This window comes from Rhizobium sp. 10N414 (genome assembly GCF_056394785.1).
In genome coordinates this window covers 56695-113242 of the sequence record NZ_JBFTIN010000012.1, presented here as the reverse complement: position 1 = coordinate 113242, position 56548 = coordinate 56695, and the positions used below count along the sequence as shown (strand labels likewise).

55 protein-coding genes and 1 pseudogene (2 of these 56 running past the window's edge) are annotated in these 56548 nt (G+C 57.5%); 23 read left to right on the top strand and 33 right to left on the bottom strand.

Going from position 1 to position 56548, the window contains the following annotated elements:
• Together AC1DE4_RS13800 and AC1DE4_RS13795 are read right to left on the bottom strand one after the other, a co-directional pair.
• Positions 1 to 234, bottom strand: partial view of a type II toxin-antitoxin system RelE/ParE family toxin gene (locus AC1DE4_RS13800; RefSeq protein WP_477881721.1) — the 5' portion only. 129 nt of this gene lie to the left of the window's left edge; only the first 234 of its 363 coding nucleotides appear in the window; it begins with the start codon at positions 232 to 234; its stop codon lies beyond the left edge, outside the window.
• 68 nt (positions 235 to 302) lie between these two features.
• Positions 303 to 1058, bottom strand: a complete 756-nt coding sequence (locus AC1DE4_RS13795) for an endonuclease/exonuclease/phosphatase family protein (RefSeq protein WP_477881719.1) — start codon at positions 1056 to 1058, stop codon at positions 303 to 305.
• A gap of 66 nt (positions 1059 to 1124) precedes the next feature.
• Here AC1DE4_RS13795 and AC1DE4_RS13790 point away from each other — a divergent pair, with 66 nt between their 5' ends.
• On the top strand, positions 1125 to 2096 hold the full coding sequence (locus AC1DE4_RS13790) for a lysylphosphatidylglycerol synthase domain-containing protein (RefSeq protein WP_477881717.1): 972 nt from the start codon (positions 1125 to 1127) through the stop codon (positions 2094 to 2096).
• Here the strand turns inward: AC1DE4_RS13790 and AC1DE4_RS13785 are convergent.
• On the bottom strand, positions 2046 to 2813 hold the full coding sequence (locus AC1DE4_RS13785) for a phospholipase D-like domain-containing protein (protein WP_477881715.1): 768 nt from the start codon (positions 2811 to 2813) through the stop codon (positions 2046 to 2048). The two genes, AC1DE4_RS13790 and AC1DE4_RS13785, sit on opposite strands and share 51 nt — an antisense overlap.
• Between AC1DE4_RS13785 and AC1DE4_RS13780 the strand changes: the two genes are divergently transcribed.
• From AC1DE4_RS13780 to AC1DE4_RS13765, 4 genes are all read left to right on the top strand, one after another.
• Positions 2812 to 2946 (top strand): hypothetical protein, encoded by a 135-nt coding sequence (locus AC1DE4_RS13780; RefSeq protein WP_281412475.1) that lies wholly within the window; start codon positions 2812 to 2814, stop codon positions 2944 to 2946. The genes AC1DE4_RS13785 and AC1DE4_RS13780 overlap by 2 nt on opposite strands.
• Before the next feature lie 838 nt (positions 2947 to 3784).
• Positions 3785 to 4474 (top strand): hypothetical protein, encoded by a 690-nt coding sequence (locus AC1DE4_RS13775; protein WP_477881713.1) that lies wholly within the window; start codon positions 3785 to 3787, stop codon positions 4472 to 4474.
• Between the two features lie 73 nt (positions 4475 to 4547).
• Positions 4548 to 4709: a DUF1328 domain-containing protein gene (locus AC1DE4_RS13770; protein WP_018859876.1), complete on the top strand. Its 162-nt coding sequence runs from the start codon at positions 4548 to 4550 to the stop codon at positions 4707 to 4709.
• A 121-nt stretch (positions 4710 to 4830) separates the two neighbouring features.
• A complete protein-coding gene (locus AC1DE4_RS13765; RefSeq protein WP_477881710.1) occupies positions 4831 to 5253 on the top strand; it encodes a hypothetical protein in 423 nt (140 codons plus the stop codon).
• A 9-nt stretch (positions 5254 to 5262) separates the two neighbouring features.
• Here the strand turns inward: AC1DE4_RS13765 and AC1DE4_RS13760 are convergent.
• A pseudogene (locus tag AC1DE4_RS13760) lies at positions 5263 to 5519 on the bottom strand (catalase); the annotation flags it as partial.
• 404 nt (positions 5520 to 5923) lie between these two features.
• Between AC1DE4_RS13760 and AC1DE4_RS13755 the strand changes: the two are divergent.
• The 4 genes from AC1DE4_RS13755 (at position 5924) to AC1DE4_RS13740 (ending at position 8012) form a co-directional block, all read left to right on the top strand.
• Positions 5924 to 6319, top strand: coding sequence for a DUF1236 domain-containing protein (locus tag AC1DE4_RS13755; protein ID WP_477881708.1), 396 nt, complete (start codon positions 5924 to 5926; stop codon positions 6317 to 6319).
• An 83-nt stretch (positions 6320 to 6402) separates the two neighbouring features.
• Entirely contained in the window at positions 6403 to 6714 is a 312-nt protein-coding gene (locus AC1DE4_RS13750) for a hypothetical protein (RefSeq protein ID WP_477881706.1), read from the top strand.
• Positions 6715 to 7124: 410 nt separating this feature from the next.
• A complete protein-coding gene (locus AC1DE4_RS13745) occupies positions 7125 to 7613 on the top strand; it encodes a GNAT family N-acetyltransferase (RefSeq protein ID WP_477881704.1) in 489 nt (162 codons plus the stop codon).
• A 207-nt stretch (positions 7614 to 7820) separates the two neighbouring features.
• Complete coding sequence (locus AC1DE4_RS13740; RefSeq protein ID WP_477881702.1) at positions 7821 to 8012, top strand: hypothetical protein; 192 nt, start codon at positions 7821 to 7823, stop codon at positions 8010 to 8012.
• 172 nt (positions 8013 to 8184) lie between these two features.
• Here AC1DE4_RS13740 and AC1DE4_RS13735 read toward each other — a convergent pair whose 3' ends face one another.
• The 9 genes from AC1DE4_RS13735 to AC1DE4_RS13695 are packed head-to-tail and all read right to left on the bottom strand — an operon-like array spanning position 8185 to position 18604.
• On the bottom strand, positions 8185 to 8433 hold the full coding sequence (locus AC1DE4_RS13735; RefSeq protein ID WP_477881700.1) for a hypothetical protein: 249 nt from the start codon (positions 8431 to 8433) through the stop codon (positions 8185 to 8187).
• 51 nt (positions 8434 to 8484) lie between these two features.
• Positions 8485 to 9561 carry an alginate lyase family protein gene (locus AC1DE4_RS13730; RefSeq protein ID WP_477881698.1) on the bottom strand — a complete coding sequence of 359 codons (1077 nt, stop codon included), beginning with the start codon at positions 9559 to 9561 and terminating at the stop codon, positions 8485 to 8487.
• Positions 9562 to 12297, bottom strand: a complete 2736-nt coding sequence (locus tag AC1DE4_RS13725; RefSeq protein WP_477881696.1) for a tetratricopeptide repeat protein — start codon at positions 12295 to 12297, stop codon at positions 9562 to 9564.
• A 9-nt stretch (positions 12298 to 12306) separates the two neighbouring features.
• Positions 12307 to 12900: an alginate O-acetyltransferase AlgF gene (locus AC1DE4_RS13720; protein ID WP_477881694.1), complete on the bottom strand. Its 594-nt coding sequence runs from the start codon at positions 12898 to 12900 to the stop codon at positions 12307 to 12309.
• A gap of 41 nt (positions 12901 to 12941) precedes the next feature.
• The gene (locus tag AC1DE4_RS13715) at positions 12942 to 14279 is read right to left on the bottom strand and encodes an alginate O-acetyltransferase AlgX-related protein (protein WP_477881692.1); all 1338 of its coding nucleotides are present in this window, start codon (positions 14277 to 14279) and stop codon (positions 12942 to 12944) included.
• The gene (locus AC1DE4_RS13710) at positions 14276 to 15049 is read right to left on the bottom strand and encodes an SEL1-like repeat protein (RefSeq protein WP_477881690.1); all 774 of its coding nucleotides are present in this window, start codon (positions 15047 to 15049) and stop codon (positions 14276 to 14278) included. The genes AC1DE4_RS13715 and AC1DE4_RS13710 overlap by 4 nt, the downstream gene beginning before the upstream one ends.
• 4 nt (positions 15050 to 15053) lie before the next feature.
• Positions 15054 to 16154, bottom strand: a complete 1101-nt coding sequence (locus AC1DE4_RS13705) for an alginate O-acetyltransferase AlgX-related protein (protein ID WP_477881688.1) — start codon at positions 16152 to 16154, stop codon at positions 15054 to 15056.
• A 7-nt stretch (positions 16155 to 16161) separates the two neighbouring features.
• The gene (locus tag AC1DE4_RS13700; RefSeq protein ID WP_477881686.1) at positions 16162 to 17592 is read right to left on the bottom strand and encodes an MBOAT family O-acyltransferase; all 1431 of its coding nucleotides are present in this window, start codon (positions 17590 to 17592) and stop codon (positions 16162 to 16164) included.
• 4 nt (positions 17593 to 17596) lie between these two features.
• A complete protein-coding gene (locus tag AC1DE4_RS13695) occupies positions 17597 to 18604 on the bottom strand; it encodes a right-handed parallel beta-helix repeat-containing protein (protein WP_477881684.1) in 1008 nt (335 codons plus the stop codon).
• 138 nt (positions 18605 to 18742) lie between these two features.
• Here AC1DE4_RS13695 and AC1DE4_RS13690 point away from each other — a divergent pair, with 138 nt between their 5' ends.
• Complete coding sequence (locus AC1DE4_RS13690; RefSeq protein WP_192306356.1) at positions 18743 to 19033, top strand: hypothetical protein; 291 nt, start codon at positions 18743 to 18745, stop codon at positions 19031 to 19033.
• A gap of 70 nt (positions 19034 to 19103) precedes the next feature.
• Here AC1DE4_RS13690 and AC1DE4_RS13685 read toward each other — a convergent pair whose 3' ends face one another.
• The 5 genes from AC1DE4_RS13685 to AC1DE4_RS13665 all read right to left on the bottom strand — a co-directional run bounded on the left by AC1DE4_RS13685 (position 19104) and on the right by AC1DE4_RS13665 (position 25397).
• Positions 19104 to 20546 carry a mannose-1-phosphate guanylyltransferase gene (locus tag AC1DE4_RS13685; RefSeq protein ID WP_477881682.1) on the bottom strand — a complete coding sequence of 481 codons (1443 nt, stop codon included), beginning with the start codon at positions 20544 to 20546 and terminating at the stop codon, positions 19104 to 19106.
• Positions 20543 to 21643 (bottom strand): hypothetical protein, encoded by a 1101-nt coding sequence (locus AC1DE4_RS13680; protein ID WP_477881681.1) that lies wholly within the window; start codon positions 21641 to 21643, stop codon positions 20543 to 20545. The genes AC1DE4_RS13685 and AC1DE4_RS13680 overlap by 4 nt, the downstream gene beginning before the upstream one ends.
• 16 nt (positions 21644 to 21659) lie before the next feature.
• Positions 21660 to 23123 (bottom strand): glycosyltransferase, encoded by a 1464-nt coding sequence (locus AC1DE4_RS13675; protein ID WP_192306362.1) that lies wholly within the window; start codon positions 23121 to 23123, stop codon positions 21660 to 21662.
• 9 nt (positions 23124 to 23132) lie between these two features.
• Positions 23133 to 24452, bottom strand: a complete 1320-nt coding sequence (locus AC1DE4_RS13670) for a nucleotide sugar dehydrogenase (RefSeq protein ID WP_477881678.1) — start codon at positions 24450 to 24452, stop codon at positions 23133 to 23135.
• Between the two features lie 240 nt (positions 24453 to 24692).
• Positions 24693 to 25397 carry a helix-turn-helix transcriptional regulator gene (locus AC1DE4_RS13665; RefSeq protein ID WP_477881676.1) on the bottom strand — a complete coding sequence of 235 codons (705 nt, stop codon included), beginning with the start codon at positions 25395 to 25397 and terminating at the stop codon, positions 24693 to 24695.
• A 786-nt stretch (positions 25398 to 26183) separates the two neighbouring features.
• Here AC1DE4_RS13665 and AC1DE4_RS13660 point away from each other — a divergent pair.
• Positions 26184 to 27407 (top strand): MFS transporter, encoded by a 1224-nt coding sequence (locus AC1DE4_RS13660; protein WP_477881674.1) that lies wholly within the window; start codon positions 26184 to 26186, stop codon positions 27405 to 27407.
• A gap of 141 nt (positions 27408 to 27548) precedes the next feature.
• Here AC1DE4_RS13660 and AC1DE4_RS13655 read toward each other — a convergent pair whose 3' ends face one another.
• Together AC1DE4_RS13655 and AC1DE4_RS13650 are read right to left on the bottom strand one after the other, a co-directional pair.
• A complete protein-coding gene (locus tag AC1DE4_RS13655; RefSeq protein WP_477881672.1) occupies positions 27549 to 28700 on the bottom strand; it encodes an MFS transporter in 1152 nt (383 codons plus the stop codon).
• Between the two features lie 219 nt (positions 28701 to 28919).
• Positions 28920 to 30002 (bottom strand): LacI family DNA-binding transcriptional regulator, encoded by a 1083-nt coding sequence (locus tag AC1DE4_RS13650; protein WP_477881670.1) that lies wholly within the window; start codon positions 30000 to 30002, stop codon positions 28920 to 28922.
• 195 nt (positions 30003 to 30197) lie between these two features.
• Between AC1DE4_RS13650 and AC1DE4_RS13645 the strand changes: the two genes are divergently transcribed.
• From AC1DE4_RS13645 to AC1DE4_RS13605, 9 genes are all read left to right on the top strand, one after another.
• Positions 30198 to 31220, top strand: coding sequence for an ABC transporter permease (locus AC1DE4_RS13645; RefSeq protein ID WP_112666035.1), 1023 nt, complete (start codon positions 30198 to 30200; stop codon positions 31218 to 31220).
• Positions 31221 to 31250: 30 nt separating this feature from the next.
• Positions 31251 to 32261, top strand: coding sequence for a substrate-binding domain-containing protein (locus AC1DE4_RS13640; RefSeq protein ID WP_112649340.1), 1011 nt, complete (start codon positions 31251 to 31253; stop codon positions 32259 to 32261).
• A 74-nt stretch (positions 32262 to 32335) separates the two neighbouring features.
• On the top strand, positions 32336 to 33901 hold the full coding sequence (locus AC1DE4_RS13635; RefSeq protein WP_477881668.1) for a sugar ABC transporter ATP-binding protein: 1566 nt from the start codon (positions 32336 to 32338) through the stop codon (positions 33899 to 33901).
• Positions 33901 to 34935, top strand: a complete 1035-nt coding sequence (locus tag AC1DE4_RS13630; protein ID WP_477881666.1) for an ABC transporter permease — start codon at positions 33901 to 33903, stop codon at positions 34933 to 34935. The genes AC1DE4_RS13635 and AC1DE4_RS13630 overlap by 1 nt, the downstream gene beginning before the upstream one ends.
• Positions 34936 to 34955: 20 nt before the next feature.
• Entirely contained in the window at positions 34956 to 35957 is a 1002-nt protein-coding gene (locus tag AC1DE4_RS13625) for a dihydroxyacetone kinase subunit DhaK (RefSeq protein WP_477881664.1), read from the top strand.
• Positions 35958 to 35961: 4 nt separating this feature from the next.
• Positions 35962 to 36609 carry a dihydroxyacetone kinase family protein gene (locus AC1DE4_RS13620; RefSeq protein ID WP_477881662.1) on the top strand — a complete coding sequence of 216 codons (648 nt, stop codon included), beginning with the start codon at positions 35962 to 35964 and terminating at the stop codon, positions 36607 to 36609.
• A gap of 292 nt (positions 36610 to 36901) precedes the next feature.
• A complete protein-coding gene (locus AC1DE4_RS13615; RefSeq protein ID WP_477881660.1) occupies positions 36902 to 37657 on the top strand; it encodes an HAD hydrolase-like protein in 756 nt (251 codons plus the stop codon).
• 82 nt (positions 37658 to 37739) lie between these two features.
• The gene (locus AC1DE4_RS13610; protein ID WP_477881658.1) at positions 37740 to 37991 is read left to right on the top strand and encodes a hypothetical protein; all 252 of its coding nucleotides are present in this window, start codon (positions 37740 to 37742) and stop codon (positions 37989 to 37991) included.
• A gap of 248 nt (positions 37992 to 38239) precedes the next feature.
• Entirely contained in the window at positions 38240 to 39166 is a 927-nt protein-coding gene (locus AC1DE4_RS13605; protein ID WP_477881656.1) for a cation diffusion facilitator family transporter, read from the top strand.
• Between the two features lie 465 nt (positions 39167 to 39631).
• Here the strand turns inward: AC1DE4_RS13605 and AC1DE4_RS13600 are convergent, their stop codons facing one another.
• Positions 39632 to 39793 (bottom strand): hypothetical protein, encoded by a 162-nt coding sequence (locus tag AC1DE4_RS13600; protein WP_477881654.1) that lies wholly within the window; start codon positions 39791 to 39793, stop codon positions 39632 to 39634.
• Between the two features lie 1090 nt (positions 39794 to 40883).
• Between AC1DE4_RS13600 and AC1DE4_RS13595 the strand changes: the two genes are divergently transcribed.
• Both AC1DE4_RS13595 and AC1DE4_RS13590 read left to right on the top strand, forming a co-directional pair.
• Positions 40884 to 41270: a hypothetical protein gene (locus tag AC1DE4_RS13595; RefSeq protein WP_477881652.1), complete on the top strand. Its 387-nt coding sequence runs from the start codon at positions 40884 to 40886 to the stop codon at positions 41268 to 41270.
• Positions 41271 to 42116: 846 nt separating this feature from the next.
• The gene (locus AC1DE4_RS13590; protein ID WP_477881650.1) at positions 42117 to 42542 is read left to right on the top strand and encodes a SyrB-like regulator; all 426 of its coding nucleotides are present in this window, start codon (positions 42117 to 42119) and stop codon (positions 42540 to 42542) included.
• Positions 42543 to 44285: 1743 nt separating this feature from the next.
• On the opposite strand, the gene AC1DE4_RS13585 is transcribed toward AC1DE4_RS13590, so the two are convergent.
• Complete coding sequence (locus AC1DE4_RS13585) at positions 44286 to 45167, bottom strand: LysR family transcriptional regulator (protein WP_477881648.1); 882 nt, start codon at positions 45165 to 45167, stop codon at positions 44286 to 44288.
• Between the two features lie 97 nt (positions 45168 to 45264).
• Here AC1DE4_RS13585 and AC1DE4_RS13580 point away from each other — a divergent pair, with 97 nt between their 5' ends.
• Positions 45265 to 46011 carry a sulfite exporter TauE/SafE family protein gene (locus AC1DE4_RS13580; RefSeq protein ID WP_477881646.1) on the top strand — a complete coding sequence of 249 codons (747 nt, stop codon included), beginning with the start codon at positions 45265 to 45267 and terminating at the stop codon, positions 46009 to 46011.
• 185 nt (positions 46012 to 46196) lie between these two features.
• Here the strand turns inward: AC1DE4_RS13580 and AC1DE4_RS13575 are convergent, their stop codons facing one another.
• From AC1DE4_RS13575 to AC1DE4_RS13525, 11 genes are all read right to left on the bottom strand, one after another.
• On the bottom strand, positions 46197 to 47108 hold the full coding sequence (locus AC1DE4_RS13575; protein WP_477881644.1) for an ABC transporter permease: 912 nt from the start codon (positions 47106 to 47108) through the stop codon (positions 46197 to 46199).
• Positions 47105 to 48205, bottom strand: a complete 1101-nt coding sequence (locus AC1DE4_RS13570; RefSeq protein ID WP_192306396.1) for an ABC transporter permease — start codon at positions 48203 to 48205, stop codon at positions 47105 to 47107. The genes AC1DE4_RS13575 and AC1DE4_RS13570 overlap by 4 nt, the downstream gene beginning before the upstream one ends.
• On the bottom strand, positions 48202 to 49725 hold the full coding sequence (locus tag AC1DE4_RS13565; RefSeq protein WP_477881642.1) for an ABC transporter ATP-binding protein: 1524 nt from the start codon (positions 49723 to 49725) through the stop codon (positions 48202 to 48204). The genes AC1DE4_RS13570 and AC1DE4_RS13565 overlap by 4 nt, the downstream gene beginning before the upstream one ends.
• 3 nt (positions 49726 to 49728) lie before the next feature.
• Positions 49729 to 50826: a BMP family ABC transporter substrate-binding protein gene (locus tag AC1DE4_RS13560; protein ID WP_477881640.1), complete on the bottom strand. Its 1098-nt coding sequence runs from the start codon at positions 50824 to 50826 to the stop codon at positions 49729 to 49731.
• Positions 50827 to 50849: 23 nt separating this feature from the next.
• Positions 50850 to 52229, bottom strand: coding sequence for an amidohydrolase (locus AC1DE4_RS13555; protein ID WP_477881638.1), 1380 nt, complete (start codon positions 52227 to 52229; stop codon positions 50850 to 50852).
• Position 52230: 1 nt separating this feature from the next.
• A complete protein-coding gene (locus tag AC1DE4_RS13550) occupies positions 52231 to 52890 on the bottom strand; it encodes a glutathione S-transferase family protein (protein WP_477881636.1) in 660 nt (219 codons plus the stop codon).
• A complete protein-coding gene (locus tag AC1DE4_RS13545; RefSeq protein WP_477881634.1) occupies positions 52887 to 53732 on the bottom strand; it encodes an aromatic ring-hydroxylating dioxygenase subunit alpha in 846 nt (281 codons plus the stop codon). Before AC1DE4_RS13545 ends, AC1DE4_RS13550 begins: the two co-directional genes overlap by 4 nt.
• A complete protein-coding gene (locus tag AC1DE4_RS13540; protein ID WP_477881632.1) occupies positions 53725 to 54381 on the bottom strand; it encodes a Rieske 2Fe-2S domain-containing protein in 657 nt (218 codons plus the stop codon). Before AC1DE4_RS13540 ends, AC1DE4_RS13545 begins: the two co-directional genes overlap by 8 nt.
• A 159-nt stretch (positions 54382 to 54540) precedes the next feature.
• Positions 54541 to 54810: an acylphosphatase gene (locus AC1DE4_RS13535; RefSeq protein ID WP_029867516.1), complete on the bottom strand. Its 270-nt coding sequence runs from the start codon at positions 54808 to 54810 to the stop codon at positions 54541 to 54543.
• Between the two features lie 87 nt (positions 54811 to 54897).
• Positions 54898 to 56307, bottom strand: coding sequence for a CehA/McbA family metallohydrolase (locus AC1DE4_RS13530; protein WP_477881629.1), 1410 nt, complete (start codon positions 56305 to 56307; stop codon positions 54898 to 54900).
• A 6-nt stretch (positions 56308 to 56313) separates the two neighbouring features.
• Positions 56314 to 56548 carry the final stretch of an ABC transporter ATP-binding protein gene (locus AC1DE4_RS13525; protein WP_477881627.1) on the bottom strand. It continues 866 nt past the right edge of the window, so the window shows 235 of its 1101 coding nt (coding positions 867–1101); its start codon lies off the right edge, out of view; the stop codon is at positions 56314 to 56316.

The window sequence follows — 56548 nt, the reverse complement described above, 5'->3', positions numbered from 1 at the left end:
GGTATCTTCGTACTTGGCGCAGTAGACTGCTCGGTAAGCCGGACTTCCATTCTCGATCAACTCTATCACGCCAGGTCCGATTCCACTTAAATGTTTAAAATCCGACAGGGGGTCCTTGCCTTCTTGCACCCGCTGCAGGTCCGTCGCGAATTGGAGTCCGATGTCCTTCGGGAGAGCCTTCATCGCCTTCAGTGCGGAATTATTGACGTACTCTAAATTCAATTTTTTGGACATTTTCCCTCATCACTTCATAAAACCTCTCTTTCCATCCACTCGATCACTCGATCCCAAGCCTCCCAAGCTTATTCGATTCGAAAACCTACCAACAGCGGCAGGTGATCTGAGGCTCGACGTGCAAGCGGATCGAATACAATTGACGACGACCTTACCCGGATTTCCTGCGATACGAAGACATGGTCGATACGCAACAGGGGATAGCGCGAAGGAAATGTCGGTCGAGGCTTTGTGGCTGTCAATAATTGCGCATCGCGAAAGTGCGTTGACAGCCGTTTATAGGCGGAAGTCGAGGGTGTGGCATTCAGATCTCCGCAGACGATTGACGGCGAGGAACGAAACTCAGCATGTCCAATCCAGTCGTCGCCGAGCAGTGCCGCGACCTGCCGGACACGGTCGCGGCTGCGAAGCCCTAGGTGCGTATTGAGTACGTTGAGCGGTTCCCCGTGAACATCGACCTGCACCCAGATTGCGCCGCGCTTTTCGCCGATCGAGGGAAGGGCTGCAGCCCTTACCAGGCGCGTGGGCAGTGCTGTCAGAATTGCGTCGCCATAGCGTTCTTCCTCGACATGCAGTGCCGGGTGAAAGTGGGCGTTCATCTTTAGCAGCGCCGCTATAGTCGCCGCCTGGTCGACACCGCCGGTTCTTTTTCGGCCGACGTCCAGCTCCTGGAGTGCAATGATGTCTGCTTGAGATTGCGCAATGACATCCGCAATCCGGTTCAGGTCAATCCTGCGGTCCGTCCCGACACAGCTGTGAACGTTGTAGGTGAGAATCTTGATCTCGCGCCGGTCGCGTGGGGGACAGGAGGGTGGTGTAGCCATTCAGCGGGAACCCGTCTCGCCCAATTTCGTTCCCAAAGACAAAGACAACAAACGGACGGATCCCTCATGTCGGCAAGGCGCATCCTTTTCAATATTTTCCTCGTGTTCGGCCTGCTGCTTGCGGCTTACCTGCTCTACAAGGTCTTTAGCCGGTATACCTTTGACGAGATCCTGCAATCGATTGACCAGATTCCCCGCTGGCGTCTGGTTTCAGGCGTCGCATTTTGTGCTCTTTCCTATCTTTGCCTCACGGGCTTCGATTGGATGGCCTTGCGATATGTTGGCCGGCCGCTGGCCTATCCGAAAGCAGCGATTGCCTCCTTCACCGCACTTGCGATCGGCCATAATCTTGGAGTGGCCGCCCTAAGCAGCGGCGCCGTTCGATATCGCTACTACACACGATGGGGGCTGAACGCCGAGGAGGTCGCCAAAGTCGTCTTGTTTTGCGGGGTAACGGTCATGCTCGGGCTGTCTGCACTCGGAGTCATAGTCTGTCTCGTAAATCCAACAGTTGTCAGCAAACTGTTGGGTGTGAGCAGCAGCAATCCCTTCTGGATCGGTCTCGGCGTACTGTCATTGCCGGTAGCCTACGTCGTTCTTTCCGCCATGGTGCGCTCGCCATTGCGGCTCTGGAAATGGCGTTTCACAATGCCGAACATCAGACTTGCAATTGGACAGATCGCGATTGGCACGCTTAACTTCACCTTCGTTGCCGCCTGTCTGCATCAGGTCCTGGCAAGCGAGGCGCCGGTGAGCTTCGTCCAAAGCGCAACGGCGTTCGTCCTCGCCAACGTGGCCATTCTTGTCGCTCACGTGCCGGGCGGCCTCGGTGTGCTGGAGGCCACAGTCACGACCGTGCTTCCAGGCGCTGCGTCGATCGGGGGGCTCGTGGCATTCCGCGTGATTTATTTCCTAGTGCCGTTGCTGTTGGGATTGCCCGTCTTCGCAATCAGCGAGTTGATAACCCGCAACGCGAAAAAGATGCGGCTAGACAAGGGTCGCAAGAAACCGTCCGAGCCTCAAGCGCAACTTCTGTAGTGGCCAATAAGGCCGCCGGGGATCGACAAGTGCGGACCCCGGCAAGAGGCCCGTCTCGCTGCAATCAGGATCAACCTCGTACTCTCTCAAGCCACGCTCCTGGGTGTTCAGCGCAGCGATAGCTCCAAGCATTGATCGCGACTTCTCCACCTCACGGACCTCGGCAGCGGTCGCACTCAGGTGCTCGGCGATGAGGCGGTGGCGAAGTGACGCAATGGCCTCCTGGTGGGCAGCGCAATCGGCTTCGAGTGCGAGATCGCACTCCGTATCCAGGCCTTCTGAACGATTGTTGAGGTTGGAGGATCCTACGCGTACGAAGCGGTCGTCGATGATAATGAGCTTCGAATGAACAGTGATTTCCTCCTCGCCGCCATTGTCGTCGGACGTGACGGCATACATTACCTTCAGTCGATCGAACCAATCGGCGCGCTTCAGACGCCGTATCAGGCGGTCGCGGTTGCTGCCCATGGCGAACTTCTCTATCCAACCGTGCGAGGTCTTTGTGACGATTACCGCGATCTCAGGCCCGTTCGGTTCCTTCAATCGCCTTGCAAGCGCCCGGCCGACGCCGGCGGACGCAAGATATTGAGTTTCGACATAGATATATCTCTTGGCTGCGGCGATGGCATCGCGCGTGAGCCGACGTGCCTCATAGCGTCCACGCTTGCCAATGAGGCCTGGTTCGGTCAGGGCGATAGCCGCGGGAGCTTGCATCATGTCGGCCGCCAAAGCTGGTCGGATGATCGTCGCATCGATCTCGGAAGACACACTCTCGCTGGTTGCCCTCTTCCAACGTCGTCTGGCCACATCACGGATCATTCCCGCTACCTCACCCGAAACCAGGCATTGAACATCGTGAACAGGCGGGTAGGGAGTACCGTCAGGCGAGAGTCTTAGAGGATTTGCGCTCCGGTGGTCGGATTCGTCCCATCGCCTGGCTGTCAGGTCGATGCCACCCATGAAGGCGACACTTCCGTCAATCGAAACGAGCTTCTGGTGGTGGCAAGCACGCAGTGGATGTTTAAAATCGAAAGTCAATGAGATCTGCGGATGTCTGGAGATTGGGCTCTGTCCAAACAGCCGCAGTGACTTGCCCGAATAAATGGGCCCCATCCCCCAGACCAGAATTCTGACCCTGAGTTGCGGGAGGTTATCCACCAGCGACAAGAGACGTTCGCAAAGGGTTTCAGTACTTGAATGGGGTCGCAGGCGAATATCCGGGTTAAAATCCCAACCAATGATCCAGATTTCGCGCTGTGCTCGCCCAAGCGCGTCGTCGAGGGCAGAAAAGTATGCTTCGCCGTCGATCAGAAATGTGGCTTCATCAGCAACGCCAGTGCGCCAGGCGTTGCGTCCACGGCGGACGATACTCCGTAGAGGCTTTTGACCTGCCAAACGGCTTAGAGAAGAAAAGACAGCCTGGAAGCGATCCGGAGGGGGGGCATTGTCTGCCGATCGATACTCGTGCATTTGGCGCTGTTTTTCCTGTAACTTCGTGGCGATTTTGATGTCTCGCGAAACGCGCCCGGCGCGCGGCCTGTTCCAGATCCGTCCAAAAAAAGTCGTTGCCAGCTCAATACGATCGCAGCGGGTCCGCCAGTCCATGTCCCCGTGCGCCGTCCAACGCCGCGAAGGCAACGGCACGCCGGTCCCAACTTGTCGATGACTAGCAACGGGTTGCTCGGTCAATGACAGGGACGAAATGGCGCCATCTCGCCGAGATTCACGACGTCCTTTCTTCACCTGCGCCCGGCATTGCTGTCAGTTGTCGCCTGACCGTTTTTGACGGCGACGCCACGCTCATGCCGAAATTGCCTGTTGTTGGTATGTCGTGGACCAAAGGGCGCAATATGGAATTTATCAGTCGTTTCGTTGACCAGCCGATGCTTCAGGGGGCGTCGCGGGCACTCCAGATCTGGCATGAGAAAAGCCGGCGCTCCCCGGACGAGCTCGGTCCGGCTTGGGAGCTCATCGTGATTTCGTGCCTGATTGCCGCGAGTTGCTGGTTCCTCTCAGGAACAGGATGGTTGATTGCGGCAAGTACCTTAATGCTTCTGTCATTGCGCCCCGCATGGAAACTTTTGGCAGGACCGAAGCGCGGTGAGTATGACGCACGCGCCTATCGCGCAAGGGCGGCCCTCGCAATCAGGAAGCGAGAAACCGAGTGGTCGGTGCGGATGCTCGTCCTCCTGATTTCTGTCTGCCTGCCAATGATTGCTCGCGCAGGCGATCAATCCGGAGAATTGTTCATTCTCGGAGCAGGTGTCTGGTTCGTTTTGACTATTCCCGTAAATGCATATCTGGCCGCCGCTGAGCCTCCGAAGCCCAATGATGGTGACTTTGCGTTCAGCAGGAGCCGCACGCTGGCAGCTGTCTGAGCCACTACTGCCCGGCCTCGGAACCAATCGCCTCTCGCTCCGTTTTCCTCTCGTCAAAATGACGGAGGTTGAAATGCTTTACTACGCTCTTGTATTTTTGGTGGTCGCATTGATTGCCGGTGTACTTGGTTTCGGCGGTATCGCTGGAGCTTCTGCATCGATCGCTCAGATCCTGTTCTTCATCTTTCTCGTGCTTTTTGTCGTCTCAATCGCAATGCGTGTGATGAAGCGATGAGGAACTCTTTGGAATGAGCCTCGCTCGGTGGCGGAAATCCACCGCCGTGTCTGTTCGTGTGAGATTTGGGAGGAAAGCCTCCAGCTTCGCGATGACGCGCGGAAAATTCGGAGAGACTAGGATGAATGCCGACACCACTGGACGCCCGGTCGAGTTCGACACCGACGACGAATTACAGGAGCACTTGGCTTTGCTGGAGGCCGATGCTCGCGCGGAGGATCGAGTGGTACCTGATGCGCTTTCGCGGCGAACTTTAGAGGACGTTCACGCGGATTTTTTAGCAGTAAAGGATGAAGTTGAGCATCTTCGTGCGAGGCTTTCCGTTGTTACACAGCAAGCTGAGACCGTAATCCGTTCACGTGCCGAATGGGCCGATGCGAGCGCGAATGCGCAACTCGGTGATTACCCATGGCTGAAACTGGCGGGAGCAATGGCCGGTACCTATGTCCTGGCAAGCCTTGTTCGCACGATACCGCTCGGATCAGCAGTCACTGCGGCCCTGCCGCTTGTGACAGCAGCCATTCAGCGGCGGACCGAAGGATAGGGGCTTCCATTCATAGGTCTCAAAGAAATTATGGGCCCCGTAACCGCGAGCATGGACAGCCTGCTCCGGAATGCGTTCGTGGTCGAAATGGAAAATCTTCTCTCGGAAGTGAAAGTCATCAACGATGAGGCGCCCGCGGGCGCCCCCAGTGAATTCTGGTCGTCAGCGACCGGCGCGCCTTGTGACGTGGTCAGGACTTCGGCGCCGTCTTCGGCAAATTGATGGAGCTCGCCACCATTTCCTCGATGAGGCTTTTGGTCGTGAATCGAGCAAGATTGATTTGGCGCTTCGTGGTTCTCTTCGCCATCGGTTGCTTTCCCTAAATTGGAGATGCGATTATTTCCCGTCGCTTAGATCCCTTCGGTGCAACGGAACCGATCTCTCAACTTCAATGTGAACGTTGAAGTTCCCGACAGGCTGCGAATTCCTCATTCCGGTGGAAATTGATATCGCCTGGCTGCCCCGGGTTCGCTTCTTTTGGCTGAGCAGCAACTTCTCATCCCGGCTCCACGCTCGGGCGGTGGTTCAATTGGAGATGCCGATCGGGGCGGTGACCTTGGACCTTGGTCTGAGCGCCGTCAGACTGAAGTCCCGGGCCGGGAACCGTTGCTGCGCTTGGTGGTTCGTTCAGCGAGCGGACAATACCGCTTCCAAATGGAGGAAAATTTGAATGCGTATAAAATTGATAGGAACTGCCACTGTGGTCGCTCTCGCATCTACTTTTGCCTACGCGCAATCATCGACGGTGACGGGCGCTGCGGGCGGGGCAGCAACCGGGGCAATCGTCGGTGGGCCGGTCGGTGCAGCCGTTGGAGGCATCGTCGGTGGCGTGGCAGGTAGCCTTATCGATCCGCCGCCCCAGAAAGTCGTTACCTATGTGCAGCAAGTTCCGGCTCCGACGTCCAAAGTCGTCGTCAAGGAAAAGGTGGTTGTTGGCCAACCGCTCCCCGAGACGGTCGTTGTAACGCCGATTCCTGATGATCCAAAATATGCCTATGCGATCGTCAATGAGCGACGGGTAATCGTCGAGCCATCCTCGCGGAAGGTGATCCAGGTCATCCAGTAGTCGTAAGAGGATGCTGGACGCATGCCGGTGGGGGGCAATTCCCCGCCGGCTCACCTGCCGTCACCGCGGCTTAGGGGAATCGTGTGACAAAGCTCATAACAGAGATCAAGCTTGCCCAATTTGAGCTTCCCTATCTGGATAGGGTCGACAGACGCAATCTTGTCGGCCGTATCGTTGATGAGCTGCGGTTCTATCGGTCAAGAAAACTTGGCGAGGTGGCGTTAGACCGATATTTACGCCTCGATGCGCTGATTAAATGCGTTTCGCTGATGATAGCTGACATAGCAGAGATGGACGACGCTGAATTTCAAATCGTCCTGAACGAGTTCGCAAAGCTGGTGGCGCTCCTCGAGAACCTTGCATCCGGTGGCAAGGACGCGGTAACGCTCCATTGATAGCGGGTACTGTGTCCGTGGACTCATAAACGCTCAGCCAGGGGCGTATGGCCGCGAGCGTGGCGGAAGCGAGGTAGTTGGCAGCACGCTGGTGGTAGCGCGTCGTGTGCACCGACAATGCTCGATCCGGTTGAAACCGCTCAACCGGTTTTTTTATCGGTAAGGGTGTGGGCTAAAGCAAATCGGATTGCGCCGGTGCCGACGGGGCAACGATCGCATGGATCTGGTCGATGACGCTTGATAGGTAAGGGCATGGCGCATCGGACGGTCCCCTTTCGCAGCTTGCTCCACGCCTGCGGGCTCGTTCAATTTCTAGTTCGCCTCCGCGACCAGACTTCGTTCGGGCGCGGTCGCTTGATCGTCGCAAAAGAGCCCATTTCTACCGGCCGGCGACGTGCTAAGCTTGTTTAATGACAGCGGCTAACCAATACAGTTTTCGCAAAGCGACGTTGGATGATCTCCCGTTGCTTAGACTATGGCAATCGAACCCGCATGTCCGCGAATGGTGGGACTCAGATGAGCCGTACGATGCGACAGACTTGGCTGATCCTCGGGTAGCGCGTTGGATTGTTTCAATCGCCGAACGCCCCTTTGCGTTTATGCAGGACTATACCGTCCACGGCTGGCAAGATCACCATTTTGCCAAGCTTCCCACGGGATCGCGGGGAATCGATCAATACATAGGAAACCCCGAAATGATCGGTGTTGGGCACGGATCAGCGTTTATCGGGGTGAGAATGAGGGCTCTGTTCAATGCCGGCGTACCCGCTATCGCAACCGATCCTCACCCGGCCAATGAACGGGCGATTGCCGTTTACAAGAAACTGGGTTTCGAACCGTTCGGATCACCTCAAGAGACGCGGTGGGGCTTGATTTTGCCGATGCTTGCGAAGCAGTAAGCGGCACGCCATCATTTGCAGCTTCGTCCACATCCGAGACGTGGCCGCCGCGTAGTACCTGTACACTCGGTGGCTGACACCGAGCGTATACGTCTATAAGCAGGCAGCCTAACCTCCTTTGTGATTTTCGATCCGGGATGCGGGAAACTACTGTTGCGTTTTGGAGTTTTCGCAGCGGTCGCATTCGTTGCTGGCGGAGGCGTTTTTTTGCCAGTCTCGACACTGCCGTGGATGTCGGCGCGGATGATTGTGCGCGATGATCTTGAAGGACCTTCCCCCGACGAATTCGAAGCTATTCTTGTCGATCCGAATGGCATCACAGAGTTTCGCTCCAAGCAGCCGGTCAGCGTTCCATATCCGATGGCAATGATCGACAGGCTTCCAAGAGATATCCAGTAATTATCCAGGGCGAGGTTTTGAACGTCGCTTCCCGAAAGCGACTGCAAAGAAAGCGGGATTTTGTTCGATGTCTCCAGCAAAAAGCACGTGGTCTGTTCTCACGACCAAGTAGTGTTTCGATCACCGTACCACGAGGTCGTCCGCGGTTACGAACGCGTTCTCTGATCTTGACCTAGAACTCGCAACCGCGGGAGGCAAGCTGCATCTTTCGCCGGATAATCACGTTCATGCTCTTGCCCGAATTCTCTGCCTTGGTCAGGAGTTTGGCGCAGGCCTTGGGGCTCAGTTTCCGAGCTTGCTTATTTTCCGGCGGTTGATCTGATACTGTCGGGCGAACTGTCATTCCCTGGCCCGACGCGTCGAAAGACCCGCATAATAGTGTGGCGAGACCGATCATTGCCACATAATGAATTTTACGCACGGGAAACTCCCTTATTCGCGTGTTTGGCTTGTAGCAGGAGGCAGTTATGGCTCAGTTGCTCGAGTATTGGTCGGTTAGGTTGCCGCCGAGATTCGAGTTCGACAACGGCCTGTACTTTTCCGCGAAGCGCAAGGCCTTTTCATCCTTTTGACGCTTGAGATAGGGCTCCAGCCACGCAAGCTGAAACGGCTCCAATGTCTCGCTGCCGGTTGAAAACGACTGCTCGGTGCCCGCTTTTGCTGCCGCCAGCTGAGGGTTTTCAAGCGCAGAAAGTGTAAAGTCCACGATCCGTTCGAGCTTTGCGCCGCAAGCCTGGAACCCATCACCGGTACGGTTGTCCAGGAGCACGGTGTTGACCACCAGGGGCGCGACCGCATGCAACTGATAATGCAAGGCCTTGTCTCCTCTTTTCATTTCGAAAGGAAGAGCCCCGTCGTCGTCGGCCGAACACACGACCATTTCAGTGGACTTCGAGCCCCAGGAAATCAGCGCGTCGTCGTTCGTCGCCAGCCCGATCTGGGTGACTGCGAGCGCTGCCCAGGCCCGAAGGTTGTTCTGTGATGCCATCTCAGGCGCATCGTTATCGAAGAACGATTGCAGCGTATGGCCGAGTGGACCCAACCATGCCTCGATTGTCCGTCGCTTCTCTGGAGGTGGAGCTGTTTTCTCTTTTGCCTCGTTATAGGCAATCGCGATTCCGGCAAGGCGTGGCGAAACGGCGAGCTTGGCATTCACGGTGCTCAGATCCGACAATGCCCCTGCATCCGCCCATGATGCCAGGGCACTGTAGAGACACAAGTGTTTCTCGTCGTTGGCATGCTTGCCGGATGATCCCTTGTTAAGCGCGGCAACCGCTCTGACGAACAGGTCCAGAGGCCGAAGCGCCTTGTTGACTGCCGCGTTTCCATCCTCATCGATTTCCGAGCGCGAGGCATCGCCTTTCTCATAGCGGCTCCCGATTTCGAGGCTCGCCATAGGTTTCGGCACTCGCGGGCACTTAAGCTCGGCCTGCGCGAGCTGCGCCTCGACGGCAAGCAGACCCAGCGCCAACAATGGGACAAGAGCAGTCCGACGGAATGTCAATGGGGTCAAAGGCCACCACAGTGGCAGGAGAGTGCAACGTCTCATTTAATTTACCTTCGTTGACATAACCGACAGCATTTCATTTGCCTGTTTACTTCCAAGACGCGCTGCTTTTTCAAGCCATAGCTTCGCCTCCGGCAGGGATGGCGGCGTGCCGATCCCGTAAGCGTAATTTTGTGCCAGTAGCACCATTGCCTCGGAATCGCCCTTGTCTGCGGCCTTGCGGAACAGATTCGTCGCACTCGACGCTGCCTCGGCACCCCCACTGTTTGCAAGCTTCAGTTTTGCGTACTCACGCATTCCGACGGGATCACCCGATTGAGCCGAGCGCTCGTAGATTGAGGTGAGGTCAATCCGGGCGAGGAGCTGTTCGTAGACAGTCTTGTGTGACCGCGCCAATCCATTCAAGCGGCTGGCAACCCGATCTGCGGAAGCATTTTGGATAATAGCGACCATCAACGTGGTCGCTTTCTCGAGCGAGAATTGCTGCCCCTGCCGATCGGTATATGCCTTCAAGAGATACTGCTCAGCCCTCGCGTCACCGCCGCGTGCTGCAACCTCAAACAAACGCATTGCGCTGTCTTGTCCGACTGGCGAAGGAAAGGTCGAATAGGCTTCCGCAAGCACTCTTGCTCTCCAGGGCTTGTCCTTTGAAAAGGTCTCGCCAACGTCCATCCAGTCCTGTGCTTTTTCAGGCTCGCGCAAATCGATATAGGCGTGCGCCATCGACAAGGCGGAATCAAAGGAGCAATCCATGAGGCTTTGAGCTCGCAGCAGATATTTTTCCCTCGTTGCGACATCGCTGACGTACCTCGCCGCGAAAATCGATGCATCTGCGTCGCCTCGATCAACGATGGCCGAGCGATACTGATTGTAGATTTCAGCCGGTGCCGCAAACTTGGTGGCCAGCAACTGCAAGGCCTTTCCGTTGCCATGTGAGGCCTCAAGTCTCAGATATTTCTCTGCCGTTGCCAAAAGTCTTGGATCTTCTGCAAAGGATGAAAGTATGAGTTCGCCGGCCCCGATGCGTGCAGCCGAGCTCGGCAGGTCCGCGGCCGAAAGAAACCGGTCCAATGCGGCGCGCTTCTTGCCGATGTCATTGCCGGCAGCCTGTAGCATCAGGGCCGCAAACGCCGCTTCGGCATCGGGGCTGCGCGACAGCCGACCCTCCCATTCCTTGATTGCATCCGCGTCCTTCGCGATAGAAGTCAGATACCAGAGATAGCCCGCAATCGCCTTTGGTTGTCCGTTGAGCGCGCCGGACTGCAGCAATGCGGTTTGCGGATCATCAAGATGGTGCACGAGCCCATCGATGTCTTCGACAGACCATGCGCTGGCCTGCGATCCCTTGGCAGCATTTGACCAGTATTCCGCCTGTTCGAGTCGCGGTCCGTCTGGTGCATGACACAGATACGCATCGCGCAGATCCTTCATCGTGTCTGTCCGGCCGAAATTGTCGAGGAGCGCCAATAGGAGATTGATGCCCTCATCGAAATTTCCATCACCTGTGCTGCTCAGGCGAAGAGCAGCAAGGCTGTGCATCGATGTCATGTCACGACGATCAGCGCCTTGCTGAAAGAACTTGCTTGCCTGATCATGCGATTTCCAGAAACCATCCTTGTCAATCGCTAGATTGGCCAATCGCGCAAAAACCCAGCCGGGGGCATCCTCGAGTGACGCGAGTTCGTTCAGTGCTTGCACGTACTTCTCCCGAGCGTCCTTTGCATCGGATTCGCCATAGAGATTGGCAAGCCTGATCAAGCTGCTGCGATGTCCTGCCGCAACCGCCTGGCGATAATAGTATTCCGATTTTTCAAGGTCCTTTGTAACGATGGCGCCGGCCTCATACACGTGTGCAAGCTCTGACTGGGCAGCAATCACGCCATTATCGGCCGCAAACTTGAGGTAGTGCATGAGAACGGCATTGTCCTTGCGAATATCCGCGCTTTCGAGGTGATAACGGGCTACTTTCCAGGCTGCGTTGCCATCGCCAAGATCGGCGGCAAACCGCAACCATGCCTCCGAAATCGTCCGGTCTTGCTTGACCACGTCTCCTTTTTCGTACTCTCGCGCAATGCGTGCCACGCGATCGCAAATTCCGCTGTCGAGCTTTCCGACCATTGCGCCAAAAGCCATGGTTATGGCCAGCGATGGATCGACAGACCAACCCTCGACCCGTTCGCCATCAAGGTTTCGCTTGGCGAGCTGCAGGAGCGCGTTCGGGTTTCCACCATAAGCGGCATTGACGAGATAGGAGAGAGCTTTGGCTTTGTCCTTTTGAGCGACGACCCCCGTCAGTATCAGTTCAGCAGCGAGATCGAGGTCCTTCGGCGCACCTGCCTCCGCCTGCGTGAAAAATGTTTCCAGGACTCCGTTACTCTCAAGCTCCTTAATTTTGCCGGCACGCAGATAAAGGGTAATCCTGTCAGCCTCCAGGTCCCGTGGCTTCAGGCTGCGGTCAATGTCCGGCAGAAGCTCGATCATGCGGGCGATGATGGGGAAATAAAGTTCCGGATCGATGTCTCGCAGCCGTTGAGCCTCGCGTTGGATGATCCAAGATTGAAGTTTTGGCAGCGTCTTGCGATCCCATGAAACCCACCGATCGATCACTTCTCCATCGGGCGCGCGCTGTACACAGACGGCCTTGACATCTACCTTGGGCGGCAGGAACTCAATGGCCACCGGATCTGCCTTGACCTGGTCGATCGCCAGTGCCAGCCACAGGCAGGTCGCAACGGCCCCGGCGAAAAAAGGTGCAGAACGCAAAACTTGAGACAGCATACTCGCCCCCTATTGGTTGAGATGATTTTTGGTGACGACAACGTGGTAGTCGCCCGCATTGCCCGACAAGACGATACTGAATCCGGCGCGCCGTTTCAGCTCGATCTTGTCGGTTTGGGTGATGGTCTTACCACCTTGCTGAATTGCAAAGCTGAGATTGAGCGGGGCCCGTAGCGAAACACTTTCGGATGTTCCGGACGCAACCCCTTTGATTGCCGTTGCATTTGCAGCGGGCACGGCGAGGTCAATGGCTTCAAGATCACTGAGATTGTAAAGATAGACCTGCGCCTTGGAAGGGTCGTCCTTGACGCCATCCACATAGAGTTTTGGCTGCCCGTCCGATAGCTTGGCGTAGGTGTAGTACTTGCCTGGGGCAGCTGTGATGTTGATGCTCTCAGCGCCGATAGACATGTCGACGTTGCCTGGCTTGACGGCCACATAAGGCGATACGCCATCGTCGAAACCCGCAACCTGGGATCCCGCGATCACAGCGGCTGAGGCATTGGTATCGAGAATCCGGATAAAGGATCCATTGGGATCGATCGGTTTGCCATACAGTCCGGCATCTTGGGCCAATGAAAGCGTTGGCAGGGCCAGCATCATGGTCAAAAGGAGTGCATATGTGCGTGGTAGAAACATGATCCTCACCTTGCTTTGGGATGGCAGACACTCACTGCTGCCGCGTTTGTGGATAGGCGGTCGAATTCGAGGGTAATTCGCTTGGATGCCTCGCTGGCAAAGTATCGCACCGGGAAGTAGAAGCGGCCCGTCGAGACCATTCGATCTGCCCTCACGATACTGCTTTGGTAGTCGTGACCGTCGTTCAGTTTGAAGCTCAAAGTGGCGTGCCGGCTGAGCGTGTCGCCAGAAAATGCATAGATTACGGCGGAATCGGAGACCTCGCCCTGTTCAAGGGCCACACTCACTGTCGTGGGACCAAGAGGAGAAATTCTTTCGGGGTCGATCCTACGGCAGCTTTGACGCGCAGCTGTCGCCAGTTCGATCAGTGGTGCGTCACCGAACTTGCCGAGATTGTTGTAGATGGGATTTTCCCAGATCAGAAAACGAGGCCGGTTTGCCTGGAAGACCTCTGACGTCAGGTAGGAGGTAATAGAACCGAATTGGTTGCCGCCTGAAATCGAGTAGTTCGTCACTGGTGTTGATAGAGCCTGCGACAAAAAGCCAGCAAAGTTCGACGCCGGAAGATCCGAATAGCTGGTTCCCACCAGGGCGACGGTGCCACCGGCGGAAGGACTTCCAAATATGTCGATCGCGCTCGCTCCGCTGTCGGTCTCGACGGTTTCATACCCTTGCGTGCGGGGCAGGGGCAAAGCATCCGTGCAGCTGGCCTGCAGCATTCGCCGCATTGTAGAGATGATGGATGACGGCGTTGTCGGCCTTGTCTCGAACTCTGCCTTCTGCAGTTCGCCAGCACCTGGGAGTGAGCGAATTACCTCCGCAATTTTTCCTGCCGAGGCACGAGCTCCGGCGGACGTCCAGTGGAAGTCAGCCTGGAAAAATGGTGGTTCCTCGCCGGACTGTTCCTTGAGCCTTTCCAACAGATCAACGGTCACGATGCCATGCTCGCGCAGTCGCTGAATGACGCCTCCATAAGCCTTCTTTGCCACATCGTAGTCGAACCCAAAGTCACTGCTTGCCGTGGCAGGCAGATATTGTGGCAGCACGAGGCTCTTTGTTGGTATTGGTACATAAACGAGCGTTGTTCCCTGGGCCTCAAGCGCCTCGGCGATCGTTGCAACCTGGTCAGCGGTATGCTCGGAAAGCTGCTGCTCCATGCGCAAGTCTGCAATAACCCGATAGAAGAACCCATTCCGTCCCTCGACCGATGCAAGTTGTTTATTGGTCTCCAGACCTGCGCATCCGAATGCCGATGACGACGCGTAGCCGGTCCCCCACGAACCGAGGGTCAGCGCGATTGCGATGCCGGTACGCACCGCCGATTGTCTGATACGGCTCATCATTGAGAGACCTCGACAAGATTGGTGGGTTCTGTGTCCAGTCGGCGCAGGACCGCGGCCGCCACCGCCCTCGTGCTGGGTTCAGCGCTTGTTTGCGCGGTTATCAGGAACTGCCTTGCTTCTTTTTTTTCCTGTTCACTTGTCAGCCCCTGTGAAATCATCGAGATCGCCATATCGAGGGCTGTCTTTGCATCGCCACTGGAGGCGGCCTGTCGTTCTAAGCGGATGACCTCATCGGGCTTGGCTCCGAAAGGATGGCCACTTTTGTAAAACTTGATGAGTTGAGCGACCGCAACAGGATTCCCATGGGCGGCATGGTCGCGAAGGGTTTGCTCTGCCTGATCAAGCCGTGGGTCGCTGATGGAGCCGGTTTCGGTGCTGAGCAATCTGGAAAGTGGAGCAACAGCACCTGCACGGCCTGTGCTGCATGCGATCGTGTAGTAGTGAACTGCGTCCGCTTTAAGCGTCGGCTTTGCCGCGAGTCGCTTGGCCACGTAGATTGCAGCCACGCCGTCGCCCCGGTCGGCCAGCATTTGCAGCTCCTTGTAGGAAACCCGCTGGCGGGAAATCATGCGCCGCCGGATTGATTGGAGCTCGGGGCCTTCCAGCTGGTCTGTTCTCGTAATTCCCTGATTGAAGCCTTGTCGATAACGCTTCGCGTCTGCCTTTGATTTCGTGGCCTCGGCGTTCTTTGTAACCGCGGCGGCAGGTGTAACATTGCCGCCGAGACCGACCGCAAAACTGAAAGCGAGCAGGAGGGCATGAATCCGCATTTATCTACTCCCTAACCGCAGATGCAGGCGCATCCCAGAGTCGAGGCTCTGTCAGGTAACGAACGGGAAACTCCCATAGAACAGTCGACTGTCCCTCAAGCTGGCTGTCGGCCGCCAGAAAGTTGCGCATGGGAACAACAGGTCCACGGCCGACCTCAGCGACGTTCAGCACATCAACTCCCAAGGCGGCTTCCAGGTACGAGGAAAAGGACCACGTGTCATTGGCACTGTAACTGGTGCCGACCAGAGCGACGGGGAATCGGTCGCTTTCGCCAAGAATGTCGGTTAGAGGTCCCGCCTCATCTCGGCTTGCCGTTTGTGGTGCGACGACTTCATGTCCTAGTCCAATCGACGGCGCCAGTCTTTCGCCGGTCACGAACTTGACGAGGTCCCCCTCCACCGTGCGTTCCGGCTCGTCTTTCAAGGCAAAATGCGATTGGCCGGCAATACCTGAGAATGCTGCAACCGCACCTGCCACAGCCTTGGCGCCTGCTGGTGTCCAATGCGTGTCTGTCTTCAGGAAGACAGGCTCGCTGGTTTTGGCAGCGAGCAGGGCACCCCGCGTATCGACGGCGTCAATCTTTGCCAAGGACAGCGAATGGACAAAGTCGAGATATCGGTGCTCCGCGATCGAGGCATACCGCTCGTCGGAAAGATTTTCGCGGTAAATGTCGATTTTGGCCGGAAGTGGCACGATGATCAGCCGAATTCCATGCGAGCGAAGAGTATCGGCCACTTTTGATATTTCGCGAACGCCGGTTTCGATGCCGGTGTCAGCGTTGGCGGCACCGCGAAACTCTTCTTCGGAAAAAAGCCATCCTCCCTTTCCGACAACCACACCGCGGCGCCCCTCGGCAAAAAGGATGTAGCGCGCAGCTCCAACCAGTTCGACCGCAAACTCGCGATGTGGCAGTTCTGATTTGTAGACGGTTTCGAGCGTCGTACCAATCAGCCCATGGCTGAGTTGGTCGAGGTTGGCAGGAAGTTTCGAAAGCGCCCCTGCCAACTGATGGCGAATGTCTACATTCGCTACAAGTGCATAGCCAAACAACATCGCCGGGAGTAGCAGTCTTGCGGCTGTATTATATCTAGCGTGGATCTGCATTGGTTCCTCAAAACTGAAAATAGAGAAACGGCGAGTGATTGGCCTCCGCGAGCTTCAATACCGTCACGGTTGCCAGCAATGTCAGCACTAAAGGCACAGCAATGGATTGGCGCGCTGTAGCGCTCCCGTCAGCAGAAGGCAGGTCAACGTTCGTCCGTTCCAGAACCAGGAGGTAAGGCTCGCTCGCGACAATGACGCAACCTACCGCAAGCGTGAGCAATCCCTCGTGTGTGATATCGAGAAGTTGCTCTGGTCGAACCCACAGCCCGTTGAACCCCAGCATGCCTGTATAGAGGTCGAGCGCGACAAAGACGTTCTCTGCCCGGAAAATAACCCAACCCAATAAAACGATCAAAAGCGTCATGGGTAAAGAAATCCACCGCGAGGCTGCAATCTTGTTCCAGCCGGTTGCGCGTTCGACCGCCAACCAGCCACCGTGCCATCCGCCCCAGAGCACGAAAGTCCAGTTGGCACCGTGCCAGAGCCCACCGAGCAGCATGACCAAAATCAGGTTGACGTAGGTCCGAATAGGGCCGTGGCGGCTACCACCAAGCGGGATATAGAGATAGTCCCTAAGCCAGTTTGAAAGGCTGATGTGCCATTTGCGCCAGAATTCGGTGATGCTGCGGCTGAGATATGGTGCGTCGAAGTTTGGAGCGAAGCGAAACCCGATCATCAGGCCAAGTCCGATCGCCATATCGCTGTATCCGGAAAAATCGAAGTAGAGCTGGATCATGTAGGCGATGGAGCCAAGCCAGGCTTCGATCAGCGTCGGGTGAGGGCTTGAAAAGATGCTGTCCGCGATCGGCGCGATCGGATCTGCAATCAGCACCTTCTTTGCAAGGCCGATCACAAACAGTGCCGTGCCGTCGGCAAACTTCTGCAACGTGTGTTCACGATGCTTGAATTGGTCCGCCAGATCTTTGAAACGCAGGATCGGTCCCGCGATAAGTTGCGGGAACAGAGCCTTGTATGCAGCCAGATCAATGAAGTTACGCGTTGCCGCTGTGTCCCGGCGATAGACATCGATCAGGTAGCTGATCGACTGAAAGACATAAAAGGAGATGCCGATTGGGAGGATGAGACGCCAGTGGACGCCAAGGCCATCGGCATCCGTGCCGATCAGGGCCGCAAGGCTGTCGATGAAGAAATTCAGATACTTGAAAATGCCAAGCACGGTCAGGCAGCCGGATATACCAAGCGTCAACAGGATCTTTCCCAATTGCCGCTCCCGATTGCGCTCGATGGCGATCGCGAAGGTGTAAACCCACACTGTGGTCGCAAACAGCAGCGCCAGAAAATCCATCCGCCACCAGCCGTAAAAAATATAGGAGGCTATGAGGATGGTAAGAGAGCGGCCAGCGACGGGAGTCGCATAGTAGGCGACCAGGAAGGTTGGAAGAAAAAGAAAAACAAAAACCTCGGAGGAAAACACCATGACGTCATGCTCTCTTCTTGGCGACACAACGAGCCAGATCGACCGCTGAAAACTGCGACAAATCACCACCCTCTGACGTGGTCGACGCCAGCTTGAATTCTCCAGGCTTGCTGGATGCGACAAATTCCAGCAGTTCGCCGAGATTGGCTGAGAACTCGCCATCAGCGATTCTTGGAAGCTGCCGCTCGAAGTCATTTGCGGAAAGGCTTAACTCTCCCAGCCTTGCTCCGCTCAACCCGAAGCGGTTGTCCTTGAAAATGTTTCGAGAAACGAGGAGGGCGGCATGGTCGGACTGTCCGGAAATCGCCAGACCCGCCGACCCATTTGCAATAAGATGGTTGTCTTCAACCTTGCCCCTAAGGACGGACCGCATCGCGATGCCCCGCGAGCCATTGGCGATGACAAAATTGCTTGTGATTGCAACACACGCCGAACCAGCGACACTGACGCCTGCCAGCCTTGATTTGCCGACGAGGTTGCGAGAAATCCTGACATCAGTTGTTCCCCCATCCACAAAGATTCCGTTGCCTGGACTGTCAATGATAACGTTGTGCGAAATGTCGATTTGACTGGAGCTGTCAGTTACCTTGATGCCGTGCGTACCGGTTCGTTGCGAAACGATATTGTCCGCAATACGCACATCGCGCGCCGCCTTTACAAGGACTGCTGTTTTCGAGCCGTCGACAAATCGATTGCCGATAACGTCAAGCCTATTCGACGCAGTGACTGCGACCCCAACGCCGTTCCTGAACACGTTATCCCTCAGCATAGACGCTGTTCCCGAAGCCGAAAACTGTTGATGCGTAAATGCCAAACCGCTTGATTCGGGAAACGCGGGAGAGCCGAGGTCGGCAATTACGCTTCGGCTAACCTGTGTCGCGCCGGCAAATGTCGTCAGCAGAAATGGCCGGAAATCGCTCTTTGCACCCGGTGTTGCATCCAGTCGGGCGCCAATGATTTCGAGCACGCCGGTATTGACGATAAAAGCGCCCTGGCTGCCGTCCAAAGTCAATGTCTCGCCAGGCCCGATTGTCAGTGCCCCACCGCCCCAAATGAAGATGGGTCGGTGGGCGACATATCCTTGCGGCCGCCTTTCCAGATAGCTCCCAATCCCCTTCGACCCCAATGCCTGTCGAACATCTTCCAACGTATGAGAGCCACTTTCGATAACGATGGCGCTTGCCTGCGGGTCGGGCTGTGCCTTGAGGCTCGCCTCTACGAAGCCCTCGCTCGCCGAAAGTCCGATGCGGCGCATGAGAATGTCGATGGGCGAACGACTGACACGCTTTTGACCTTCTGGCAGCACAAGTCGCGCAGCGTGCTCCCCCGCCTGCAATTTGCCGATTCCGGCAAACTCGTTGGCGCGCGCGAAGATCTCGGCGGACGGCACGTCCAAGCTGCGTGTCTCGAGCTCGAGCGCTTCCAGCTGTCGATTGAATGACGCTTGCTGGCCGAGCGCGAAAGGCGGCCACGCTAGACAAGCGGCAATGGCAATAACAAAGGCAGGACGACTAAGCATAATCGGCCGCCCTCACATCAGCCGCAATGGCGGCAAGGGACTGACCGGACAGGCCAAGTGCGCTGGCATTGCCACAGCTGATTTCAATAACCTCGGCCGGCGTATCCGCGGTATTGACAAGTCTTGCCTCCTTGCCGATCGCAACCATCGCCGACAGCCCGGGAGTTAACTCAGATTGGGTGTGGTCACCGACAAGCTGCAGACGACCGTGGATGACGGCGAGAGTCCGGGATACGCCCTCCTCGCCAACAAGGGTGACGGTCTTTCCGCTGTCTATGCTGAGAAGGTCCATGGCAAAGCCGGGGCCTGCTTGCATCGACTTGATCCTGCCCCACTCGGTAACCTGGCTGCGATGATTTTCTGCTTCCCGACGTTTGAGGGTCACGAGGTGCTCGACAATCCGCTTGACATCCTGGGAGCTTGCCTTGTTTGTGACGAGCAACGCGTCGTCGGTATCGACCACGACCACATCGTTCATGCCGACGACAGCAACCAGACGCTCGCCGCCGCGCACCAGAGAGCCGCGCGTATCAAACAGAACGACGTCCCCTGACGTGACATTGCCACTCTCGTTCTTCATTCCGATTGCGTGGAGAGAGGTCCAACCGCCGACGTCGTCCCATTCGATCGCTGCCGGCGCAAGGGCAATGTCCTTACACCGTTCAAACACCGCCTTTTCGGTTGGTTGATTTTCAGCTTTCATGAAATGTCGTTCGTCGAGCAGCAGCCCCGCCTCTGTTTCAAGGGGCGAGGCGGACTGGAGAGCCGCCTGCACATGCGCAAATGTCGCCGGGTCGTGATGCTGGTATTCCGAGATGAGCTTGCTTGCCCGAAACATGCTGATGCCCGAGGCCCAATATGCAAAGCCTGTGTCAATTAACGATTGAGCGATCGTGGTGCTCGGCTTTTCGATGAAGCTTTCGACGCGATGCAGGCCTGGATAATGGTCGAACCGGCCTCCGTCCATGATGTACCCGTAGCCTTTTTCTGCATAGCTGGGCTGAATACCGAAGGTCACGACCAATCCATCCAGGGCCGCATCGTGCATTTGTGCAATCAACCGATTGAGCTCGCCTTTAATGACATGGTCAGATGGAAGCACGACCAGCACAGCATCAGGTTTGGCACCAGCAAGATAGAGTGATGCCGCCAGTACCGCTGGACCCGTGTTCCTTGCCACTGGCTCAGTTATGATGTGTGCCTTGCTTTGAATTTCACGAAGCTGGCGGCCAACGGTTTGCACATGACGAGAACCGACGCAGACGATCGGGTCGGAGAACAGATCGCTGCGATGGCGTTGAACCGTACTCTGAAAGAACGTCAGGGAGCCTTCGCCATTGATCGGTTGGAACTGCTTTGGCTGATGAGCTCGCGAAAGCGGCCAAAGACGAGTCCCTGAACCTCCACAGAGAATCAGTGGATGAATGTCACTCATTTCGAACCCCACAGATATGACAGGCCGGCCTTCATCGAACGCAATAGTTCTGGCGAGTTGTCGAGGCGCACCACCACCGGTGTTCCGGGAGTGGCGTCCAATGGCCGAATGGGAAGGAGAGTGACCGGCAACGGCCCCCCGGGGCTGGTGGCCGTGCGGTCGAGGACAACCTTGGCCTCAATTCGACTTCCGCCAGGCGTTTCAATTTCAGCTGTCGCCCCTCCGCCCAGTCGGCGCAATTCGGGGCCTGTCAGAGCAGACCGGACGATTAGTGGTGCGTCGCGCCTGTTCGCATCGAGGATCGGTTGACCGAGGAGGACCGTGGAGCCGCGTTCGATTCCGGCTGGGATCACGTCGCAGTCGCAAGGCATGCTGGCGGTCAGAGAAACGCCATTCGATGACAGGATCGAATAGACCGGTTGGCCGGCGGCGGCGTTCAAATTGATAAAGTCAATCTGACCGCTGGTGGTCGCCTTCATTGTCAGGCCCTGACGCTGAACCACCGCGGGTCCATCGACGTCAGTCACGAAAAGCCGGTTGCTCAGTCCTGATGCGATGAAGGCGATGAGGCCAATGGTGGCCAAACTGATGCCGAGTGTCCCGGCTACTTTGGCCAGAACAGCTTTACCTGGCTGCAGGGCGCCTTTTGGAGTGGACGTACTTTCACCCTGTCCCGTCCCTGGCGTGCCAAGGAGCCCGTTCAGGGTAACCTGGTCGCCAGCAAGCCAGCTATTCAAGAGATAGCGGATCTGCGGCATATGCTGACCGGTCGGATCGCGGAATCGCAAGATCATTGCGCCGGTTTCGCTATCACTCGATGCAACCGTCACATCGATCGGCAGCGACAACCAGAATTCTTTGAAGTTGAAGCGAAAGATGGCAAGTTTGGCCGCCCCCGCCCAGTTAGCCGCTGCAATTCCGGCAATTCTCGCGCCTACCATGGAAAGGGTTACCCCTTCATAAGCGCGGCCATCGATCGTGACGGAAAACGGAATACGCAAGCGCGGATGTTCATTCGCCTCTGCGAAATCGGGCACATCACCCGCACCCTTGTCGACTGAAGGCACTTCTTTTTCGCGATGGTCGATTGTCGTCATCAGAGATCCTTCCAAGTCACATTTTTGCGGTGGAAATCATAAGGGCGGCGAGCAGGAGCCAGGAGCTCGCCAGCAGGTGAACATAAGTCGAGGAAAGGTTTCGCAAGCGTTCGGATGCAGATGCCGGACGCGCACGCCGTGCGGTGGATTGCCGGGTCCATTTTTGCCGATCGAGGCGAAAGAGGACGAAGGTTTTTACAAGCGCGCCGCCGATCTGGCCGAAATACAACAGGAATGGGTAGGTGATCGGAAAGGCGGGCCTGAAGGTCGTTAGCAGACAGCAGTAAATGTACCGGGTGAACATGACCCATGCCAAGTAGAGAGGCAGGACAAGAGGGCTGACAAGAAGAGCCGACATCAATACAGTCGCCGGACCAAACAGTGTTGTCCACATCGATACACGCTGGTCGAGCACAGACCACCACGTAAACCAACCAATACGGCGTGGCCCTAGTGCGAGCGCTCTTCCGTTCGTTCGCAGCATGTTGCCAAACCAACGCAGCATCAACGCAACCGCAGAATCAACGAATCCGGGCTTTGGCTGGCTCTCCATAGAGACCGAACGAACGTCTGGCAGATAGGCCATCTTAAACCCGCGCTTGAGCAGCCAGAACCAGGTTGATTTGTCATCCCCGGTCAGAAACCGCACGGTTCCAAGTCGCCAGTGCACAAGCCAGTCGTGTTGCACATTGTCGATAAAATCCGGGTCGCAGGCGAGCGATGCCCGAAAGAGCGACAGACGTCCTGTCAGCGTCAGGACGCGCCCGGACAGTCCCATGGAAGACATCATCATGTGGCGTTGAGTAAAGCGTAAATTGAACCAGTCTCGGAACAGCCGGGACTCCACGATCTCGCAATCCTCATCCGTCGTGAGCGCACCGATCTTGGGATCGATGAAGAAGGGGGCGCACTTCTCGACGAGATCCTCCGGTGGGCAACTGTCACCATCAATGAGAACGACGATGTCGTCGGGCATAGGGCACTGCCGGGCTATGATGCGCAAGGAGGTTGCAAGTGCATCGCGTTTTCCAGTAGCGGGAATGCGATCAACAATTAGCCTCACGTGAGCGATCTCGGACCGCATCAGCGAATAGATTTGCCGAATGAGCCGTTCGTCAGCAGCATCCACGATCGAGGCAACAACCGTAGCACCACCTCGTGAAGCCGCCGCCGCCTTAAAAAGGGAGCGATAGACCTTGGTCGTGACGGCCGTATCGACCTTGTACGTCGTCGCAAGGAAGAAAGAATGAGCCGGGCGCTTCCGTTCCAGATAAATCCGCGAGAGGGTGGCGCGCCGACGAGGATGAACAACATGAATGAAGATCTGCGCTCGGACAAAGTTGATCGCGCCCCAGCCATATCGCCACATTCCCAATGTGCCGATGGTCAAGATTAGCCCCGTGTTCTCGGCAAGCTGGTGAGCGGGGATCGCAACCGCGACGCTCGAGAACACAAGGATATAGAGGAGATGGCCCAGCACACTCAGCTCCTACCAGCAGATGCCGGCATAAAGACCACCCGAGCGCATCTTCGGATCGATGCGAGTGAGGTCAACCAGGCTCTTGGTTGCCGCCGCCGCGGTCAGAGGCTCAAGCGCTTCGTCATAGCGATTGCCGACAAGCAGGATGTCAGCGCCTGAGATGAGCTCGTCGATTTTGTTGACAAGGCGCTCCTTAAGGTCTGGGACGACGCCGCTCCCCCGGCCCGAGCCGCCCATGCTATGTTCATAGGCGACGCTGACACTCGGATCGTAGACTCTAAGATCAAAACCCTTGGATATCAGCCGCGATGCGAGCTCAGCCAATGGGCTTTCACGCAAATCGTCGGTACCTGCCTTGAAGCTGATACCCACCATCCCGATCGACTTGCCCGGCGCGTTCTCGACCATCGCCTCCGCGCGTTCGATCTGTTCGGCATTTGCTGTCAGGACCGAGTCAAGCAATGGCGTTGAAATTGCCTTGCCTTGCGCAAGATGCCGAAGGGCGCGAACATCCTTCGGCAGGCAAGAACCACCAAACGCAAAGCCGGGTCGCATGAAATAGGGTGACATGTTCACCTTGTCGTCTGAACACAGCACCTTCATCACCAGCTGACCATCGATGCCGCAGGATTTGGCAATGTTCCCGATTTCGTTTGCAAAGGTGACCTTGACCGCACGCCAGGAGTTGCTGGTGTATTTGATCATTTCCGCCGTCGCCAAAGGAACGACGTTAATGGCACATGGCAATCCTTCGTTGATGTCGCGCAGCAGGCGCTCGGTGACAGGATCTATCGCGCCAAAAACGATGAGGCCGGGATTGTAATTGTCGTCGATGGCGGTGCCTTCGCGGAGGAACTCCGGATAGTAGCCGACACCAAATCCTTCGCCCGCGGTCAATCCGGACTGCTGCTCCAGGATTGGTATGCAATGGGTGTTCATGGTGCCCGGAACGATGGTCGATCGCACCACGACAGAGTGGAAGGACGCCTTTTGTGCCATCGCCTTTGCAACGTCGCCGCAAGCTTGCGTGACGTAATCCAATCCAACAGCACCATCTGGTGCGCTGGGTGTGCCGACGCAAATGAACGTTAAGTCCGTTTCGGCAATGGCAGCGGCGATGTCTGTCGTGGCGCTCAGCCGACCTCGCGTAACGTTGCGCTCAAGCAACGGCGTCAGCCCCGCTTCCACGATTGGCGCTTCGCCGGCATTTAGTTTTGCCACCTTGGCCGGATCAATGTCGACGGCAACGACGGTATGTCCATCTTCTGCAAGGCAGGCCGCAGACACAACTCCAACGTATCCGATACCAAGTATACTAATTCTCGCCATAACGTGTCCCCACGATTGCATCTTGCTCCGAGTGGCCTGGCAACACGACGGGACGGTTCTCCGGCGTACCGAAGTGTCGTCAGGCACATACGAAGAATACGTTGGGAGAAAAAGAAAAAAAGTCGGATAATTAAGAATAGATGTAGGGGAAATTGGAAGTAGTATATCGTTTAAATAGCAATATCCTTCCGGAACGCGGAGTTCCAGAAAGAAAAACTGGATAAAATACTTGAGGATTAGTCAGCTTTGTTGCTGATAAATATCAAACCAACCTTTTGATGCTCCATATTTTACTATGGATGCGCGGCTCGAAAGGCTTAGCTTGTCTGTTCCACGTGCTCTGTATGTGTCGACCGTTTTTGTGCTTAGCCGCATCTCTGCCGCTATCTCCTTGGTGCTGAAGCCATAGGCAATCAGCTTGAGAACGAGTTCCTCGCGCACGCTCAGGTTGCCTTCCGACAACCGCGATGCCGCAGGTGATGGGCCGTTGAGAAGTGAGTAGAAGCTGCGAATATGTAAATCGGGTAGCGATCTGAAGACCGCGGGACTGATATGGTGATGACCAGCCGCAACGCTCGCGATTGCTGCGCGAATGTCCCTGTTGTCGTCATTCGTAAACACCATGCTTGATACGCCATCGACATAGATGTCACGAATGAGATCCGCGCTTGCGCGGCTCAGGGCATGTATCAGGGTGAACGGATACTCTGTCTCCGTGTCGGCCAAACGGCGTATTGCAGTGCCAGTCGCAACGTCGGCGGGACTGGCTATTTCGCATAATACAACCGCGGGCAATGTTCGGGCGACAAATTCATGCGCAGACTCACCGGCACGCTTCGTGTCGACGAAGCACATCCCGTGATCAGCACAGACTCCCGACCGAATTTTTTCGGATAATTCACCGGACGAGCAAATTACCGAAACACGAATCCTTTTAGTTCCCATGAAAGTTCCTCAATCAAGATGAAACTTCCTCCCATTTATTACTGTTAGGAACTTGCTGCATATCCAGTACACCATGGCGCACTGCCTCCAATGACATGCAGAAAGCTAGAGAACGTGGAGATAATTTTAAAAATTACTTAATCTGTCAAGACGGAATTTAGATAATTACGTCTTCTCGTTGAAACTTTGCTACGCATCGCGAGAGGAACGCTCCACACAATGCCGGGTTAGGCTAGATTTACTGCGGCTTTTCGCTTGATGTTCAATGGATTACCGCATGCTGGGAGGCGCGGGTTGCTTCATTGCGTTCGGCAACGACATGAAAAGCCGGTTTCACTATGCGGAGGCAGCCAAAAGCAATGTCGCGCTCGGCGGCACAATGAGACTATCGGAGAAATCGGTGAGCGTTCTGTACCGGGTCAGGTCGGTCGACAGGCTCCCCAAAGGAAATTCAAGAGTGCTTTGTGTAGAAGCTCAGACAGGTAGGGATGGACACCGCCTGCGCAATTGTTGAGTTGGCGACGGTCGCCACCGTCTTTTGTCATTCCGTAACGGGCCACCCTGCCGGTCCCTTTTAGGGAGGGGTCGGCCGGTCCGGGTATTGTCTGAAACAGATGGCCGGGGCCATTTGATCAACAAGATTTGAACGTGGGAGATCTCGTTCGCGCTGGCGCAAACCAGCAATTCGCTCTTCGAGCGGTTGACAAACCTGTCATGCGAACAGCACAGAGACCGTATAAGAATCTTATATATGGCTCAGCGGGTTCCGCCGGCCTGGATGTTCAAATGGATACTGTTCAAGTGCTGCCGGGTAGCGTCCTTCGCCATCCCGGCTACCTCAATTTCGCAGCTTCCCGCGTTCTCTCCTCTCTCTCATTCCAATGCATCGCGATCGCGATGGGGTGGATGATCTACGACCAGACGCACAGCGCATTTGCGTTGGCGCTTGTAGGCCTTTGCCAGTTCCTGCCGATGGTTGTGCTGACCTTCATCGTTGGCCATGTCGCCGACCGCTACGACCGCCGACGCATCGGTCTTGTCTGCCAACTGATCGAGGCAGCGACTTCGCTGTCGCTCGCGATTGCCACCTGGCAGCAGTGGCTGACACCGGCGGGCATACTCGTTGCCGTCACGATCCTGGGTGCTACCGCCGCCTTCGAACGGCCGACGATGGCGGCGTTGCTGCCTAATATCGTGCCTGAATTGATGCTCCAGCGGGCTGTTGCTACTACCACCTCGATGCAGCAGACTGCCTTCATCGTCGGCCCGTCCCTCGGCGGCCTGCTTTACGGCGTTGATCCGGTCGCACCTTTTGCCGTCGCCGCCGTGTTCTTTGCTGTTGCGAGCGTCAATGTAGTTTCTATCCGAATGCAGTGGAGGCCCGCAAAACGCGAGCCGGTAACGCTGACGTCGATATTTGCCGGCGTCTCGTTTATCCGCAGCCGACCCGTCGTGCTAGGGACGATTTCGCTCGATCTCTTTGCAGTGCTGCTCGGTGGGGCGACCGCTTTGCTGCCGATGTTTGCGCGGGATATCCTGCATGCCGGCCCTTGGGGGTTGGGATTGTTGCGTGCCGCACCGGCGATCGGTGCACTCGCCATGTCGATCGTGCTGGCGCGGCGGCCGCTGAGAAGCAGTGTCGGGATCAAGATGCTTGCTGCCGTTGCCGTCTTTGGCGCGGCGACTGTTGTCTTTTCGCTCTCCACCAATATTGCACTGTCTGTGTGTGCACTGCTTGTCGTCGGGGCATCCGATACCGTCAGCGTCGTGGTGCGTAGCTCACTTGTCCAGCTTTTGACGCCGGATGAGATGCGCGGCCGCGTCAATGCGGTCAATTCGCTCTTCATCGGTACCTCCAATCAGCTCGGCGAATTCGAATCCGGCATGCTGGCGGGCTTCATGGGGCCTCTTTTGGCCGGCGTCATCGGCGGCGTCGGCACTATTGCCATCGTATTGATGTGGACACGTCTGTTTCCTGAGCTTGCCAAAGTCAGGACGCTCAAGGGTTAATTCGGCTGCCCGGAACGTCGGGTCAGACTTCTGCTGTGGCGTCCAACATGCCGATACATTTGACGGCATCCGGAAGTTCGCCGCCATCGGGCCGTTCGAGGCGCCGATGCCGTGCGTGTTTCGTTTCCTCGACTTGGGCGGTTACGCGAACGCACTTCGCCTTGTTGAGAGCGATTTGACGCAGAATAGCGCAACGACAATGACCGGAATGCAGACCAGGTATGACATTCGAATACCTGCCTGCTCAGCGACAAAGCCGAGTAAAGGTGGAGCAAGGAAAAAAACGATGAAGGACATCTGGCCCAAAGCGGCAACGTTCATATGCGCAGGCCGGTCGGTTCGCTGAGCGGCAGCCGAAACCGCAAGCGGATAGACGGCGCTGCAGCCGCCACCCATTAGGGCAAAGCCGACGAGCGCAAGCTGGGGATGGGGGGCAAGCCAAACTGCAATGAGGCCAGCCGTTGAGATCAGCAGCAAAGTGACCGCGACTGCCCGGGACCCGTATTGATCGACAAAACGATCCGCGAACAGCCTGGTGAGCGCCATGAACAGTGTAAACAGGGTCAATCCGAGGCCGCCGACAAATGGTTCAACCTGGAAAACATCGCGCATGTAAATCGATGACCAATCTATGCCTGCGCCCTCCACCAGGAAAGCGGCAATGCCTATGACACAGAGGGGAAGAAGACCAAGCGTCGGCAATGCGACATGACCTGAGTCCGCATGCTCGCCCAAAGCCCGCGCCGGTGCACTACGCATTCCGCTGATCACGACAGCGGCCACAACCAACACCGCCATAAATGTCAGTGCCAAGTGGAATTGCATCGAGATGCCGGCCTGACGCACTCCTGATGACATAAGCGCAGTCACGAAAAATCCAAGGCTCCAGAAACCATGGGCACGGTTCATGACACCCCGGCCGAGCTGCGCTTCGATACGGTCAATTTCGACGTTGAGATTTATTTCTAGGGCTCCTGCGAGCAATCCTTCCAAAAACAGGATCCCAAAAACGAGTTCGGCGCTCGTCATCCACGGGACTGAGGCGATCAGCGCGGACGTCCCGAGCACGGTTATGATCGCAGTGGTTCTGGCACCCAAACGGGCCACGAGGGGCGAAAAGAACGTTAAGGATATCAGTGCACCGATCGCTGCACCAATCAGCGTGAGGCCAAGCTCCGACTTGTTGACCTGGAGGGCATCCTGGAGATCGGGAAGGCGTGAGAGCAGGGCACCGGTCGATGCCGAAAAGAGGAAGAAGCAGGTATAAATTCGCACCTGCGGCTCAATACGCATTGCCGGGCTCCCGGGTCATTAGGTTGTCGCGGAAATTCCTCAACGTCCGACCGTGATCCAAACGAAAGTCATCGTATCCGAGGCTCTAAAGCATGGTGGATAACAGTCAGAGGGAACGGCCGCTCCAGCGGTCTTGGACAGGTCCGCGTAGTTGCAGCGACGATACGCGTCTTACGCGAGTTCCTCTTCCCTGACAAGATGAGTTTCCCCGCGATTTCGTTATACGGGCTGCTGTGTCTTGCGCGTCGCGCGGACCCGCGCAGTCTCCGATTCGCCATGCTCGTGGCTGGCGCGCAGAACAAGCTCAGCGCCAACCAGGATCTTGACCGGCGGCTGCGGCTCGGCGGCGACAATCAGGTCGTCCAGCACAGTAACGGCAAGGTTGCCTATCTTGCGCTTCGACACGTCGATGGTCGTCAGACCCGGCTCCATGGTCGCACTCTGCGGCAGGTTGTCGAAGCCGATGATCGAGACGTCCTGTGGAATTGATACGCCATATTCGCGAAGCGCGCGAATGAACCCGTAGGCGATAATGTCGTTCGTGCAAAAATAACATTCGGCAAGCTCCAGCCCGGTCGAAAGCAGCGCGCGAGTATCGAGATAGGCGCCGTCATAGGTCGACTCCACCGAAAGGATGTCGGCCTCGTTCACAGGCAGGCCGAGCCTCGCCATGTTCTTGAAAAAAGCCTCGCGACGCAGGCGGAAGTTGGTTGTGTCGACATGGGATGCGACGAAGCCGATGCGCTGGAAACCCTGCATGCGGAAACGCGACAGCGCCTTATAGACGGCGTCCTCGTTGTTCATGTCGACGAAATTGGCCTCCAGCACGTCATAGAACGTGTCGATGAAGACGGTCGGCAGGCCGAGACCCTGAATGAGCCTGATATCGGCTTCCGTCAACTCCGTACCCAGCGCGATGACGCCTGATATCGGCGCGCCGGCAAGGGACTCCGCCACCGTGCTTATTGGCTGGCCTTCGAAGCTCACGACTTCGAGCGTGTAGTTACGCCGCGTCGCCTCGGCAGACATGCCGTCGATATAGTCGGAGATGAAGACGCTATGGTCGCGGTTGACCGTGTGGCCGTGCTTGGCGATCTTCAAGAAGCGCAAGGTCTCGCCCGGTTCGGCGTTGCTGCGCGTTGCCCGCGGGACGTAGTTTAGGCTAGCCACCGCCTCTAAGACCCGCGCCCGCGTCACGCCGGAAATCTCCCCCTTGCCGTTTAGCACGAGCGAAACCGTCGCGGGCGATACGCCCGCCGCTTCGGCGATATCCCTGATGGTCAGTTTTCCCGGTTTCTTCATGCGGAGACAAGTTGCCCTTCATGCTGCGACTGCGAACGAGTTTACTAAACGATTTAAGCGGTATTTGCGAGACCTAAGCCAATTTTGGGCCAATCGCAACCGATATGCCGCAAAAACGGGGCTTGTCAGCGCAAATATCCTTTGATAGCGTTTAGTGAAGCTGTACATTGTTTAGTAAACAAATGGGAGGAGATCATGCAGAAAACCGGCGGACAGCTGGCGATGCTGCTTGTCATAAACGGTCTGTTGCTTGTGGCAGGCGCCCTGATTTCAGGCGGCTCGTTCCTTTCTGTTTTCAATCTCCAGTCCATGGCAAGCCAGGTGCCGGAAATCGGTCTTCTGGCCATCGGCGTCATGCTCGCCATGTGTGCCGGCAATGGCGGTATCGATCTGTCAGGGATTGCGCTCGCCAATCTGTCCGGCGTGCTTTCCGCCGTCATCGTGTCATCCGTTTTGTCCGTGTCAGAGAGCGGCATGGCCTTTAGCCTCTTGTTCATTGCCGGCGCAATCCTGATCGGTCTTGCAGGCGGCGTCATTAACGGCCTTCTCATCTCGCGGCTGAACATCACGCCTATCCTCTGCACGCTCGGCACGCAGATGGCCTTCATGGGGCTCGCGGTCGTTGTTTCGGGCGGCAAGGCCGTGGCTGTCGGCAGCCCGGCGCTGCTTTCCAGCATCGGCAACGACATGATTACCGCGGTGCCGATCAGCTTTCTCATCTTCGTGCTCGTCGCCGGCGCCGTTGCAGCACTCCTGAAATTCACGCCCTATGGCTTGTGGCTGATGCTGATGGGCACCAATCCCAGGGCGGCCGTCTATGCGGGCTTTCCGAGGAACCGCGTGATCATCGCCACCTATGCGATCTCAGGCACGCTGTCGGGTCTTGCGGGCATCATCATTGCGGCGCGCAACGTCAATGTGAAGTTCGACTACGGGAGCTCGTACCTGCTCATCGCCATCCTCATTGCGGTGATGGCGGGCGTGAAGCCGGAGGGCGGCTATGGGCGCGTCGTATGCGTTGTGCTCAGCGCCATCGCCCTGCAGCTTATGTCGAGCCTGCTCAATTTCGGCGGCCTTTCCAATTTCGTTCGCGATTTTGCCTGGGGCCTTCTGCTGCTCACCTTCCTGGCCATCGGCCGCTACGACATCGCTGGCTTCCTGTCCCCAGGTCGCCGCACGCAAACCCCTTCGGTGCCTGTCCCTCAAGCATCGAAGTAAAAACAGGAGGGAATATTCGTGGAGGAAACTATGAAGTCGTTTTCGAAGAAGCTTTTGGCTGGAACCACGGTTGCAGCTGTCGCGCTCGCAGGTTCGATCGGTGGGCTGGCCGCCCAGGACAAGCCGGTCATCGCCACCGTCGTCAAGATCAGCGGTATCCCGTGGTTTGACCGTATGAATACGGGCGTTGTTGCCTATCAGGAGGCAAATACTGACGTCGTTGCCACCCAGAGCGGTCCAGCGACAGCGGATTCGGCCCAGCAGCTGCAGATCGTCAACGATCTCGTCGCCAAGGGCGTCAACGCACTCGCCGTCGTGCCGATGGACCCGGCTGTTCTCGAAGGTACGTTCCAGCGCGCCATGGACCGCGGCATCGTCGTCGTGACTCACGAAGCAGATAACCAGACGAACACCAATGCCGACGTTGAGGCCTTCGACAATGCCGACTACGGTGCCGCGCTCAACGAGCGCCTGGCCGAGTGCATGGGCAAGCAAGGCAAGTGGACGACTTTCGTTGGTTCGCTCGGTAGCCGCACCCATATGCAGTGGGTCGGCGCCGGCGAAGAAAACGCCAAGAAGTATGCCGGCATGGAACTCGTCGATCCGAACAACGAATCCTTCGACGACGCAAACGGCACCTATGAAAAGGCCAAGGAGATCCTGCGCAAGCACCCGGATATCAAGGGCTTCCAGACCTCGGCCGGCAATGACGTGCTCGGCGTTGGCCGCGCGATCGACGAAGCGGGCCTGAGCGGGAAGGTTTGCCTGGTCGGTACCGGCCTGCCGAACCCATCCGCTGACCTTCTCGAATCCGGCGCAATCACCGCAATCGGCTTTTGGGATCCGCAGAAGGCCGGCATGGCTATGAACTCCGTTGCCAAGCTGCTGCTGGAAAAGAAGGAAGTCACCGACGGTATGGACCTCGGTGTCGAAGGCTACAACAAGGTCTCGGTCAAAAAGGGCCCGGGCAAGGGTCTGCTGATCCTCGGCAATGGCATGGTCCTGGCCGACAAGGCGACCTACAAGGAACACCTGTTCTAATTCCGCAAACCGTCAGTCGGCCGGCAGATTTACCTCCCGGCCGACCCGTCCGGCGCAACGACGCGCCGGTCAGCATGAGGACAATTTCCGTGGCGGCACAAACACACACCGCACAGCAATCGGCTGCGCTCCTTGAACTTAGAAACATCCAGAAGAGGTTCGGCGGCGTTCATGCTTTGCGTGGCATCGACTTGACGCTCCAGCCGGGCGAAGCCTACCATCTTCTCGGTGAGAACGGGTGCGGCAAGAGCACTGTCATCAAAATCATGTCCGGGGCACATGCACCGACCTCGGGTGAGATCATCCTCGATGGTGAGACCTTTTCGTCGCTGACGCCGATCCAGTCGCTGGCTGCCGGTATCGAGACGGTTTACCAGGACCTGTCGCTTCTGCCCAACCTCACAGTCGCCGAAAACGTCGCGCTGAACGAGCAGTTGGTCAACGGCAATGGACGCCTGTTGCGCCTCTTCGACCGCAAGCGATTGAAGGAGACGGCCGAACGGGCGCTCGCCGCCGCGGGGCTGCCGACCGACCGTACCTTCCTGAACACCATCGTTTCCGATCTGCCGCTTGCGTCCCGCCAACTCGTCGCCATCGCACGGGCTATTGCGACCCGCGCCAAGCTCGTCATCATGGACGAACCCACCACGTCCCTGACGCGTCGCGAGGTGGACAATCTCATTCGTGTCGTCGAGCGCCTTCGCTCCGAAAATGTCGCTGTGCTTTTCGTCACCCACAAGCTTGATGAATGCTACCGCATCGGGGGCCACGCTGTCGTCTTCCGTGATGGCCAGTGCGTCGCCCAGGGCCCCATCGCGAATTACAGCAAGAAGGAACTGGCCGAGCTGATGACCGGCCGATCCATCGACGCTCAGCGCTATCGTACGGGCAAGCCGTCCGATGCCGAACTTCTCAAGGTCGACCGCCTCATTGCAGATGGCGTGCGGGATATGAGCTTTTCGATCAGAAAGGGTGAAATCCTCGGCATTACTGGTCTTGCCGATTCCGGCCGCAACGAACTTGCCATGGCACTCACCGGCGTCGCACCTGCGACAAGCGGCGTGGTGACGATCGAGGGTAAGACCGTCTCCGTACGCTCGCCCGCCGAGGCCATCGAGCGGGGCATCGGTTATGTGCCGGAGGACCGGCTCGCCGAAGGCCTTTTCCTCGGCAAGTCGATCTTTGAAAACGAGATCGCTCTTATCGTCTCGCGCCTTGCCAATTCAATCGGCGTCGTCGATCGAGAGGAGGGGCGCACTATCGCAACCAGGCTTTCCGAGGAAATGCGGCTCAACACCAAGAATCTCGACCTGCCGGTCGGGGCCCTTTCAGGTGGCAACCAGCAGCGCGTACTGATCGGCCGGTGGCTGAGCATCGCGCCCAAGCTTCTCGTGCTGCACGGACCGACCGTCGGCGTCGACGTCGGGTCCAAGGATACGATCTACCGCGTCATCCAGGGGCTCGCTGAAGCCGGCATGGGGCTTATCATCGTCAGCGACGACCTGCCGGAACTCCTTCAGAACGCAGACCGCATCCTTGTCATGAACGGCGGTCGGGTGGTCGCGGAAATGGATGCCGAGCAGGCAACTGAGGACCAGCTTTATAAGGCGATGCTGGTGATTACGACGGAGACTGTGTGATGGACGCTTTACGAACCGATGAACTCCACGGCGCCGACAGCCCGTCTCGTTCCTTCAGCTTCGGTGAGCTGGTGCGCCGTAGACCGGAGACAATCACCTTCCTCCTCCTGATAGCGATCGTTGTCGGTGTCGCCATCGCCAACCCGGCGTTCCTGCAGCCATCGACGCTCATCGACATCGGCCGCGCGAGCGTGGTCATGGGGCTTTTCGCGCTCGGGGTCTTCATCATCCTTGCGGCGGGCGGCATCGACGTGTCCTTCACAGCGATCGCGGCCTTCACCATGTACTCGATGACGGTGCTCGTGCAGAGCTACCTGCCGGGCCTGCCCATCGTCGTCGTCATCCTGATGGCGACACTTGGCGGCGTGGTGCTTGGCATCATTAATGGCTTGCTTGTCCATTACCTGAAGGTGCCGTCGTTGATCGTGACGATCGGCACACAGTATCTCTTCCGCGGCTTCCTGCTCTCGTTCATCGGCACCGTGTGGATCATGTCGCTGCCGCCGCAAATGGGCGCCTTCGGGCGCATGCCGCTCGTCCAGTTTGAGTCCGCCAACGGTGCGCTCATAACGCTCCCGTTCTACTTCCTCGTTCTGCCCGTCGCGGCGCTCGTGACCTGGTGGATCCTGAACCGCACCCTGATGGGCCGTGCAATCTTTGCCGTTGGCGGTAATGCCGATATCGCAAGCCGTCTCGGTTACAGCCTGCGCACCGTGCATGTCTTCTTGTTCGGCTATGCGGGCGCACTCGCCGGTCTAGCCGGCATCATCCATGTTTGCGCCAATCGACAGGCAAACCCCTTCGATCTCGTCGGCACCGAGATCAACGTCATTGCCGCCGTCGTGCTCGGAGGGGCGCGCATCACCGGCGGCACGGGCACGGTCCTCGGCACCCTTCTCGGTGTGCTGCTGATCGTCGTGCTCAACAGTGTGCTCGTCATGGTCGGTATTCCCAGCACCTGGCAGCGCCTCGTCGTCGGCAGCTTTATCTTGCTGGCGGCCGCTTTCTTCGTCACGCGCCAGCGTAAGAAATAACCCACTTCCGGAGGACCCCCGTGAAAAAATTCCTGAACGACCCCGTCAACTTCGTCGACGAGATGCTCGAAGGCATCTACAAGGCCCATCCCGCCGTCACCTATACAGCTGGCGACCCGCGCTGCCTCGTCACCGCCAGGACCAAGGCAGGCAAGGTCGGCATCGCCACCGGTGGGGGCTCCGGTCATTTGCCGACATTCCTCGGTTTCGTCGGCGACGGAATGCTTGATGGCGCGGCCGTCGGTGGGGTTTTCCAGTCACCCAGCGCAGAGCAGATGTACCAGGTCACCAAACACATCGATCAGGGCGCCGGCGTGCTCTACATCTATGGAAACTATACCGGAGACATCATCAACTTCGACATGGCGGCAGAACTCGCCGATCTCGACGGCATCGCCGTTAAGCAAGTCGTCGGCAATGACGATGTTGCATCGTCGGTCGTCGGCGAGGAACACAAGCGTCGCGGCGTCGCCGGCATCTTCTTCATCTATAAGGCTGCGGGCGCCGCCGCTGCGGAAGGTCTTTCACTGGACGAGGTCACCCGTATTGCCGACAAGGCCCGCCTGCGCACCCGCACCATCGGCGTCGCCCTTTCCAGCTGCGTCGTTCCCGAGATCGGCCATGCCACCTTTTCTATCGGAGAGGATGAGATGGAAATCGGAATGGGCATCCATGGAGAGCCCGGCATCAGCCGCAAGAAGCTCGCGTCTGCCGATGCTGTCGTCGACGAGATGATGGAGCGCATCATCGCCGAAACAGACTACAAGCCCGGCGACAATGTCGCCGTATTGATCAACGGACTTGGCGGTACGCCACTGGAGGAACTCTATATCCTCTTCCGCCGCGTCTCGCAGCTTCTCGAAGCACGCAACGTCACGGCCAAGCATGTCTGGATCGGCGAGTTCGCCACGTCGATGGAAATGGCAGGCGCCTCCATCTCGATCCTGCATCTCGACGAAGAGCTGGATCGCCTCGTCGCGGCTCCCGCAAACACGCCGTTCTTCCAGCACATCGCGAGGTGAGACCATGACGCTCCAGACATTGAACGCCGCGAACGTTATCGACCTCTTCAAGAGCTGGAAGGAGCTATTTGCCGAACAGCGCGAGTTCCTTATCGCGCTTGATGGCAAGGTAGGCGATAGCGACCTCGGCATTACCATGAACAAGTCCTTCGCGGCCGCGGCGGAAGCGCTGGACGCTGAAGGCGAGGCAGCCGGTATAGCCAAGCTTCTGCGCACCGCCGGGGCGACCATGGCGCGTACCGCTCCCTCCACGATGGGCACCTTGACGGCAACAGGGTTTCTCCGGGCAAGCAAGGCCGTGGAAGGCAAGGAATCGCTGGATACTGCCGACATGGCAGCGTTCTGGCGGGCTTACCGCGATGGTGTTGCCGAGCGTGGCAAGGCCAAGGTTGGCGACAAAACCCTGCTCGACGTGCTGGATCCTATCGCAACCACGCTGGAGGCGCATGCTGCTACGGGTTCAGCGCTTTCAGACGCTCTAAGCGTCACGGCCGAGGCTGCCGAACAGGCGCTGGAAGCCACAAAGTCCATGCTGGCACAGCACGGCAAGGCGGCGGCATTCCAGGAAAAGACCGTCGGTCTGCAGGACGCCGGCGCCACGGTCGGTGCATTCCTGATCCGTCGGATGGCGGACTTCGTGGGGCGCCGATAGGGTAGGTTAGTCTGGCCCTCGGTTAGCGTGTGACAGCACAAGCAGTGGTCTGTATGGGTCGGTGTCGATCTAGACACCGACTTTGACCGGCTGCACCGGGTTGTGAACGAGAACCTGAATTGTCATTCTGCTCGACTGAGGCTTTGCGGATGCCATTGGTGCCGGGAGTTGCTCATTTCTCTCCCGTCCGCGTTGCCGAGCGGCGCCATTCCATCTGGCGTGGTTTCTTGGGGGTGTATTTCGGTTTCACTTCCGCTATCGCCACTTCAGCAACTCAATGGAGAACTGCCTGGTGGTATCTGACCTTTCCGCAATCCTGCTTGATCTCGATGGGACGCTGATCGCGTCGGAACCCGGCATCCTCTCAAGCTGCCGTGCTGCTCTGCGCGCGCTCGGGCATACAACCGATCCAGCGATGGACATTGCATCGATCATCGGCCCACCGATTGAAGACGTCATGTCTTACCTTCTCAAACAATTCGGGGATGATCGCGTCGCAGAAGCTGTCGATGCCTACCGGCAGGATTACGGGGCTGGCGGCCTGCTCCTCAGCGAGGTTTATGATGGGATACCGCAGGCTCTGCGGGCAATGAGCCGGTCCGCAAGGCTTTACTTGGCCACATCGAAGCGCGAAACGTTCGCGCGTAGAATCCTTGAGAATAAGAAGCTGGGTTCGCAGTTTGCGGGAATTTACGGATCGACGCCGACCGGCGATATCGACCACAAGCCAGAACTGATCGCCCATATTTTGAGGGAGAACGGCCTCGACCGCGATCGCTGCGTCATGGTCGGGGACCGCCGGTACGACATCGCCGGTGCGCATGCGAACGGAATGCGATCGATTGGCGTCCTTTGGGGCTACGGGACGAAAGAAGAGCTGGAACACGCCGGCGCAGATCTACTGATCGAAACGCCGGCGGAGCTCGCCGCAGCGGCCATCGGGATAATCGCACCTGAGACTTCGAATTGGTACGGTCTGCCGATCTCGGCCGATTTTCTTTCGAGGCCGATCCGGCTGCGCTTGCGAAACCACGGACTTGATCGATAGATTGTTTCTTCCGCGGCGTTCCTGACCACGTATGGAAAATGCGTAAATCCAACCGGTGGCGGGAGCCGACCACGACCGAATTGTGCGTTTTCGGAATGCAAACGTTGCGCACAACGCCGCGTTTGGTCTGATCCACAGCCATCTGGCGGTCAAGGAAAACGAGGACGTCCTTGTCATCAAACATCTGGTGACTTCTCGTTGTCGACCAAGAAAGGTCGAGACCGTGGGGCGTGCCCTGAACACCGTCGATGACACCGTCATTCGCTGGCTGAACCGCCTCGTCGACGAACTGCACGACGGACTGGACAAGCCGCTCCGGCTCGAAGAGGAATGACTGCCAGCGATCGTGACCCGCGGCCGGCGAAACCCCGGTATTTGAACGCATCCTAGAGCGCTGAACCAGCACCCTCGATGATGTCCTGCGACCGTACCATCGACTAATCCTTGAAATTAATTCTCTCCTGGGAACCCAGGTTTTCCATTTCGGTTGAATTCCCGGTCGTCGATATTTTCGAATGTCTTCACGTGCGATGCCAAAACGATAGGATGGACATAGTCGTGCGGTCATGTCGGAGATACTGGATGTTGAGCGAGCAGCAGTTCCTACGCATCTCTATTGTGGCAACGGTTGTCGTCGCCGCTCTCGGAGTGGCCTTTGGCATTTTGTCGGGATCGTTCTCGATCGCCTTTGACGGCGTCTATTCTCTGGGCGACGCGGCGATGACCGGCCTTGCGCTTTGGGTGTCGAGCCTGATCGTTAAGTCAGCGCAAACCGACGCGTTGTCTGGAAGAGTTCGTAACCGCTTTACAATGGGCTTCTGGCATCTGGAGCCAATTGTCTTGATGCTTAACGGCAGCCTGCTGATAACCGTTGCGGTTTACGCACTGATTAACGCGATCATCAGCATCCTCAATGGCGGCCACGAACTGCATTACCGCGTGGCGATCACCTACACGACGACGACCGTACTCGTCTGCGCTGTCATGGCCGTTATTGGTGCCAGGTTGAACCGCCGCCTGAAGTCGGACTTCATTTCGCTCGACGTCAAGGCTTGGATCATGTCGGGAGGTATTGCCCTTGCCCTGCTGATCGCGTTTGTCATCGGTCTCGCTGTTCAGCCGACCCCTGTCGCGTGGATCGCCAGCTACGTTGACCCAGTCGTCCTCGCATTGGTTTGCGTGGTGATGATTCCGCTTCCAATCGGTACAATCTGGAAGGCACTGACCGAGATCCTTCTCATCGCGCCGGTCGACCTTAAGAACCATGTGGACAACGTCGCTTCCGAGACCGTGCGTCGCCTCCACTTCCTTTCATATCGCGCCTACGTTGCTCGTGTCGGTAGGGCGACACAGATCGAACTCTACTTCATCGTTCCCAAGGGCCTTCCGCCGAAAACGGTGGAGGATTGGGATGCGCTGCGCGACGAAATAGGGAATGCGATCGGCGATGAAAGCACCAACCGCTGGCTCACCATCGCGTTCACGGCCGATGCGGAATGGGCGGAATAGCCCTTGAGCATCGCGCTTTTCGGCACAGCTTTTGCGCTTTGAAGAGCATGATGACTGCCGTTGATTGATTTGAACACTGCTTCGTCACAAGCGGCCTCACTCGATACGGTGACAGCTCAGATGACCCCTTGGGCACCGACTTTCTCTTAGCGTCCGCTATCCCGCACGCTTCAGAATGCCAAGCCTCCATTTGCTCAGATCCGAGAGCTGCTTCGCAGATCACTCTGACCGCGCAGTTAGAGTCGACGCCAACGCCTACTCGGAACCGCCGCGGCGCCGACTATTAACGACGTTGAAGAATCGTGACTCGACTTGTCCTTCACGCCTGTAGTTCAATTCGCAAGCGGGGATTGGAGGGCAGGTCAATGAGATACGAACGGAATGATGCTCGGGCTTATGCGATCAAGATAGTCTCGATATTGTTGGCATCAGCCGTAACGGCCGGGGTTCCCACCTGGATTGTGGCTAGAGCCATGGGTTTTTGACAAAGGTCAATGCCGCACTGCAAGCCTTGCCCGCAACGTAAAACAGGCGGGCCGCAATCGCCACTGCCGGGCGGCCTGTCCTTACCAACGATCGAGCGGTTTCGACGATGTGGTCGCGCGCAGCGGTCTTCATTTCCTCCATCACCCTCGCCAAAATCGGCAATGGGCAAACGTGACGCCAGCACCTAGGACTTTGGACCGACGTGCTCGGACTTTTGTCCAACTAGCGTGCATCGCCCACGGCGGCTATCTCTAGGTTGTCCTGATCGCTGAGCGACTGGGAAGCACAAGAAGGGAAGCCCCCGCCCCAAACGGCTTCCCTTCGCCCGCTTCAGACCGGCAATATCCTTGGGCCCCCAGGCCTGATTAAAACGGTGCTGGTCAAACAGCCTGCACGGTCGTTGCTGAACCCCACGCTCTTTCCGATCGAGTGAAGGCTCTCGTGCGGCCAGTCCGCCGCAAGGCGGCCACGCCTCGGCGACATAGCTGCTGACTGCGTTATCGACCAGTACTATCCTGCAAAGGATGGGACAGCTTTAACATGACCTCACTTGCATGCGGTCGGGGGAGGGCGCTCAAGCTGACTTTAATAGGGGTATGGAGCCTGTAAGAATCCGTGCCTCACCTATGGATACGCCATACGATGCCATCAGCAACAAACTCAATGCGACGGCGCGCGGAACGGGCAAGTCGCCTGTGGCCCATCGGCGGCTTGTAAGTTCATCTATATCGAAAAGCTCTTGCACGACGCTTGCCGTCAATCCGATGACAGCCAGCGTCGCCCGGTACTCGGACGGTGTCATTTGATTCGTTCCCGGCGCGATTTTTTTGCGCTTTATTTCGTTATAACTACATTACCTTTCATTTGATTGCTTGATGTCCAAATTGCGACATTTATCAATCCAATAGCGCCACATCGCCAATAGTTGTCCAACATAGCGAACTTGTTATCATCATCAACCAAGCGGTGAATGGAGCCAAGCATGAAGGCGATGTGATGCCTTCGTAAATATCGAGGAGGATTCGGAACTGCATGAACACGCCGCCGGTGTCGCAATCCTGTTGGCCGGCGAGACGCACGACGCGTGAGACGATTAGCGGCTAGCTCGCCAGAGTACCTTTACAATATATCGCCAATCCGCAATCTTTGAGCCGGGATAATCAAAAACGCAATCAACGCGGAAGAAAACTCGCACATCAACGCTAAGTCACAGCCAATAGGAGGTCGAACCATGAGACAGAAGAACGTTCGGATCTATCGAAATCCAGAGCGCGGTGAGTCCGTCAAGGTCACTTGGGGCGAGGGCGGGGAGAACGACTATTCTGACGTCAACGCGGCCGCGACCGCGCTTGGCTGTTCGGCAGAGTGGCTGGAGAAAAACCTGCAGACCAGCTTTCTCGCGAGCGTTGGCATATCGGAACTCGACCTATATTGGGACGACTCGATGTGGCGTTCCGACACATCTAGCAGGAGTTTCACCATAAAAGACCGTGTCAGTCTGTTTGGTGAGATTACTGACGTGGACGACGAAAAGGGAGAGGTTACCATTCGGATCAATGGCGCTCCTGTGACTGTAACCTTGTCGAACGAGAACGTTGTTCTTCTCGCAAGGAACTAGGCTTGATCGAAGAGAGTTTATGCTCGTAGCGCTGGTGGGGTATTGCAGGATCCCGGCAGCTTTATTCAGCCCTCACGACGGATCGAGCGGCCATTCGTCGCCCCCAAAGCAAAAAGGGACGCCTGAGATGTGTTCGCCGATGTCGGACCAGGGCGCCATGCGGACGGTCCGATGGCGTTTATTTGTCCGGCACGACATGGAGTTGGATCGCAAAGCCGTTCTCGGTCAATTTCACTTAATATCGCCTTGGTCAACAGAGTCAGCTTGCGCCCTTCGTATACACTGTCTGACTTCCGATCTCGGCATTGCCTTGTTCCAAGATCAGAGTATCATCCCCGATGTCGGTCCCTATTTAACGGCAAAGACCGCTTGAGAGATTATAGGTGCTCTTGCCTGACTGGAGAGCACGGGCATGCCTCCACTTCTCAACTTGATCCCCTTGGATGACGACGACCTCCAGACGGTGAGCGATGTTGTCCGCCAGTGGTGTAACGACCATGGTGTAGCGTTAGATTCCGAACGCGCTCGGGCAGTGATGTGCGCCGCGGTTGACCGGGCATTGGCAGGAGAGAAGTCGCCCGTTACCCTTTCAGTAGCCATCAACGCAGCCAACATTTAGTTTCTCGTGCATCGCGGCCGATTGCCCACAGCTTGGCTCCCATTTCCCTGGCGCCTGCCTTCGCTTGCCGCTCATGACTTGAGTAAGCCACCAGAATACGGGGTGTCGCACGTGCAACGAACTGAATTGAATGAAGCGGGTAGAAATCACAATCCCGCCGATTGGCCTTATGTTGACTCTGTCCCCCGCGCAGTTGAAAAGAATCCCAGCTAGTGAGGGAGAAAATCATGGCTGACGACAATAATACCGCGTCGATAACCGAGGGCGCAGAAGCAACTACTTCGGCGGAGGCGCCTGCGCCGAAGAAAACACGGGGACCACGACGTCCGAAGGCCGCTGCCGACGTAGCGGCAGCGCCGGTCGTAAAATCGCCGCGAGGTCGCCGCAAGAAGGTGGAAGAGCCAGCGAGCGAGCCAAAGCCAGCTGCTTCGGCAACGACCGCCACGGCGAAAGCGAAGGGCGCGGTCAAGCAAGGCCGGAGACTTGGAGCGCAAAAACAACTGACCAAGACAGCTCCCGCTTCTGTCTCGGCTTCGGACGATATGGCAGATCTTGTCCAACTCGAGGAAGAGAACAGCCGGTTGCGCAAGACACTTGCTGAAAAGCTACGCGCCGAAAATGCTGACCTTCGCAAACGGCTTGGGCTTAACTGAGAGTTCAAAGAACTCGATCAGTTGCGGTAACCCAGCGTGACATGATGTGGCGACGGACGTTGTCTAAACTGATTTGGTCGGGCCCAGTTCCGGGCCCGACCAATAAGCTACTGCAACCTCGCGGTGCAGCTTGTTCAAGATTGAAACACGATGAAATCTCCTTGGAAATTCCTGTCAAACCTGACGTCGCGCCAACGGCGAACGGAAGGCGTATCTTCATCCGGTGACGAGGCCGACGCAAAGGCGGTTGAAGTCGAGGAAGAGCATTTTTCCGCATCGCCAAAGGTACCGGATGCGCAGGATCTGGCGCCACGAAACGACGACACGCTCGCAGGCCCGGACGCGGCCAGAAGCGACATTGATCCTCCATCATCGGAGCTGCCAGTCGAATTTGTCGGGGATGAAGAACGGAGCAATGCTCAGGTCCCTCCGCCGGGCGCGAGAGCTCAGGAATCGTTTGGGGAAGGCGGCTCCGGTGGGCAACACGCACGCAAAAGCAACGCGCGACGCATGCGCCATGTCAAAGAAAACCGCCCGGATGGAGTTGTCGGAAAGACCGTGGTATCAGGGGAGGGTCAAAGAGCGAGATCAATTTCGCCGCCCCGAGAAACGCCCATTGACCCGTTGAGGGAACTCGATGACGAAATAGGGCAGTTGAGGACGCGACTGGCTGAAAAGTTGCGCCAGCAGAATGCTCAGCTTAGAGAGATGCTCAAGAGATTCGACGCAAGCTGAATTGCGTCGCTCGCACAGTTTGGGACACCATGAAAACACAGCAACGGAAATTTGTCGTCGAGTTCAAGTCAGCGCGGCGTCGATCGAAAACACAGTCGGCTTCCATCTGGGCCGGCACGGATCTTGAGGCCGCCGTCCGTGAAACGGCCTCGCAGACACCGAACCTTTTCGGGCCGAGCACTGTTTCGATACCTGCCGTCCAAGAAAGCCAAATCGAGTCGGTTCCGGTTCCAGTGCGATCAATTCATGTGTCGAGCGAAAGTCGCATCGACCAAACGATCCAGGTTCCGGTCGCCGCTTTTGAGGCTCCAACGGTTCAGCAAAAGGACAGCGTAACAGTCAGCTCGGATTCCAAGGCAGAGGTAATGGAACCTGAGGTCACTTCGCCAAATCAAAGTGCGCCTCCTCCCAAACAACGCGCCGCCCGCCAGAAAAATCGCGTCCCACAGGCGAGCAATCTGGCCACGCGCTCTGCGAACAGCGAAACGCAATTCGACGATATCGCTGACCTGGAGGAGGAGAACAGGCGGCTGAAACGACTTTTGGCAAAACGCCTTGGCCAGGAAAATCTGCAGCTCCAGACGATGCTTCGACGCTTCGGCGATTGATTATTGAATAACGAACCAGGGTCGGTGCGGCTCGTCCCGGCAAACCCGAGCCTGGTGAAGAATACCACATGCCGTCCGCTCGCTGAGTGGTGACACGGATAGGTGTGTGATGTTTCTTGAATTCGTTACTTCTTTGCCGGGATAGAAGAGCGAACCGTGGAATCCTTACACTTTAAATGTACGGGTCCCTGCGTCGAAGGCGAAAAGAAACCCCGCGAATTGGCGGGGCCGTTTAGGTGGAATTAAGAGGACGCACCAAAACAGGTGCAAGAAATAAACTAGCGCAGAAGTCGTATATGTCAACAAAAGGCCCCGCTTCAAAGGCGTTCCCCGAGTAAAAGCTCCTTGCCCTACTGCTGGAGTTTCGCCTGTTGTTGCCTCGGCAAATGCTGGCATCAGGTCACGCATTTGCCAAGTGGTCGAACAGCTCTCGAGCAATTGGAGTGGGATCGAATCCGGAGGCCACGCAAACGGAAAGATTTCGCCGCGCCCATGCGTCGGTTAGAGGCGTTATCCCGCAGTTGTAGGCCCGCTTGCACTGCCGCGCCACCGTGTCCGGCACGATAGCGACTCCAACGCCGTTACTTGCTGCTGCGCATATGGATTCAAACGTGCGGAGGCGGATCCGGTATCGGAGCACTACGCCCAGCCTCTCGGCTTGAGCGTCGAGATGGTCCTGCAATGCTCCGCCTTCCAGGCCTATGAAGTATTGCTCGGCGAGCCGCGCGAACGGGATTTCCTTTTCAGTCGCGAGCCAATGTGTCTTTGCTGAGACCACGACGAGTTTGCTCACCGCGAAAGGTTTAATGATTAAACCTTGGTGGCCAGCTGCATCCGACAATACGCCGATATCGGCGAAACCTGCAGAGACGCTTCGGGCGATTTCATGGCTTTGGCGCTCCCGCAGATCAATATCGACTTGCGGATGCGAAGCAAGCCACGCCGATAGGCGGATTGGAAGAACCTCGACGATGGCCGCAGTATTTGCGTTTACGCGAATACTCGCGCGTATGCCTTGTGCGAAGCGGCCCATCTCCCCACGCATTAGCGTCACTTGATTTAGAATCTCACGAGCGTGGTGCGAAAGCGCCTCGCCCGCTTCGGTCAATGTCACGCCCCGACGACCTCGTTCGAGCAGGCGTACGCCTCCGGTTGTCTCCATTTCCCGCAGGCGCTCACTCGCCGCCGCAAGCGAGAGGTTCACCTCCGCCGCTCCGTGGGTGATGCTGCCAGCGTCAGCAACAGCAAGAAAGAGGCGAAGATCGGTAAAGTCGAAGCGCATCCTCGAAGGTTACACTCCTCGTTGCCTTCGGTCCAGGCGAAGGCTGGAAACGGAACTGCCGCATTGTGGACGATGTCAGAAGTCGTAATGAGAAGAAATGAATGATGTCTCGATCTCATTGCTGCTCGCTGTCGCAGCTACATTTTTTTTCGCCGGTATCGTGAAGGGTATCACAGGGATGGGCCTTCCGACGGTCGCCATGGGCATTCTCGGCGGATTGTTGTCGCCCGTTACAGCGGCATCGCTGCTCATCATCCCCTCGTTCACAACGAATGTCTGGCAACTCATCGCAGGCCCGAGCTTTGTCGCAGTCGTGCGTCGGCTTTGGCCGATGCTGGCCGGAGTTTTTGTCGGCACACTCGCCAGTACGTCTGTGCTGACAGGTGGCGAAACCCGCCTGAGCACCGTCTTCCTCGGCCTCGCGCTTACGGCATATGCGATCTACACGCTGTCAGCCAAACCTTGCCATATTGACCGAACACACGAGTGTTGGCTCTCGCCCATGATTGGGTTGGCGACAGGCCTCATCGCTGGCGCCACCAGCGTGTTCGTCATTCCGGCCGTACCGTATGTCCAGGCACTTGGCTTTGAACGGGATGATCTCGTTCAGGCGCTCGGACTATCCTTCACGATTTCCACCATCGCGCTCGCCGCTGGGCTTGCTCTGCAAGGTACATTTCAGCTCGATGGAGTAGCGCTGTCGAGCCTCGCTGTTCTTCCAGCTCTGATCGGTATGTGGGCCGGCCAGTACATGAGGAAGGCGGTTAGCCCAGTGACGTTCAAGCGCTGCTTCTTGATCGCCCTTGCGCTTCTCGGGATAGAAATGCTGCTGCGAAGCGTTTAGTAGTCAGCCTCTCCTGGCATGACTGCTGGCCAGATCGGGACCGCGCATAAGGGGATCTCGCTTCAATGCTTATGGCCCTGAGAACATCGACGCTCTTGGCAGGTGCGATTGGGTTAGCCGGCGGCGAAGCCATCATAATCTCTCCCACCAGCTTCGATCGTGCTCGATGCAGCTATTTGTAACGCTCAGCGTTCAAAGGGCTCGCCGAGCGAGGCGACCCCATTCAGCTTCAACAGGCGACGATCTGCCGAAATGATGCCGAGCACGATGATGGTAACGAGGTAGGGCAGGCTTGCAAGAAGTTGCGAGGGCACGTTCAACCCTGTCGCCTGTGCGGCAAGGCCCATCAGGGAGATGGCGCCAAACAGGCACGCTCCGAGAAAGATGCGGCCAGTCAGCCACGTGCCGAAGACAACAAGCGCAATGGCAATCCAACCTCGACCAGCGATCATCCCGTCTGCCCAAAGCGGCGTGTAGACCACCGAAGCATAGGCGCCCGCAAAGCCTGCCATCGCGCCGCCGAAGGCTACAGCAATCACGCGAACAGCAATCACGTGATAGCCTATGGCGTGAGCAGCCTTGGGGTTTTCACCCACTGCCCGCACGACGAGCCCAACCTTCGAAAAGGCAAAAAGGGCCCAGATGCCGATCGTTGCGGCGAGCGACAGCCAGACGACAACGTCTTGAACAAAGATCCCACCGATGACCGGGATGTCGGACAGAAACGGAAGGGAAAGTTTGGGCAGGCCCTTGACCGTGAGGCTCTCGTAGGACTTGCCAAACAGTGCAGACAGACCCTGGCCAAGGATGCCGATCGCAAGGCCCGTTGCCACCTGGTTGGCCCTGAAGCCAAGGGCAATCAGCGCAAAGACCAGGGAAAGGGCGGCGCTGCCAAGCCCCGCGACGACAAACCCCGCAAAGTGCCCGCCGCCGTGATAGACGATGATGAAGGCCAAGGCTGCGCCAAAGGCCATCAGACCCTCTACGCCAAGGTTCAATACGCCTGCGCGCTCAACGACCAGCTCGCCAAGTGCCGCAAGAAGAAAAGGGGTTGCGGCTGCGAGCATGCCCGCAAGAATGAACTCGATGGCATTCATGATTGGCTCCGGTGGACGATCCGACGCCACTCAAGACGGTACCGGACGAAGGCGATTGCAACCAGGTAAGCGAGAAGGAGACTTCCCTGGAAAACCCGGACCGCGGCGATGGGCAGGTTTGCTGATACCATGGCATTGTCGCCGCCAATGTAGAGAGCGGCCATGAACAATGATGAGGCGATGATGCCGATTGGATGCAGTCCGCCCAGATAGGCGACGATGATGGCCGCGTAGCCGTAGCCGGTGGAAATTGACCGCTGCAACTGTCCAAGAGGCCCGGCGACCTCAGCGGCGCCGGCAAGACCTGCGGCACATCCACCGATCAGGAGCGAGAGCCAGATTGCCCAGCCTTCCTTGAAGCCGGCATAGGCTGCAGCACGCGGCGCCAGGCCTCCAACCTGAAGCTTGTAGCCGGCAAAGCTCCTCTGCATGAATATCCAGGCAGCCAAGGACAGGACGATTGTAATGATCAACGAGACGTTGACACGTGTGCCCGAAATCAGAAGCGGCACCATCGCGTCGTACTGGAACATGACCGATTGCGGGAAGTTGAAACCGTTCGGATCCTTCCAGGGGCCGAGCAGCAGGTAATTCAAAAGCTGTGACGCGACCAGGCTCAGCATCAGTGAAACAAGGATTTCGTTTGCATTCAGCCTGACACGCCAGAACGCTGTGAGTGACGCCCAAAGGGCGCCACCGACTGTCCCAAGGACAAGCATCAGGGGCCAAATCCACTGACCGGTTGCCTGAGGAAACCACACGGGAATTGCAGAGGCAAAAATGGCGCCGAGAATGAACTGGCCTTCAGCACCGATGTTGAACACCTTGGCTCGGAAGCCGATCGCGAGACCCTGCGCAATGAGCAATAGCGGCCCTGCTTTCAAAAGCACTTCCGAAAACGATGCCCACGACAGAAAGGGCTCAAGCAGCATTGCATAGACGACGGCGACCGGGTTGCGGCCCATCGCCACGTAGAGTGCGACATTCAGGATGGTTGCTACCACCAGCGCCAGGAATGGCGCAGCCAGCGTCGCAGAAAACGAAGCGCGTTCCCGGCGGACAAGCGTAGGCAGAAAGGCGGCAGACACGGCATTCATGCGATGACTTTCTTTGAAGCGTCTTGCGCGCCAATCATGTAGCGGCCGATTTCTTCGGGTTGCGTTTCCTTGGTGACAAGCGGCGGGCTCAATGTGCCGTGGTGTAATACCTGGATGAAATCGCAGAGCTCGAAAAGTTCCTCGAGTTCTTCTGAAATGACGAGAATGGCCATGCCTTCGTTGCGCAACGCGACAAGACGGGCGCGTATAGCGGACGCCGCGCCAACATCCACACCCCATGTGGGCTGCGCGACAAAGAGCAGCTTCGGCGCCAACATGATCTCACGGCCAACGATGAACTTCTGAAGATTGCCGCCCGAAAGTGCGCCGGCTTCGGCGTCGGGGCCAGGCGTGCGCACATCATACTGACGGATGCAATCCTCGGCAAAGGCAGACGCCCTTTTCCTGTCTATCAGGCCGTGACGAAGAAGGTTCAAAGGGTGGGCGGTCAATAGTCCGTTGAGTACGAGTGACATTTCAGGAACTGCTCCCCGTCCCAGCCGGTCCTCCGGAACGAATGCAAATCCAAGCTGGCGTCGGTGAGCTGCGTCGAGCCTTCCCACATCACGTCCCATCATGTAGATCCGGTCGCGCTGGTCTCTCGGGAGGGTGATCTCGCCTGAGATCAGCGAGGCAAGCTCGCTCTGCCCGTTGCCGGAAATGCCCGCTATCCCGAGGATTTCGCCAGAACGCACCGTCAGCGCAATATCAGAAAGCGGCACCGCAAAGGGATCTTCCGGCCGATGATGAAGGCCGATGATCTCAAGGCGTTTCTCGCCGCCTGAGAGCGGCACGGCGGCCATGGGTTCGGGCATGTCGCGGCCAATCATCATGCGGGCGAGGTCATGGGCATCGTGTTCTCGCGGGTCGATATGTCCCGTGACGCGGCCGCCGCGCAAAATGGTTGCCCTGTCACAGATAGCCCGGATTTCCTCGAGCTTATGCGAGATAAAGAGGATCGATACACCGCCGTCCCGCAGCCGGCGCAACGTCTCGAACAGCTTTTCAACCAGCTGTGGCGGCAAAACAGATGTCGGTTCGTCGAGGATCAGCAACCTCGGATTGGTCATCAGGCAGCGGATGATCTCTACTCGCTGACGTTCACCGACCGAAAGCGCATGCACGTGGGCGAGCGGATCGACTTCAAGGCCGAATTCATGCCCGAGAGCGCGGACACGTTTAACGAGATCGGCCTTTTTGCCAGGGACAACGAGCTGAATATTTTCAACGACAGTCAGGGTCTCAAACAACGAAAAATGCTGGAATACCATGCCGATACCCTTGGCACGTGCCTCCGCCGGGGAGGCAAGGGCCAAGGGTTCGCCTTCCCAGGCGACCGACCCGCTGTCTGGTTGCTCGACGCCGTAGATCATTTTCATCAGCGTCGATTTGCCCGCCCCGTTTTCGCCGAGAATTGCATGGATCGACTGTGGGGCCACGTCCAGATCAACGGCCTGGTTGGCATGGACCTGGCCGTAGCTCTTCGAGATGCCGCGAAGCGACAGGAGCGGGGCGGTCATGGCTTACTTTGGCAGCGGCGTGGTCACGCCCTTGACGTGCCAGTCCATGGCCACGATCTCTCCGTCGGTCAGGGTCTTGCCAGCGGCCGCGCCATCGCTGCCATCGGCCTTGCTGATCGGGCCGGTAAACGGTGAGAGACTTCCGTCGGCAATCTTTGCTTCCGCGGCCTTGATCTTCGTCATGGTTTCTGCGGGGATCGAAGGGTGCCAGTCAACAACCTCGACGACCTTGTCGGCAACACCCAGGAAGGTGTTTGCACCCTTGAACGTGCCGGCGAGATGAGCGTCGACGGATGCCTTGAAGAACGGGGACCAATCGGTGGATACGCAGCCAAGGTATGTCTTCGGCGCGTATTTCTTCATCGACGAATTGAGGTTGAATGCGTAGACGCCAGCCTCCTCGCATGCGGAGATGACGGAGGGCGTATCCTGTGCGTTGGAGAAGATCACGTCGCATTTTTGCGCAATCAGCGCCTTGGCCGCTTCCTGTTCCTTGGCCGGATCAAACCATGAGTTTACCCAGACGACCGAAACTTCGATGTTGGGGTTCACAGCCTGAGCACCGAGCGTGAACGCGTTGATCGAGGTAATCAGTTCCGGGATGGCGAAGGCGGACACGGAACCGAGCTTTCCGGTCTTTGACAGCGCGGCCGCCGCCATGCCAAGCAGATACGTCCCCTGGAAATACTTGGCAGCAAACGGCGAGAAGTTCGGGGCCACCTGGAAACCCGATGCATGCAATACGGTGACATCAGGGTTGCGGCGAGCAATCTGCAGGGCACCGTTTTGATAGCCAAAGGAGCCTGCGATCAGGAACTTGTTTCCGTCGGCGACTGTCTTGTTCATGATGCGGTCAGCATCCGGACCCTCTGCAATGTTTTCGACGACCGTCACCTTTACCTTGTCGCCATACGCTGCCTTGATCGGCTCCAGACCCGCAGCCAGCGCGTGACCCCAGCCAACGTCACCGATGGGCGAGGGTACGACGAGCGTGATCCCGAGCGGGCCGTCGGCCGCAAATGCGGCGCGACCACCAAATGCGCCGGCCAGGCCGGCAGCTGCAACGCCCTGCATCAGGGTTCTTCGAGAAATGTTTGTCATGCTGGTTCCCCTTCTTTGTGATTTTAGAGTTCGACAGTCGCAAGCGCAGCTTCAGCCTCAGCGAACATCCGGCTTTCATCGAGGCCGATGAACTCGCCCTTCTGCCATACAATGCGGCCATTGATCATTGTCAGGTCCGTCGGCATGCCGACACCGACCTTGGCCATCAGGCTCAGCGGATCATGGCGTGTGCCGACATAGTCCATCCGCCGCGTGTCGATCGCAAACAGGTCGGCGGCCATGCCGGGCGCCAACCTGCCTATGTCCTTTCGACCAAGCAGAGCCGCACCGCCCGCCGTCGCATAGCCCAGAAAATCAACCGGAGGCGGGACAGGGTGGTTGCGCGTCGATGCGGTCAGGCACTGCAGCATGTAGGCGGAGTGGATGCAATGCATCAGGTTCGAGTTGTCATTCGACGCAGCGCCGTCGCAGCCCAGTCCGACGCGAAGGCCAAAGGCTGCCATGGCGGGAATATCGGTTACTTCGGCGCCAACCAGATAGACTGGCTCCGGGCAATGCGAAACGCCGGTCCCATCCGCAGCCATCTTGCGCAGTTCGTCGTGGGTCAGTTCCCAGCAATGGGCGTAAAAGGCATCAGGCCCCGCAAAGCCCAGCTCTGCACAGTAATCTACGGTGCGCATGCCATGTCTGGCCTCGACCACGCGGCTTTCACCCTCCCCAACATGGGTGTGCATCTGAACACCACGATCACGTGCCAGGGCCACCGATTCCACGAAGGTTTCGCGGTAGCAGTTTACCGGCTGGCATGGGGCGACCACCACCTGGCGCATGCTGAAAGGTCGGGCATCGTGATAGGTGTCGATCAGCCGCTCGCAATCACCAATGAACTCGTCCGTCGTTTCGAGCATCGCGTCGGGAATGGTCGAGCCTTCGGATTTCGGAAGTGTGTTGCCACCGCGGCCGGCATGAAAGCGCATGCCCAGAAGATCGGCCGCCTCGAACTGGCGGTCGATCAATCTTTTGCCGGCATGCCTGGGGAAGCAGTACTGGTGATCGAAAGCAGTCGTGCACCCGTGCTTGATCATCTCGGCCATGGCGGTGACTGAGGAGTGATAAAAGCAATCCTCGTTCAATCGCGAAAAGATCGGATAAATGCGATCAAGCCACTCGATGACCGACAGCTTCGTCCAGTCGAGATCCGCACGGTTGCGCACAAAGCATTGAAAGAAGTGATGGTGTGTATTGACGAGCCCGGGATAGACGAACCAGCCGCTCGCATCTTGAACAATGGTACCGGTCGGCAGTTCGCCCTGTCCAAGATTGTCGCCAATTGCCTGAATGGCGGAACCGTTTGTCAGGACGTCAACATTGCGACGGGTCGTCTGGCCCTTGCCCTCATCGACGATAACCGCTGCGCAGTTCTTCAGAAGATAGCCGGTCATGTTACTCCTCGCCCGTTCCAATCTGGGGCTCGGGCTTCAACTCATGCAGTCGGTGTATGCCTGGCATCTCTATGAAGGCATCGAGCGCGCGAATGGCGCGCGACCAGCGCCGGATCGCAGGGTAGGGGTCAAGCGAGACACCGCCATCTGGCGCGAGCGCCACGTAGGGAAAGCACGCGATGTCTGCGACCGTCGGGCGATCGGAAGCAAGGAACGGCATGCCCCGAAGATTTTGCTCGACCAGCCCGGCTTCAAGTTCGCGCAGCGCAGCAACGCCCTGCGCTTGCAACAGGGCGATATCGCCCGGGCGATGCAACATCTCGTGGAGGCGCGCGCCACCAAGATTTGCGGTCAGCCGGTGAGAAAAGGAAAGCCACTGTTGCAGCCTGGCCGCCTGTTCGGCCGTTCCGTCCCCAAGCCACTCCGGAGCCGCCTTTCTTGCGAGGTACACAAGCATTGCTGACGATTCCGTCAGGAGCAGATCCCCGTCCTCCAGGATAGGGATGGAGCCAGCCGGGTTGAGTGCCAGAAGTTCGGCTTTGCGATGCTCGCCACCCGGATGAAAGTCGACCGGCCGGATATCCAGTGACAGCCCGGTCAGAGCCGCCATCAGGCGCACTTTGTAGCAACTGGGCGAGAGGATGTAATCGTAAAGCCTCATTGCGCCACCAACTGTGCGCCATAGGTGTAATTGTGGCGCTTTAGCCAACGTCGGTAGGCTACCGATGTCAGATCGGCGCGCGTCGGGATCTCCATGCCGGGGTCGAGTGGCAAAAGACGCGGGATCTGATTTTCAAGGATCGAGCGGTCCTGCAGAAAGATCGTCTGCTGGAAATGGATGAGGTCGGTCATCGATGTTTCATCGTCAAACAGCGCCATCCACGGCCAGACATCGCAAAGATCCTCGGCCAGCGGCTGGACGAAAAGAGTAATGACGTCCCATTCACTAGGGCGCGGTGGGCAGGTTTTATAAAGCACTGAACAGGTCGGGGCCGGCACGCGGTACATGTACTCTGTCGTAATCCCGCCGCTTGCCGACTTTGCTGCTTGCGGCTGGTAGAATTTCACCTGCGTTGCCCAGACTTCATCCTCGACGTCGCGAATTTCAACCTTGTAGTTCTGCACTTCCGTGTGCGGCTCTGCTCCGAGGATGTCAGTATGGACGAAAGGAAAATGAGCGATGTCGAGAAAGTTCTCGACCGCGCGAAGTGGCGAACAGCGAACGCGAACCACACCAACATCGACAAACCGGCGACCCGGTTGGTCAGCCTCGGGAATGGAAAAGATCTCCTTTTGAGGRTCTCCGATGGACGACCACACGTGGCCATAGCGAACACGTGACGACAAAACACGTCCGCCCGACGTCGTCACGATCGCATTGCCGTCAGGCCCGACAGAAACCTCGATCGGTTCGCCCATCAGGGCCGTTTTGTATGCGGTCGTTTTGACCTGGCTGAAGAGGCCGACTGGATACCACTCGTCGAGCATAGCTTCCTTAGCCATCACGAGATCTCCTTGCCTGAAGGTCTTCGGCACATCTGCGCAGGCTTTCGACGGCCCGCGACGCTGAGATGCGGTCACCGAGCGTGTTCTCGCCGTCAAGGAGTACATGGACGAGGGTGCGGCCCTGTTCCTGTTCGGAAAGCAGCAACCACATCGTTTCGGATTGCTGCGTTGCTTTTAGAAGGCCGGTCTCGTCTGATTTCGCGCCGGAAGCCGCCTCAATGGTGGCAACGTCGGCATGCATCGTTAGCGAGCGCAATGCAACGAGGCCGTCCAATTTCGGGGGCGGATGCACGGGTTCTCCGACGGCTACCCAGATCACGCCATCGGCTTCCTCGACCAGATGCGTCGCAACGCGGATCGTGTCGGGCGGGGTAAGACCAGGGTGAGCGGGGATGCGCAGGCAGTTTCCCGTCTGCGTGTAACTCCAGCCGTGATAGATGCAAGACAGCGCCTCACCGCGTACAAAGCCATAAGACAGGCGCATGCCACGATGGGGACAGCGGTCTGCCGATGCCGCGACCCGTCCTGAATCACTTCTCCAGAGGGCAATTGAGCCGGCTCTTGTGCGTGCGGGGATTACCGTCCCTGACGGCAAATCCGCAGAAAGCGCGACTGGCGTCCAAAGGCCCGTCGTATCGGCTGACATGGTAGAACTTTCTCAGCATTATCAAAGTTTTATCTGCTTCAAGGCTACCGCTCAGATAGCGGCGGTTCGTAGCGGACGGGAGCACGTTTGCATAATTTTTTCGCATTGGCAACGCTGATCAAATAACGTGCAGTGGAAAATTGAACGGCGTTGCAAGGCCTACTCTGCGTCGCTCTCGATCGGCGTGCGGAGTATGGTTTCCACCCATACATCAATAGGCCCGAGCGAGCATCCCACCTCCATCATGTCGATCAATTCTATCGGCCCGGCGACTTCGAGTTCGATCCGGTCTACACTTTGATGAGATATGGCCTGGGACAGGCCGAGCTTTGCTGCGTGACGACGGATCCACGGAACAAACGAGGCGGCTTGGAGGTCGCCAAGGATCGTCATTCGTTCGTGTAGGTGTCCGTGATGTTGAACTGTCATGAAAGTCTCGTGCTGGCGCCTCCTTAACACGATAGCGCCTAAATGGACTTTCGAAACCCCTTCTTTTTCCAGTTCACAGAATCCGGTTCAACATAAGAGGGCTTTGACATAGACCGGGTTGCTGATCGCCCGGCGGATCGGTTGGCTTGCCATATCGACGCTCTGGAGTTGCCAAGGGAGTGAACGTCCTTCGAGCGCCGCGGAGAATTCGGAAATCAAGCCTTCGCGGCTTGCAGCAGCGATGATTTCAGTGCGCAGAAAAGCCTTCGGCCTGCCGGTGAAGCCACCGGTCCAATCATCGGAACCTATCGTCTCGGTCGAAAGTATGCCGGTCGCGTCGATCCATACGAGCGTGTCGCCTTCCGCGCGTTTCGTTTCCGCCGTTGCCGTAACTTCGGCCTGCGTCGTCGACCCCATCGGCTGGCCATTGACGGTCAGAGCAAGGTGCGGACCGGTTGGGCTTTCTGTTACATAACCGCGCCCGGCCTTCATGGCGGCTAGGATCGCGTCTTCTGATAGTTCATCGAGCCATAGCACCGTCGTCGGTCGGGCCAGAGCCAGCGGTCCTTCCGGCATCAGCCGTGCAGGCTGATGAAAGTCGCTGCCGCCAATCGCTGAAATCTTGAGGCCAGAGGCGAGCCGGTCCTGATAACGGCCGAGTGATACCCAGTTCCAGGCCATCCAGTGAGATTGCCAGACTTCCATACAGTCGATCCTCGGCAGGTCATAGTCCCACTGGATCGTCGGTTTGTCGTGGTTGATCGAAAGAAGGCCACCATGGTCATGAACAAGACGCGACAGCGTATGGGCATGCTCAGGCTTCGTCATGCGGAAATCTATCCATTCATCGACACCGTAGACATTGGCATGTCCGACGGCGGTGGTGATTTCCATCGCACGCACAAAAATCAGTTCCGGCGAAGAATGCGGATGGAAATAACGTCGCTGGGTGATCGTGTTGTGGTCGGCGATCGCAAGGAAATCGAGGCCTGCCTGTTTGGCTGCGGCGTGCAGGAGTTCGGGCGAGCCGGCCGCATCTGAATGAAAGGTGTGGCAATGCAGGTCGCCGCGATACCAGCCCGCGCCCTGTCGCACCGGGAAAGTTCGTGCCGGCGGTGGCAAGAGTTCGCGCGATGCGCTGTCGAAGACGACTGTCAGCCGCACATCGGCACCGTCGGGCGGTACCTTGTAGAGGCCGAGCATCACCTTCCACACGCCGGCTGGGACTTCACCAGGAATGTAGCCCGGCGTCGCATCATCGGTCGCAACGAAGAAACGATCCCGCGCCCCGCCGCTCCAGCCGCGAAAACCGGCCGTGGTCGGATAGTCGCCGGCATGGGGATCGAGCATTCCGAGATCGATGATGCAATCGTCGGCCTTGGGGTAGCTCATTGTCACGTCGATGCGTGTCGTGTCGGCGGGAATATCGACGGGCACGTAGAAATATGGATCGGCGGCCTGATCGGCAGGGGTCACGTGAACGGTGATTTCGACCATGACGGCTTACTCGCCTATTGCCGGAATACGGGCGCCGGTCTCGTCGAACAGCGTCACGTGGCGGGTAGCGAAGGAGAGTGTGACCTGATCGCCGGTGCGTATTTCGTCGTCGGTGAAGATGCGCGCGGTCACCCGGCCGGAATCTGCGCGTTCCATCGTAACCAGACTTTCCGGCCCCATGTTCTCGTTGGCAAACAGCTTTCCGGCAATCGTATTGGCGTCGCCCGCTTCCGCCATTCGT

Bases quoted from the DNA above. Each gene is read 5' to 3' on its own strand.
- AC1DE4_RS13795 (WP_477881719.1), bottom strand. From the start codon at position 1,058: ATGGCTACACCACCCTCCTGTCCCCCACGCGACCGGCGCGAGATCAAG.
- AC1DE4_RS13790 (WP_477881717.1), top strand. From the start codon at position 1,125: ATGTCGGCAAGGCGCATCCTTTTCAATATTTTCCTCGTGTTCGGCCTG.
- AC1DE4_RS13780 (WP_281412475.1), top strand. From the start codon at position 2,812: ATGTCGGCCGCCAAAGCTGGTCGGATGATCGTCGCATCGATCTCGGAA.
- AC1DE4_RS13785 (WP_477881715.1), bottom strand. From the start codon at position 2,813: ATGATGCAAGCTCCCGCGGCTATCGCCCTGACCGAACCAGGCCTCATT.
- AC1DE4_RS13775 (WP_477881713.1), top strand. From the start codon at position 3,785: ATGACAGGGACGAAATGGCGCCATCTCGCCGAGATTCACGACGTCCTT.
- AC1DE4_RS13770 (WP_018859876.1), top strand. From the start codon at position 4,548: ATGCTTTACTACGCTCTTGTATTTTTGGTGGTCGCATTGATTGCCGGT.
- AC1DE4_RS13765 (WP_477881710.1), top strand. From the start codon at position 4,831: ATGAATGCCGACACCACTGGACGCCCGGTCGAGTTCGACACCGACGAC.
- AC1DE4_RS13755 (WP_477881708.1), top strand. From the start codon at position 5,924: ATGCGTATAAAATTGATAGGAACTGCCACTGTGGTCGCTCTCGCATCT.
- AC1DE4_RS13745 (WP_477881704.1), top strand. From the start codon at position 7,125: ATGACAGCGGCTAACCAATACAGTTTTCGCAAAGCGACGTTGGATGAT.
- AC1DE4_RS13730 (WP_477881698.1), bottom strand. From the start codon at position 9,561: ATGAGACGTTGCACTCTCCTGCCACTGTGGTGGCCTTTGACCCCATTG.
- AC1DE4_RS13725 (WP_477881696.1), bottom strand. From the start codon at position 12,297: ATGCTGTCTCAAGTTTTGCGTTCTGCACCTTTTTTCGCCGGGGCCGTT.
- AC1DE4_RS13720 (WP_477881694.1), bottom strand. From the start codon at position 12,900: ATGATGCTGGCCCTGCCAACGCTTTCATTGGCCCAAGATGCCGGACTG.
- AC1DE4_RS13715 (WP_477881692.1), bottom strand. From the start codon at position 14,279: ATGATGAGCCGTATCAGACAATCGGCGGTGCGTACCGGCATCGCAATC.
- AC1DE4_RS13710 (WP_477881690.1), bottom strand. From the start codon at position 15,049: ATGCGGATTCATGCCCTCCTGCTCGCTTTCAGTTTTGCGGTCGGTCTC.
- AC1DE4_RS13705 (WP_477881688.1), bottom strand. From the start codon at position 16,154: ATGCAGATCCACGCTAGATATAATACAGCCGCAAGACTGCTACTCCCG.
- AC1DE4_RS13700 (WP_477881686.1), bottom strand. From the start codon at position 17,592: ATGGTGTTTTCCTCCGAGGTTTTTGTTTTTCTTTTTCTTCCAACCTTC.
- AC1DE4_RS13690 (WP_192306356.1), top strand. From the start codon at position 18,743: ATGAGAGCCACTTTCGATAACGATGGCGCTTGCCTGCGGGTCGGGCTG.
- AC1DE4_RS13685 (WP_477881682.1), bottom strand. From the start codon at position 20,546: ATGAGTGACATTCATCCACTGATTCTCTGTGGAGGTTCAGGGACTCGT.
- AC1DE4_RS13680 (WP_477881681.1), bottom strand. From the start codon at position 21,643: ATGACGACAATCGACCATCGCGAAAAAGAAGTGCCTTCAGTCGACAAG.
- AC1DE4_RS13670 (WP_477881678.1), bottom strand. From the start codon at position 24,452: ATGGCGAGAATTAGTATACTTGGTATCGGATACGTTGGAGTTGTGTCT.
- AC1DE4_RS13665 (WP_477881676.1), bottom strand. From the start codon at position 25,397: ATGGGAACTAAAAGGATTCGTGTTTCGGTAATTTGCTCGTCCGGTGAA.
- AC1DE4_RS13660 (WP_477881674.1), top strand. From the start codon at position 26,184: ATGGATACTGTTCAAGTGCTGCCGGGTAGCGTCCTTCGCCATCCCGGC.
- AC1DE4_RS13655 (WP_477881672.1), bottom strand. From the start codon at position 28,700: ATGCGTATTGAGCCGCAGGTGCGAATTTATACCTGCTTCTTCCTCTTT.
- AC1DE4_RS13650 (WP_477881670.1), bottom strand. From the start codon at position 30,002: ATGAAGAAACCGGGAAAACTGACCATCAGGGATATCGCCGAAGCGGCG.
- AC1DE4_RS13645 (WP_112666035.1), top strand. From the start codon at position 30,198: ATGCAGAAAACCGGCGGACAGCTGGCGATGCTGCTTGTCATAAACGGT.
- AC1DE4_RS13640 (WP_112649340.1), top strand. From the start codon at position 31,251: ATGAAGTCGTTTTCGAAGAAGCTTTTGGCTGGAACCACGGTTGCAGCT.
- AC1DE4_RS13635 (WP_477881668.1), top strand. From the start codon at position 32,336: ATGAGGACAATTTCCGTGGCGGCACAAACACACACCGCACAGCAATCG.
- AC1DE4_RS13630 (WP_477881666.1), top strand. From the start codon at position 33,901: ATGGACGCTTTACGAACCGATGAACTCCACGGCGCCGACAGCCCGTCT.
- AC1DE4_RS13620 (WP_477881662.1), top strand. From the start codon at position 35,962: ATGACGCTCCAGACATTGAACGCCGCGAACGTTATCGACCTCTTCAAG.
- AC1DE4_RS13605 (WP_477881656.1), top strand. From the start codon at position 38,240: ATGTTGAGCGAGCAGCAGTTCCTACGCATCTCTATTGTGGCAACGGTT.
- AC1DE4_RS13600 (WP_477881654.1), bottom strand. From the start codon at position 39,793: ATGGAGGAAATGAAGACCGCTGCGCGCGACCACATCGTCGAAACCGCT.
- AC1DE4_RS13595 (WP_477881652.1), top strand. From the start codon at position 40,884: ATGAGACAGAAGAACGTTCGGATCTATCGAAATCCAGAGCGCGGTGAG.
- AC1DE4_RS13590 (WP_477881650.1), top strand. From the start codon at position 42,117: ATGGCTGACGACAATAATACCGCGTCGATAACCGAGGGCGCAGAAGCA.
- AC1DE4_RS13585 (WP_477881648.1), bottom strand. From the start codon at position 45,167: ATGCGCTTCGACTTTACCGATCTTCGCCTCTTTCTTGCTGTTGCTGAC.
- AC1DE4_RS13580 (WP_477881646.1), top strand. From the start codon at position 45,265: ATGAATGATGTCTCGATCTCATTGCTGCTCGCTGTCGCAGCTACATTT.
- AC1DE4_RS13575 (WP_477881644.1), bottom strand. From the start codon at position 47,108: ATGAATGCCATCGAGTTCATTCTTGCGGGCATGCTCGCAGCCGCAACC.
- AC1DE4_RS13570 (WP_192306396.1), bottom strand. From the start codon at position 48,205: ATGAATGCCGTGTCTGCCGCCTTTCTGCCTACGCTTGTCCGCCGGGAA.
- AC1DE4_RS13565 (WP_477881642.1), bottom strand. From the start codon at position 49,725: ATGACCGCCCCGCTCCTGTCGCTTCGCGGCATCTCGAAGAGCTACGGC.
- AC1DE4_RS13560 (WP_477881640.1), bottom strand. From the start codon at position 50,826: ATGACAAACATTTCTCGAAGAACCCTGATGCAGGGCGTTGCAGCTGCC.
- AC1DE4_RS13555 (WP_477881638.1), bottom strand. From the start codon at position 52,229: ATGACCGGCTATCTTCTGAAGAACTGCGCAGCGGTTATCGTCGATGAG.
- AC1DE4_RS13550 (WP_477881636.1), bottom strand. From the start codon at position 52,890: ATGAGGCTTTACGATTACATCCTCTCGCCCAGTTGCTACAAAGTGCGC.
- AC1DE4_RS13540 (WP_477881632.1), bottom strand. From the start codon at position 54,381: ATGTCAGCCGATACGACGGGCCTTTGGACGCCAGTCGCGCTTTCTGCG.
- AC1DE4_RS13535 (WP_029867516.1), bottom strand. From the start codon at position 54,810: ATGACAGTTCAACATCACGGACACCTACACGAACGAATGACGATCCTT.
- AC1DE4_RS13530 (WP_477881629.1), bottom strand. From the start codon at position 56,307: ATGGTCGAAATCACCGTTCACGTGACCCCTGCCGATCAGGCCGCCGAT.